Genomic DNA, 54956 nt, shown 5'->3' with positions numbered 1-54956 from the left:
CTGCCCGAAGGCAGTGAAAGACAGTGCCCCTGGCACCCGCTACCGCTTGGCATTGCAGGTGGGAGATGATGGCAGTCTTTCATCTTACCACGGCTGGCCATTTGCTCTGGTCCCGTGAGCCCACATTTTGGATCAGGAGTTCGGCGCGACTCCAACGCTATGAAAGTCGCGTCCGACCTAACTTACAAGCCTGAGCTATGATGGCGATCAATCGAGTTTTCATAAACCGCCATTATCGGTTCAGCCGGAGCGACGCCGTATGACGTTTTGTCGGATTTGCTCGGGCCGAGATGCGGCAGTGTCCCAAAGGATTATGGACGAGGGATACCGTGGCTCTCTGCCATCGTCCATTCCGCATCAGTCTTAGGCGAATAGGAAATGTATTCCCCTCTACGACAAAACGGCAAGCCGAGCCCTTGAATTAGTTCGGGATGCTTCGTTCCGGTAAGAAGGAGAATACCTTGCCGAAGCAGAGTGTCGCGGCTGCCTCGGCCATTATCCGCGCGCGTTCGACGGGTGAAGTCCTTTTGCCGTGCCGTCGCATCGATTACATCGCGGGAAATGGGACGTCCTTGTACATTTTCAAAAAGTGCAACGACGCGTTCGTTGCCTGAGCGTGCAGACGTTATTCGCTCGACTACCGAACTCTCGACTGTCCGCCAGAAATTTGGCGGGTAGGGATGATCGCAGAGCAACCACAAGATATTCCCGAAGCCTTCGGTGCTAATGCCTCGCTTCGCGTCTCGATTGCCAGCACCAGCATGCATCACTTCTGGACGAATGATGATTAGGCCCATGTAACAAAGAGACCGTTCTTCATCCGCGGCAATGACAAGACAAGGGTGCCCGTACGCTTCCGGAGGAATTGTCCAGTTATCTCCCGTCGTGAATTTAATATCTACGTCGTGGCCGAGGATAACTGTATCCAAGATACCCTTCTCAAGACGCAGAAATTTACGAACTACAATTTCAACGTGGGTGCCGATGAAGGTCTTTTCGACTTTTTCTAGATCATTAAAATCTCGTCGACCTGTGCGCGGGGTATTGATGAGAGCATCGATACACTCACGAAGCATGATCGGCATCTCATCGGCCAACGGCGAGGCGCCACCAGCCCGACTTTCAATCTCATCGGCAAGGCTCTTGAGCAGCACGTAGTCAGGATGCGTCGGGACGATTACACTTAGCGGAATCTTTTTACGCAAAACACACCCCCAACAAAACTGCCGGGGGTGGCTATCACATCAAGAGAAACTGTTGAAGATCAGGCGCGTCGTTTGATCGCTGAAGAATTGGCGATGGCCGCTACGATCTTTTCACCTACAGCTTGAGCGACCGGCGGTGGGAACGCATTTCCGACTTGCCGATAAGCCGCTGTTTTGCGTCCTACGAACTTCCAGTCATCCGGGAAGCCTTGCAAACGTGCGGCCATAGGCACCGTGAGTCTCGGCATGCCGACAAAGTCGCGCTCAGGGGGTGCATCAGCAAGCGACATACCGTTAACGCCCAAGGTGGCCCAGGCAGCTTTGGCGCGCGTTGGCCCTAAGTCGGGTCCACCGTGCTTTTTGGAACCGCCCACCAACGTAGGTGCAATTTCATCAGCGCGATCCCGCCATTTCTTTGCGCCACGCCAACCATTCGCAGCCATCTGATCATACAGACGCTGGCCGACAGTTGGCGGGTTATGGCCATCACCTTCTGGCCATGCAAAGGCTTCGACGTATTCGGAACGCAAAGCGACAATAACGACGCGGGGCCTGAGTTGTGAGACGCCAAAGTCAGAAGCATTAAGCAGCCGCCAGTCGGTCTCGTAGCCTAGCTTTTTTAGCTGCTTTTTGAGACCCTCTCTATAGTCATGAAAAACTGCACTCAGAAAACCACGCACGTTTTCAATCATTACTGCCTTAGGTCGAGTTGCATCAATAATGTCCAAGGCATCTGGAAACAAATTGCGTTCGTCTTTTTCTCCAAGTTGCTTCCCCGCCAACGAAAACGGCGGACAAGGTACTCCTCCAGCGATAAGATCAACGCCTTTGAAATCTAACGCCCGTTCTTTGAAAACCCGCAGGTCATCTTCGATTACATTCCAATGGGAACGGTTTGCACGAAGCGTCTCACAACAGCTTGAGTCGATTTCGACCAAGCCTTCATGTTCGAAACCTGCTTTTTCGAGGCCGAGCGCCTGCCCTCCGGCTCCAGCGCACAATTCCAGCGAAGTGAGCATAACGTTCCTTGATTCATGATTTGTTCCGCCAATGTATTGCTTACTTGATTCACGGATGCAATACCGAAAGACAGGTGCTCAACAGGTACGATCGCACTCTGGCGACTCTGGCGGTCAACGGGAGGGATGCCGGGGAGCATCTGATTTCACGATCGCTAGCGCGGCCTCGATATTGAGGCCATAAAGCGCATCGCTGTCCGAGATACGGGTCCGGCGACATGGCAATCGGCGCTAAAGCATCGGGGAAATCGCAAAAAATAATGAGGAAAAGCCCCAGACCTGCGCATGGCAAGTCCGGGGCGATAGAAGGTCAGGTGCGGGTGGCGTTCCAGACGGGTTTTCGGATGCCGAGGAAAGCTGTCTTCAAGCGCTGGGCCGTCCAACCTGCTTTATGGTCCGTGCCGGTCACGATTACGTCCACTTCAAGGCGCTCGCGGTTCGCATAGGTCTTCTGGCCTGCGTAGTGCGTCCTCCCGCTGTCACCGGGCCGGGTGAAATCAGAAAGACGCTTCCTGAGGCCGCCTTTGGCATACTCTCGCGCACAGCCGATATAGACGACCTCGTCCTTTCGCCGGAATCGAAACACGCCGACTGTTTCGCGTAATTCGTCATGACGCTTCGAAAGGCCATGTTCGAGGGGCTGCCATTGCTGATTCCACTCGGCAAGGGTCCGGCCCGCAACAAGCTGCTGGGTCATATCAAATCCTTCGATGTAGGGGGTGGCCCTCCCCGTGAGGAGAGGGCGCGATGGTTCAGGTAAGTTGCATCTTGGCGGCCCCGGCCTCGACCGCAGACATCAACGTGTCGTTGGCAAGGTGGGCGTATCGCATCGTGCTCTGGTGATCAGAGTGGCCAAGAATCTTGCCAACCGCGTATAGGTCCACGCCGCTGTTGACCAAGAAGCTCGCGGCGGAATGGCGGCAATCGTGTAAGCGAAGGTCGGGAAGGCCCGCCTTATCACGGGCAGTATCCCATGGACGCTTGAGGTCCGTATATGGCTCACGGGTTTCGGGATTTGGGATCAGCCATGGGCAGTTGTCCCACCGTCGTAGACCTTCGATAACAGCGACTGCTGCTGACGAAAGAGGCACATATCGGGGCACGCCCGTTTTGGTCAAAGGGATGTGCCAAGCCCGACGTTCAAGATCAACGTCTGACCACTTCGCCCGAAGCAGCTCTGTCTTCCTCGCCCCGGTCAGGAGTAGGAGGCGGATGATCGAACCAAGCTGCTTGCACAGCGACGCATCGCATGCGGACAGCAAGCGCTTTGCCTCATCGGCAGTCAGGTATTTCTCGCGTTTGTTGTTGAACTTGAGACGTTTGACCGAGCGCACCGGGTTTGGGGAAGCGCCGGGAATGTTCCATTCGGCAGCAAGCTCGAACATGCGGTTCAGGGTTACCCTAAGTTTCTCGACCGACGCCGGAGCAAGCACCTTACGCTTCTCCGCAAGCCACGCGGCGATCGCCTGAGACTTGATTTCATCGAGCCGCATCGTTCCCCACTTCGGGACTAGATGGCAGCGGATGACCCGCTCTGCATTCGCCGGGTTACGCTGATACGTCGCGTTATGCTCGACGACCTGTACGGCAAGCTTTGCGAACGTGGGCACTGCCTTTTTCGCAGCCTTGGTCGCAGCAGGGTCACCGCCGAGCACGACCTCTGAGCGCCGCCGTAGGGCAACTCTGCGGGCCTGATCGTAGGTGATGTCGCCATAAGTGCCGATTTTGCTCTGGCACTGCTTACTATATTCGTTCGTATATCGAAATGTGAAGGTCTTCGTCCCGCTGGCATGGCACTCCAAGGTGAAGCCAGTGATCGAGATATCGTAATAATCCGTGCGCTTCTTCCCCGGAAGGCATTCGGCGTCTCGGCAAAATTTGGCGTTAAGGTCTGCTTTAGGCATGTGGATATCCTTGTGGAAATTCTGTTGATGAGGGAGCCGCTTGGCACCGCAGGACCGGCGCAAGGGGGCAGTCCTGGACAGTCACAGTTTGACTGCCTGCGGGGCCACAACGGCGAATTTGGAGGTATTGAGGAAGCGAGGGACGCCGGGAGTGAGCGCCCCTCTGGCCTACGATCGACTAGAACATGTCCTCGGACGCGACATTCTCAGGCGGTGCGTCAGCCGAAGCCGGTAAAGGGGGTGAAGCCGGTTCACCACCTTCCATCTTTACCACCTTCCAGGCGTTACGTTCGCTGTTCGCTGCCTTTTCGAGCATGAGCCCGCCTACGATGCGGTTGGCATGCTTTTTGAGGTAATGGCCGAATTTGCTGCGATTGATGCTCCCGCCATAATAGCAGGGCAGGTCCTCGATAGCGTCGCGAAGGTCGCCTGCATCAAGGACATCGAGCACTTTGCGGATGGGCATTGCCATATCGCCATATCGACCATGCCAAGCCGTAAGGAGGTTCCCGAGGATTTCGGCGTCAGGATCGTTGCGCATCTGCTCAAACAGCGAATGCGCCGGGTCTGGAAGTCCTAACCAGATAAGCGGATGGCGGCACATGTCAGACCATGAACCGTTGTAGCTGGCGATTGGGCGAACGTCACTTTTAGGACAGCCTGCGGCCTTCCAGGCTTCGATGATCGTGAACACAGCAGCAACGTACTTTTCGCGATGTCCCCGCACCTTCAATACGGGGTTGCCGGTATATCGGATCGCGCCGGGCATTTCGGATCGCGTGTCCAGGTTGATGGTGACGACACGCCGCGCAAGATCTCTTACGGGGCCAACGTTGTTCCCGGAGCCTAGAACCAGCGCCGCCGTCGAGACGGTTGCGGTCTTGCTTACGCCAAGGATGCGCCCGGTAATGCTGGTCGAGGTCAGCATGCTGTTGATTGCGCCGAAAGGTCGCCAGTCATCGTCCATATCGTCAAATTCGATGACTGCCGGAGCGTTGAGCAAGACGGCCAGCATAGCCTTCATGGCTTCGTCTGCGCTCTTGGGGAAGCTCAACCGAGCAGGCGTACCCGGCCCGGCGAAAAGGCCAATCAACTCAGCTAGGAACGATTTGCCGGTGCCCGATGCCGGTGCCCTGACGTGATACGCTGGAGCCAGCCCCAAGCCCGCTCTGACCGTTGCCGTCAGGATGGCTGAGATAGTCGCCGAGAGGTCATATTCCGATGCGAACGGAAACTCCCTGATGACTTCTTTCAACTCGTCGAGAGCGCGCCGAGCTTCTTCGAGAGACGAGCCGACCTTCGGGAATTTGCTGCCATCAAACACGCCTAGCCGCTGTGATGCCTCGTCGTAGCCAGCCTTCATGACAAGCGTGCCATCTGTTTCGCGGTAGTAAGGTTGACGAGCAAGGCCCTGCACGGCGCGAAGGCGAGAGAATTGCTCGCTGCGGTGCAGTGTGAAAATGGGGCGTGACGGTGGATCAATCCGTTCCATCTCTCCCGACTTGCAATTTCGTCGTTGCCAGTCAGCCTCCCTCGACAGGATCAACGTCAACTCCGCCTCGCTCAGGGGCTTTAGCGCTGTATCCTTGATACTCGGATCGTAGGCTGCCCGCACGATATGGCCGCCTGCTACGTAAATGTCGTCCTGCGTCGCCAGCACGGCCTCCGCTGCCGAAACGACGCCATGCAGTTCGCCGGGGACCAGATTGATCGTGGGCTTGTTGCGGGCGTTCTCGATCGTAAGCCCTAAATGCTCCAGCAAATGAGGCAGACGGTATCGGTCCCCGTGTGAATGTTGGCATTTGAACCCGCCGATGCTGTGCGCGTCGTTCGGCTCGAAATAGGCAGCACCGGTGTCGAGTGCATCGGTATGCTCACCCGCCCACGGGCAGCTAACGTCGTGCTTTCCATGCGATAACGGCTTCTTATAGAGCCCTAGCTCTTTCAAAGCGGAAACCACGGGGTTCTCCGGCTGAGCTGGTTGATAGACGTTCCAGTTGATGTCGGACACGCCATGATATTTCGGGGCCACCCCCGAGAGCGATGAGCGCGTTTTCACGGGAGCAGCCGGAAGAGCAAGGGCTTCGACCAGACCTTCGCCAGTGTAAGCAACCGTCGGGTTCCATACCACCAGACGACATTGGAATGGTCTGCCGTTCTGCCGATACTTATCCTTCCCGTTGATGCCGTTCGGCAAACGCATCCAGCGGACCATGCCTTTTGCACCGTTGTCCGTGAGTCCCGCTGCGGCAACCCTCGACAGAAGTGCATCTACGTCAGTTGACGATTGCAGAGGCGTTGATAGCTTGAAGCCGACCTGAAAATTGCCGGGGCTGGTTTCGATAACCCATGTCGGGTCTACATCACGCAGGAGGGCGCGATCTACCTTGGTGCCTACGTCGTCGAGAACGAGGACGTGGAAAGCGGCAGCGACTTCCTTTTGGGCCAGAACGGCGCTGTCGCCGGTAGGATAGACGCTCGCACAGTTGAAATAGGTGTTGTAATGTGGCGGGCAGACGAGGTCTACCTCGCTAGCGGGACGGGCAAACCAAGCTCCCGCTTGTGGGTCCCCTGACTTACCAGTCACGATGACGGTTGCACCCTCGGGAAGCTCCGAGAAGAGTTCTTTTAAGAACTCGCCGCTTGTCACCGCCATCGTTGAAGGTGCATCGATCCGAGCCGCTGGGGGCGTGACGATCGAGCTTGCCGAAATTTGGGGCTGCGACGTCGAGTATTCTATATCCTGTACCAAATCACGTGTACCTAATTCCACCGCCCGAAAGGGCTAAGTGGTTGAAAAAACACACGCTCGCCGGAGGGAAACACGTCTGGCACAACGCTAGACGCACCTCGCCTGTCAAAGCGAACGCAACGGTTTTTTCGGGTATGATTTGATGTGATGTAGTGGTCCGAGGACCGAGATGTGATGTGCTAACGTCATCCATGGTCAGACCATGAAAGACGCCCCGAAAGCGGGTGGGTGTTAAGCATAGATTGGAAACCGTGCCAAGCCGGTTTTTACATGGCAGTTTGATTTCTGGTTCCCGCCGGGGCCGTGTCAGAGGGGGTAAAGCGGGTAAGTAGGTAAGTCGCGGTCATCGCCTACCCCCTTACCCTCTCTACCGCCTTACGTTAGGCCGACGCCGACCATCTTTAGCGCAGTGGGGTTCTGCTTTCCGCTTTGGCCATGGCGGCTACGATGCATACGGCCAGTAGCAACAACGCCCCCGGCAGCGGATAACGCGACACAAGGCCAAGCACGACAATTGCCGTCAGCATGCCGATCGTCTCCCATGGTCGGGTAATGAGGCCGATAACGATTGAACCGATGATGAAGTAGGTCAGGACGGTAAGCGCCGCCTGGAAAGCCGCGAGTATGAGGAAGCCTGCGAACAGGAAGCCGGCAATCTTCATGGAATTTTCTCCATTCCAGAAATGACAAAAGCCCATGCCGCGAAGGCACAGGCGCAAAGAAATGACGGCTCTAAGGCCGCTATGCGTTAGGTGAGGTGCCCTGAGGCCGTTGACCGTCAGCGGTCTTGCGTTGCTTCTGCGAAGGCCGCTTCAGTTGCAGCCATCAGTTTTGCATCGGTGCCACGGTCGATCGGCACGAAGAGGACAAGCCCGAAACCGTCATCGGAAAGGATGAAGGCCACTTCGAACCAGTCGCTGTGCTTTTGAACTATTTCGGGGGGCTGGATGAAGGTTCCGGCGCTGTCGATGAGGGACCGGCCAAGCTCTGCCTCGATGCTGTCCAGGGTATCTCCCGGCATGATGATGGCGAACATGGCAAGATCGGTCAGGTCGAAGTCTGCGTATTCTGCCAACCGTTCAACGTGGGCTTCCAGCAGGGCGTGGACCTGATTACCTTCAAGCACTGCCGAGGCGTCGGACAGGGCCGCATAGGTGCGAATTACGATCATGTGCGTGATCCATAAAAAAAGGCCCCCGGAGTGATCCGAGAGCCTTGGTGAGCATGGTGATGGTGGGTGGTTAGAGCATCAGCGTGAATAGGCTGAGTGCCCTTGCAAGGATGGCTATGCCGGTGCCGCCGACATAGAGAAGCAACCCGCCAGCGATGAGTTGACCGATCATGCCGTCAACGGTTGTACGGATCAGGGCCATACTGGTTCTCCCCGTGCGTTCCGTCGATCAGCATGAACAGCAACACGATGAACGGACCGAAGTAGGGCACAAGGTTCAGCAGGGCGAACCAGCCGGACTTATCCTGATCGTGAAACCTTCGGACCTGCAAGGCGAGTTGCGGAACGAGGAAGACGAGCGAGGCAAGGGCGGCAACAAGTGCCGTCCCAACATTGGTTGTGCCGTCTTCGCCAAAGAGCGAGGTCCAGAGGATACAGGTGAGCACGACGGTTACGATCTGGAACATCCAGAATTCCCGGCGACCGGATCGACCGCTGAATACGGCATAGCGCCGCAAGGGCAGCACGAACCATGCGGCATGGTCATTGACCGCTGGCATTTCAGGGTGCTCGTAGTTTTCGGGCGTGAAGACCGTGGGCGCTGCGACCCTTGGTTTTTGCTTCGGCTTGCCCTGAAGGATGTCTTGCTTGGCCTTCTCAAAGTCGGCTTCGGAGATGATGCCGCCCTGTTTCATCTGATGCAGTTTCTCGATGCTCCGCAGAGCTTCTTCGTCAATCATGTGGCTGTCCCCTAATGTCGTGAAATGACGATCGCGCCGATGCAATTATCGGAACGTCGCCGTGATGCCAGTAAAAATGAGATTCATAGTCCGTGGTCGGATCGTCTTCATTCCGGCTGATGCTGGTGGATGGACGTCCGGCAAAGATTAGCGACCAACATGAAACGGTTGCGCAAGGAGCGCGGCTGGTCGCAAGAGGTGCTTGCCGATGAGGCTGGGCTTGATCGAACCTACATCAGCGGCATTGAGCGGCGGGTGAAGAACCCAACCATCACCGTGGTTGAGCGCGTCGCCAAAGCGCTGAAGTGTGCCTTGGGGGATCTACTAGACTGAAGCAGATTATCCGCAAATATTTTGGATATGATATATCATAACCATATAAGATACTCAAATTTGCGCGAAATAGAATGTTAAGTGGCTTTACCTTCCCACAGTCACTACTAAGATGCCGGAATGACACAAAGAATTCCGACGATCACGCGGCGAGTTCACTTTTTCCGATTGGCACACGCGGAAGAATATTTGCCGCTTTTGCCGGATTGTCTTCGTGTAATCGATGGGTTGCCCTGGGTTGGGCAGGGGCGTTACCAGCCCGATATGTCTGATGACTCCTTGCTGAGCGTGTTGCCCCACTCCTTTGACTACCCGCTAAAAATAGAGTTTGGTCGCACGAGACGTGACAACTTGCCAGCTATTGAACGTGGTGGCGTAAAGAAAACGCTATCTATAGCTGAAGATGCGGGCCTCATCGACGTCTGCCACATAGTTATCTTTTCAGACGGTTTCGTTGCAGCAGAATTTAATCGTGATGCTCCCCGTTTGCGAAAGCTCGGAGAGTACCTGCTGTTCAAAGGTAAGAATTTACCTCACACTCCACGCTTCCAAAGGCTATTTGAGCGAGATGTCGCTGAATTGATCGAGCAGATGGCGGACGTTCGATTTCTGGAAATTGAAATCCCTGTCGATAATGTCAGTCTCGTCAAGCGCGCTGATTCAAACCTCTATGCCGCCCTTCAAGCGCAAACAAAGGTGAATTCGTCAAAAACAGTTGGAGTCTATTTCAACTCTCGCAATCCAGAAGATGGTATTCTGAAGCGAATAGCCATCAATTTGATGGACCTCATAAAAAGGTCTGATCAAGATCGCGATTTCGAGAAACTAAAAATCAAGGGCAAAGATTCCACAACAGGAAAATCAAAATTCTTAGACTTGCTTGAAGATTATTTGATAGCTGACGTTGAATTTAAAAAACCGTCGTATAAAGCAAGAAGCATTGATAGCGCAGCAGCGTTCGAAGCTATAGAATTGGCATACCTTCAGCGAAAGGAGGCAATAGCAAATGCTGCGCGGGGGACAGGGCTTTGGAAAGATTAGGAACTATATATTGGTCAAAAAGACCGTACTGTAATTCCATCTTCGCCATAACTGCGGCCTATCTCTTGCCGAACGCGCACAAGTATGGGTTTCCGGCATTATTCAAATTCAGATATGAAGATTTCACGAAGGCGTCAGAGTTGATGGTGACGGTTGGGACATCGTTGCTGGGATTTATCATCGCAACTGTGACTCTTCTTTTCGCAATAACCGCTTCGGAGAAATTTCTGCTCTTGCGCGAATCGAAGTCTTATGCGGACCTATCTAAAGCCTCGAATGGCTCCATTTTCTGGCTAGTCGCGATGTCGGCGGTCGGGGCGACACTACTGTTCATCGACAACGCAACCTTCGGTCAGCACGCTGCAATGCTCTCCGGCATAATGATATTTATCGCCATCCAGGCATCGGCTGGCACTGCGGCGTTGACTTGGTTGATTGCAAAAGTTCTTTCTATCGCGTGATCCGATTCCAAACGTGTTTCAATTTATCGAGAGATGTGAGCGCTCCGGGAAATGCCGTCATATGCGAGGCTCTCGACATTGACGCCGAGCAGACTCAGCCCAGAAGCACGGCACGGCTTCGAAGTCGCGGGGTCGCGACACGCGCACAACCGTTAGCTTCGGAAAAGGGGTCCCATTTCAGCGCCTGCCGATGCGGAAACCGGTCCTCACTGATTCCTTATTCCGAAAGGTATATGCACGCACGGCGTGTTTTCGGCAGCAGGTTCAAGATGGCCGAGTTGATCATCGAAGAAGATTTGGGGCTTGAGGACGTCCAAGATGTTTTTCTTTTCGATACCTCCTGTCAGAAATAGCTCGTCGACCTCAATGCCTTCATGCAGCAGTGTGTTCATCATCCGCTCATGCGCAGGGGCATTGCGGGCGGTCACGATCGAGACACGAACGGCCTTGAGCGGGTCGTTTACCGACCGGGCCTTCTCAATCTTTTGAATGTTTGAAATCTTTTGCAACAAAGGCATCAAGGGGCCGCCCTTCAACGGGCGATCCTTATTCATGGTTTCGTAGTGGTGAAACAGAGGCAAGCCGCCGTCAGCGTACTGGCTTTCTGCTTCGTCATCGACAAGGACGCCATCGAAGTCGAACGCAATTCGTAGTTGGGTATCGAGGTCGTCGTTGGAAGTGGCGCACGGTAGGACAAATCCTGCCGGGTGCCCCTCCGCGACAGCAGATCGGACTTCTTCCTTGTTGGTGCTAAGGTAAAGGCAGGCGTTGACCGCCTTCATGTAGGGGTAGGGATCAGCGCCGGAGAGGAAAAACGCTCTGGTGATGTCGAGATCGTACTGGGGAACAGCATCCATCATACGAAGCCCGGCTTGGGGATCGTTGCGGGATAGGATGACAACTTCTACCGGAGATTCTTCCGGGAAAAGGCGGTTGAGATGGAGCAAGCGCTTGATGAACGGGAAAGCTGCTCCAGGCTCAGGCAGCTTTGCCCGATTGGCTTCTTGATAACGCTTGAAGGCTTCGATACCTTCTTGCTCGTAAATCTGATGCTCAAGAGAGAAATCGAACAGCGCGGTGGACGTGATTCCCACCACAAGTTTGTTTTCGATCGGGTACGCCATTCACACCTGCCGCGTCGGAACTGAAGCTAAGGTAGTGGCGGGGCATTATTGTTCAATAGCAATGGCTAAGAGTGATAGCAGATTAATGAAGGCCACGCTGCTTGAGCGCACAGACGAAGCGGGAGATTACGCCGAATTAGGCCTCCACCTCATCCCTCCCGGCAGCTAAAAGCTGGAATCGGCATAGCTGTAGAACCGTTAGCCTTCTGCGATGGCATCGGCGAAAGCAGCTTGCATCTTTTCCAACCCATTAAGGCACTGATCAGCATGAACGGCGTTGGGAGGTTCTTTGCCCAACAATCATTCCCTGTACGTTCTGAAAACGGGTGTGGCACGGGCAACGCGCAAAAAGCTTCTGAAAGCGTCCCAGTCTTGACCCAAGCGCTCCCCAAGGGGAAAGCCACTTTGCCTGGGAAACCGCCGATGTATGGGTGGAAGTGCCTTTAGGAAGGTGGTGCCGCTTACGTGACTCGAACACGTGACCCCATCATTACGAATGATGTGCTCTACCAACTGAGCTAAAGCGGCATGCCTTGCGGGCAGGCGCGGCGTTTACATGGGGAGGGCGAACTGTGCAATCGCCTTTGCCAGATTTTTTTCAGAGCAGCCAAAAGGCCTGATTTTTCTGGAAAATGAATGGATATGGTGGGCGGTGAGGGGCTCGAACCCCCGACCCTCTCGGTGTAAACGAGATGCTCTACCAACTGAGCTAACCGCCCGCGCCTTGCGCTGGGGGGCTATTGCCGCCTCTCGGCCGCCTCGTCAATGGTTCAACCGGGCACCGCAGACGTCCCTGTGCATTTCCTGCCTTGCGTCCCCTGTCGTCCCGAGGCCCGATGACCTTTCAGCAATGCCTGTCGATTGCTCTGCTCTGCGCCATGATGGCCCTTTTTATCTGGGGTCGCTTTCGTTACGATGTAACCGCGGTCATTGCGTTGCTCGCGGGGATGGCTCTGGGGCTGGTCAGTCCGGAAAAGGCTTTCCTCGGCTTTTCAGACGACATCGTCATTATCGTGGGCTCGGCCCTGGTGCTTTCGGCCGCCGTTCAGCGGTCCGGCTTGATCGAGAAGGCCGTCGCATGGGCAGGACGATGGCTCTCACGGACGGGGGCGCAATTGCTGGTGCTCACGGCATCGGTCGGGCTTGCCTCGGGGCTGATCAAGAACATTGGCGCACTCGCAATGCTGATGCCGGCTGCCGGACAACTCGGCCGCAAGAGCGGCACCAATCCTTCCCGCTTCCTCATGCCGATGTCGTTCGCGGCGCTGCTTGGCGGGCTTACCACGCTGGTCGGGACGTCGCCCAATATCATCGTCAGCCGCGTGCGCGAGCAGATGATCGGCGAGCCCTTCGAGATGTTCGACTATTTGCCGACCGGTCTGGGCCTGCTGGTCATCGGCCTCGTCTTTCTGCGGCTGTGCTATCGCCTGTTACCTGCCGACAGGCGCGCGGCGGCGACCATGGGAGAGGCGCTCGACATCGCGGACTATACGATCGAGGCGCGGGTTCGCGAGGAGGCTCCCGTCGTCGGCGGCACCGTCGCCGCATTTCTCAAGGAGCATGACGGAGAGGTCGAGGTTACGGCCGTGTTGCGCCGTGGCCTTGCCGGAGACGTGCGCCCCGACCTCGTACTGGTTGAAGACGATGTTCTGATCCTCGCGGGTGATCCGGATGCGCTAGAGCGTGCGGTAGCCGCGGGAGGGCTTGATCCCAGTGGCCATGATCTCGACGGCGACGAGGACGAGCACACCGCACGCGCGCGTGATCACGTGGGGGTGATCGAAGGGGTCGTCACCGCCCGCTCGGCATTGGCGGGGAGTTCGGCAAGTCGACTCATGCTGCGCGAGCGGATGGGCCTGAGACTCGTTGCCATTTCGCGCGAGGGTGAGAGCCTGCGCGCGAAACCCGCCAGCATCCTCATGCAGCCGGGCGATGTGATCGTGCTGCAAGGGGTGTTGTCGGCGATGCCGGGGAGGTTGCGGCAACTGGGCGTGCTCCCGCTGGCGCAGCGGCAGATCGCGCTGGGAGCGACGCGCAAAGGCTGGCTGGCGGTGGCGATCCTGGCCGCCGCGATGCTGGCGACGGCGACCGGATTGCTGCCGGTGGCACCGGCGTTTTTTGCCGGAGCAGGGCTCGTCGTGATTACCGGAGCGCTCCCGGTCGACGATGCCTACGAGGCGGTCGAATGGCCGATCCTGATCATGCTGGGGGCGCTGATCCCGGTCAGTGGGACGCTTCAATCGACCGGGGCATCCGACGTCATGGCGACGGAACTGGCGGCACTGGCACGAGATATGCCGCCATGGGGCGCGGTGGCGCTCGTCCTGGCGTCTTCGATGGCGGTGACACCATTCCTCAACAATGCCGCTACCGTGCTTGTCATGGCGCCGATCTCGGCGGTTTTCGCCGACGATCTCGGCTATCGACCGGACGCCTTCCTCATGGCCACAGCGATTGGTGCGGGGTGCGACTTCCTGACGCCGATCGGGCACCAGTGCAACACGCTGGTCATGGGGCCGGGAGGCTATCGTTTCGGCGACTACGCGCGATTGGGAGCGCCGCTGTCGCTGCTGGTGCTGGTGCTGGGCACGCCACTCATCATTCACTTCTGGCCGCTGCAGTGAGTGAGCAGCAGCGGCCAGCATGCCGAGCTTACCAGTCGAACCAGCGGCGGTTGCGCCAGCCCGCGCGGCGAACCTCTGGCACACCGTCATGGTTGACATCGGTGACAACGGTGCGCGGTTCGTGAGCCGAAGCGACCTGTCCCTGCGCGAGGGCATCGGCGCGGGCTTCGGCGCGCGCGGCGCGCAGTTCGGCGTCGCGCACCCGGGCATCGGCGTCGCGTGCGGCGATCTCGCCCCGGCGCTCGCGGGCGATGGCGTAGTAGTGGCTCCACATCTGGCTATGGGCAAAGGCCAGCGCGAGGCCGCCGATCATCGCAAGGTTCTTGAGCGCCATGACCCGCTGCATCGGGTCGCCGAACTGCGCGTGGAAGAACAGGATCGTCAGCGCGGTGAACCCGGCCAGCAGCACCGCCACCAGCCGCACCATGAACCCGGCGGCAAGGCACAGCCCCGCCAGCAGTTCGAACAGCCCGGTGGGAATGGCAAGGCCCGAGGGCAGACCGGCGGCGACGATCATCGTCTCGGTCGCGGATATGTCGGCGAGCTTGCCCGCCCCGGAAAATATGAAGATGAGGGCGATCAAAATCCGCCCGATTATCGCGGCAATCTTCGACACGGCTTTTCTCCCGGCCTGTTTTATGCCGGGAGAAGCGGGCGTGCGCGGGGTTTGTTCCCTCTCAGAGCCGGGGCAGCGTCACTCCGCGCTGGCCCATGTACTTGCCCGCGCGGTCGGCATAGCTCGTCTCACACGGTTCGTTGCCCTTGAGGAACAGGAACTGGCAGGCGCCCTCGTTGGCGTAGATCTTCGCGGGCAGGGGGGTGGTGTTCGAGAATTCGAGCGTCACGTGGCCTTCCCAGCCCGGTTCCAGCGGCGTGACGTTCACGATGATGCCGCAGCGCGCATAGGTGCTCTTGCCCAGGCAGATGACCAGAACGTCGCGTGGGACGCGGAAGTATTCGACCGTGCGGGCCAGCGCGAAGGAGTTGGGCGGGATCACGCAGACGTCGGTGGTACGGTCCACGAAGGAGTTCGCCGCAAAGTCCTTGGGGTCGACCACCGCCGAATCGACGTTGGTGAAGATCTTGAACTCCGGCGCGACGCGGGCGTCGTAGCCATAGGAAGACAGGCCGTAGGAAATGCACCCGTCGCGGCGCTGCGCCTCCACGAACGGCTCGATCATGCCGTGTTCCTGGGCCTGCTGGCGGATCCACTTGTCGCTGAGGATAGACATGGCGCGGGTGTTACCCAAGCCGCCGGGACGGGCAAGAGGCGCGTTCGGGGTTGTCCACGTGGAAAGGCGGAGATAGGCTCTGCCGCGTGACGATGCTCCCCCGCCGCTTCGCCCTGACGCTGGTTCCGCTGGCTGCTCCATTGCTCGCTTTGACCGCGTGCAATCCCGAATCGGATGCGAGCGCCGAGCCGCCGGCCGCCGCGAAGATCGACCCGAGCCCGCAGGCCAAAACCAAGGCAGCCGAACTGGCCAAGCGGGAGGACGCGCAACTCGCCTGGCTGAAGACAACACTCGACAAGCCCGAGCATGCGCAGGTCTATTCGGCCGCGATCGGCCAGGCACGCGGCCGCGCCGAACATTGCCAAGACCAGCACTGCATCAACCGCGCCCTGAAGCGCCGCGAAAGCCGTCTGAACTTTGCCGAGGGCAAGCACGCGCGTATCCCTTTCCTGCCGTTCCCGTCGGGGCAATTCGCGCGGGGAGAAGCGGGCTATTCCGGCCCCGTGCGGATCGTCCCGCTGATCGACGGCAAGGCGATGCTGGTCATCTCGCTTGCCTTCAAGGGCCGCCGGTCCTGCACGCTGGACGGCGTCATGAGCCGCGACGACGACAAGCAGACCTGGACCGTCGCCTCGCTGGAAGAAGGACTGCCGATGCTGGTCTTCACCCCCAGCGGCAAGGACGCCTTTCAGCTGTCCTATGCCGAAGCCGGGCACCAGCCGCACACGGATGATTATTGCACTGCGGGCACGAGTATCGACGGACGCTATACTCTGGCGAAATGAAACGGCTTTAGTCTCCATTTAACACACGGCTGCTAAGCCCCGCCGCATGACTGCACGCATCCTCGTCGTTTTCGGCACGCGCCCGGAAGCCATCAAGCTGTTCCCCGTCGTCCATGCGCTCAAGGCCGATCCTCGGTTCGAGTGCGTGGTCTGCGTCTCCGCGCAGCATCGCCAGATGCTCGATCAGGTGCTGGAGATCGCCGGGATCGTGCCCGATCACGACCTCGACGTGATGCAGCCCGACCAGACGCTCGATGCGCTGACGGCGAACCTGCTCACCGGGCTGGGCAAGGTGATGGACGCAGTGAAGCCAACCCGCGTGATCGTGCAGGGGGACACCGCCACCGCCATGTCGGGCGCTCTCGCGGCCTATTACCGCAAGCTGCCGGTCGATCACGTCGAGGCAGGGCTGCGCAGCTACAACATCTACCATCCGTGGCCCGAGGAGGTGAATCGCAAGATCATCGGCGCCATGGCGAGCCTGCACTTCGCGCCCACCACCACCAGCGAGGCGGCGCTGCTGCGCGAGAACGTGGCGGCCGACCGCGTCCACGTCACCGGCAATACCGTGATCGACGCGCTCCATTGGGTCACCGCCGAGATCGAGCGTAATCCCGCTCTCGCGTCGGGCCTCGCCGACCTCGAAACCCGCTTCGCGGGCAAGCGCATCATCGGTGTCACCAGCCACCGCCGCGAGAACTTCGGCGAGGGGATGGAGCAGATCGCGCAGGCCATCCGCGAAATCGCATCGCGTCCCGACACGGCGGTGATCTTCCCGGTCCACCTGAACCCCAACGTGCGCAAGGTGATGAACGAGCGTCTTTCCGGCCTCGACAACGTCGCGCTGATCGAGCCGCTCGACTACCCGCACTTCGCCCGGCTGCTGGCGATCAGCGAGATCATGCTCACCGATTCGGGCGGCGTGCAGGAGGAAGCCCCGGCCCTCGGCAAGCCGGTACTGGTAATGCGCGAGACCACCGAGCGGCCCGAAGGCGTCGAGGCGGGCACCGCGAAACTCGTCGGCACCGATGCGCGCCGGATCGTTACCGAATTATCAACCCTGCTCGACGATAAGACCGCCTACGAGGCCATGGCGCGCGCCCACAATCCGTTCGGAGACGGGCAGACCTCGCGCCGCATCCTGGAGCTGCTTGCGAATGAAATCTGACAAGAGAGCTTGTCCTGCTCATTACGATGCTCCGGGACGGAGTCGATTTTGGCCCAGCGCAAGGCGCGAGGAGGGCGCAATGCCGGTACATTGTGCCCGACGAGCAACGCAGCGATGGGCCAAAAGCGGCCCGCCCCTTCGGGGTTTTGCTGGGAAGCCTGCTGGCGTCGTCATGACGCTTGCACGGGGCAACCAGCCCGTGCTGCGCGCCATTCCTAGCCAGCAGGCTTCCCAGCAAAATCACGGAGCATCGTAATGAGCAGGACAAGCTCTTCACCTTCGGTCTGCGTCGTCGGCCTCGGCTACATCGGACTTCCCACCGCCGCCGTGATCGCCCGTTCGGGCAGCAAGGTGCTGGGCCTCGACGTGTCGCAGAAGGTGGTCGACACCATCAATCGCGGAGAGATCCACATCGAGGAAGTCGATCTCGACGGTCTCGTGCAAGGCGTGGTTTCGCGTGGGCTGCTCTCGGCCTCGCTGGAGGTGGCGCCCGCCGACGTCTTCGTGATCGCGGTGCCCACGCCCTTCGAAAAGGACGAGAAGGGCGATCACGCCCCTGACATCTCGTATGTCCTCGCGGCAGGCCGCAAGATCGCGCCGGTGCTCAAGGCGGGCGACGTGGTGATCCTGGAATCGACCTCGCCGGTCGGCACCACCGAGAAGATGCGCGACATGATCGCGCAGATGCGCCCGGACCTGAAGATTCCCGGCCTGACGCGCGAGACCCCGGACATCTCGATCGCCTATTGCCCCGAGCGCGTCCTGCCCGGCCGCATCCTCGAGGAACTGACCAACAACGACCGGTCGATCGGCGGCATCACCCCGCGCTGCGCGCGCAAGGCGCTGGCGTTCTACAAGCGCTTCGTACGCGGCGAATGCGTCACCACCGACGCCCGCGCGGCCGAGATGACCAAGCTGGTCGAGAACGCCTACCGCGACGTCAACATCGCCTTCGCCAACGAACTGTCGATCGTCTCGGATCGCATGGGGCTGGACGTGTGGGAGGTGATCCGCCTCGCCAACCGCCACCCGCGCGTCAACATCCTCTCGCCGGGCCCGGGCGTCGGTGGCCACTGCATCGCGGTGGACCCCTGGTTCATCGTCCACGGCGCGCCCGAGGAAACCCCGCTGATCCGGACCGCGCGCGGGGTCAACGACGGCAAGATGCACCACGTCATCGCCAAGGCCGAAGCCCTGATCGAAGCCCATCCGGACGCGCGCATCGCCTGCCTCGGCCTCGCCTTCAAGGCCAACATCGACGACTTCCGCGAGAGTCCGGCCCGCTTCGTCGCCAGCCGCATCGCGCGCAAGTTCGGGGAGCGCGTCTCGATCGTCGAGCCCTATGCCGCCGAATTGCCGATCGAGTTCACCGACACCGGCGTCACCCAGATCGACATCGACGAGGCGCTGGAGACTTGTGAGATCCTGATCGTGCTGGTGGACCACGACGTCTTCCGCGTCGTGCCGCTGGCCGAACGCGCGACCAAGCTGGTCTACGACACGCGCGGCATCTGGGCCGACCAGCCCCGCGTCGTGCGCGAGGAAGCGGCGAAGCTGGCTCTGGCGAGCTGAGCCTCACCGCATTCGTCATTGCGAGCGCAGCGAAGCAATCCAGGGCAGTCCACCGCCGCCCTGGATTGCTTCGCTGCGCTCGCAATGACGGAGTGGGGGCCATTGCCCCGTCACCTTGCTTGATCAAAAAAAACTGATGGTCATCCCCACGAAGGCGGGGGCCCAGCTGATGATGGTGCGGTCGGCCGCTTCACGAGATGGGTTCCCGCCTTCGCGGGAATGACGGTGCAGGGGAAGGGCGATTCGGTCCCAACCCGGCAAAATTTCCCTAGTTGTTCCAGAGTCTTGCGACCAAACACTTCATCGCATTTCGTCGCTTGTGGACAGTGCGACGAACCGTGCGAGAGGGACGGTGACCGCCCAACCCCTTCGCTATCGCAGCAAGAGTTGCGCGTTATAACTCCTGTCCATGAAATTCGTTCCCGCATTCGCTCTGGCCGCTGTTGCTCTGTTTACCCAGCCGGCCATGGCCCGTCCGCTCCAGTGCGCACCTTATGCGCGGGAACACTCGGCCATCGACCTGCATGGCAATGCGGCGACCTGGTGGGGTCAGGCCGAAGGCACTTATGCTCGCGGCAAGACCCCGCTCGCCGGCTCGGTGCTGGTGTTCAAGGCGACCGGCGCGATGCCGGTGGGTCACGTCGCCGTCGTCAGCAAGATCGTCGATGAACGCCATGTGGTGCTCAACCACGCCAACTGGTCGCGCCCCGGCATGATCGAGAAGTCGGCCATGGCCGAAGACGTCTCGGCCAACGGCGACTGGAGCAGCGTTCGCGTGTGGTACGCCCCGACTCAGTCGCTGGGCCTGCGCACCAGCCCGACCTTCGGCTTCATCTACGCGCCTGGCGCCGCTGCCGCCGATCAGAAGCCCGGCCTGCCCAGCGACACCTTCCAGGCCGCTTTCGCGCAGCTTCCCTCGCAGGGCTGATCTCTATTTATCGCCGCTGTTGCCGTCCCGGACTTGACCCGGGACCGTAGACGCGTGTGCGCCCGATCCTGGGTCAAGCCCGGGACGGTACAGGATGCGAAAGCGGACGCCTCCCCTGCCGAACGCAGGGGGTACTCGGTGGCGGCCCGCTTTCGCAGCCTGATTACTTGCAGACCCTGACCTTCTTGCCGCGCTTCACCTGATAGCGGCAGGTCACCTTCTTCGCGGGCTGCTTCTTGGTAACGCCAGTCTTGCGCACGGTGGTGGTCTTCTTCACCACCGGCCTGGCGGCGGTGTGCGTTTCATGCTGCGCCGTCTGCGCACCGGCCACGGACGGTGCGAAAGCGCCCAACGCAAGGGCGGCGAGGATGGTCATGCTGGTCTTGTTCACGGGTAGTCCCTGTTCTCGGAGCGGCCGAATGGGCCAAGGGCGTCGCACCCGCCTTGGGACGGTGAAGACACCTGCGCGCCTGAAGTTCAGGTGAACGGGAGCGGAATTTACAAGAACTTACGTAGCATTACAGGCCGTGCAGGTCGGTCATTTGGCCGGGTCTATAAGCGCCAGCCTGCGGACCGACCGCGCGGTCTGCACCACGAACACGCCGATCAGGATCACGCCCACGCCGCCGACGAACCAGTCGAAAACGGTCATCGCCTCCATGTCGCGCTGCTTGTCGCCGAGGATCAGCATCGCGAACGTCAGGGAGATGAGGATCAGGCGCAGTTCGGTCGGCCCGGCGTTGAGGTACGACAGCCGCAACTCGCCCAGCACCCGCACCGCCAGGAAGGCGTGAATGCACAGCAGCAGGTAGCCGACCATGGCGATCAGCGAGACTTCCAGCCGCACATAGGGGCTCACGCCGATGCCGAGCAGGATCAGGAAAGTCGCGATACCGTCGCAACTGTGGTCGAGGAAATAGCCGTAGCGGGGCCGCTCGATATGGCGAAAGCGGGCGAGGCTGCCGTCCATCGAATCGCCGAACCAGTGCAGCAGGTAACCCGGCATGCACAGCCACAGCCAGTCCTCGTCGAGCAGGCTGGTGGCGTATCCGGCGAAGATCAGGACCGCGCCGACCATGCCCAGCGCCGTCAGCAGGTCGGGCTTCACCCAGGCCGGCATGCGTGCGCAGAGCCAGTTGAGCAGCCGCCGCTCCCCGATGGCAAGGAAGTTGCCCTGAATACGGACGGGGGGCGCAATACGATTTTCCTGCATGGGCCCTTATTGTGACAAGCGGATGGCTTGGCAAGGTAAACCGCCGCCGTGATGGGCCATTCCGTCGCGTCTGACGGGGTTATTCCCCCATCAAATGCACCGCGATCTCCCGGCAATGCGGTCGGCGCCGGTGTTCGGCCAGATAGATGCCCTGCCAGGTGCCCAGCGCCATGCGTCCGTCGATCACCGGGATCTGCAGGTTCACGCCCGTCAGCGTCGCCTTGAGATGCGCAGGCATGTCGTCCGGTCCCTCGTCGTCATGGGCATAGTGCGCACCCTCGGGCGCCAGCCGGTCGAGCCAGGCGGCGATGTCCACCCGCACCTCGCGCGCGGCGTTCTCCTGGAGCAGCAGCGAGGCCGAGGTGTGGCGGCACAGCAGCGTCAACAGACCCTCCTCGATGCCGGTCTGCGCCAGCCACTCGGCCATCGCCCGTGTGATTTCGGTGAACCCGCGGCCCGGCGTATCGATGGAAAGGATGGTCGAGGCTTGTCGCATTGCGCCACGGTGCCTGCTTGCGACGCCGCTTTCAACTACGGCGCGAAAGGAAGAGGACATCCATGGACACGCAGTTCTGCAAGGTGGCGACGGAGGGCCGCGTCATGACCATTACCATCGACCGCCCCGAGATGCGCAACGCCCTCCACGCCGAGGCGCATTTTGAACTGGCCGAAGTGTTCGACCGATTCGAAGCCGACCCGGCGCTCTGGGTCGCGATCCTGACGGCTTCGGGCGACAAGGCGTTCTCGGCGGGCGCGGACTTGCGCACGCCCTCGAACAAGGACGATCCGCGTGCCTTCAGGGGCATGCCGGTGCCCGAGACCGGCTTTGCGGGCCTGACCTGGCGCTTCGCCCGGCGCAAGCCGGTTATCGCGGCGGTCAACGGCTTCGCGCTGGGCGGCGGGTTCGAGGCTGCGCTGGCCTGCGACGTCATCGTCGCTGCTAAAAGCGCCAGCTTCGGCCTGACAGAACCCAAGGTGGGCCTTGCCGCGCTGGGTGGGGGAATCCAGCGGATCGTGCAGGAACTCGGCCCCAAGCGCGCCCATGCCATGCTGCTCACCGCAAGGCGGATCAACGCGGCCCAGGCGCACGACTGGGGACTCGTGGCCGAAGTCGTACCCGACGCGCAACTCCTGGACTGTGCCCGCCGCTGGGCCGACGAGATCGCGGCCTGCTCGCCCGCTTCGATGATCGCCACCAGGGCCATCATCAAGTCTTATTACGACCTCGGCATGGATGCGTCGAACCGGGAGATGTTCGCCCTTTCCGAAGTCCGGGCGATGCTTGGCGGCCCCGACGCGCGCGAAGGCGGCAAGGCTCTTTTCGAAAAGCGGCCTCCGGTCTGGGCGGATTCCCAATAATACCGAAGTCAGGCTGCCCGGGAATTAACTTCGATTAAAGGTGCTTGTGGCAAGGATCATCGCGAGAGTGCCCCGCCCGAGGGAAAAAAATGCGGCACGGATCGAGGATCATCACTGCAGCGCTTCCCGTCCTGTTCCTGACGGGTCATGCCGGCTCGCTTGTGCTCACCGACAGCGCGGGCACGCCGGTATCGTTCGGCTGGCTGATCGCGGCCCCCATCCTGGCGGGCATGGCGTGTCTCTATCGCGGCTGGAAGGATGGTTTCGAAGGGTGGCTCCCCGCGGGCGCGGCGATGCTGTGCTGGGCAGGCGGCATGGCTTCGACTATGGTAGCGACGCTGTTTCTCGACATTGTCCATGAAGACCGGCTGAGCATGCTGCTATACGTGCTCTACGGAGTGCCGCTGATCTTTGCGCTGGCCAGTCCTGCCGACGAAAAATGGCAGGTACGCCTGGTCGACGCCGCGCTGGCTACGGCGCTGGGCTACCTTTATTACATCCACGTCGGCAGGCTGATCTCGCAGTCCCGGACGCCCGCGGAAACGGTCGATGCGCTGCAACTCATGTTCGACGTCGAGAACCTGTTCATCGCCTCGTTCGCCGTCATCCGGTTTCTCGTCCGCACCCGGCAGAGGGCGCCGTTCTTCCGGGCGATGACGGTCTACGCGGTGCTTTACCTGTTTTGCGCGGGCTACATCAATCATTACCAGTCGGCGACGCCTTATGGAGGCTGGTCTGACCTGCTTATCGACCTGCCGTTCATGGTGCTCGCCTGGCATGCCGTGGGCGAGCCTTACCAACGGGGCCTTGGCGCTGCGGGAGGTTCGCACGCGCCCAGAATGGTGCGCGCCGGCGGGCCGTTGCTGATCCCGGTGACGCTGCTCACGGTGTCGGTGCTGCTTGTCACTTACGATCCGATCATCGCAATCAGCGGCTGCGTGGGCGCATCGCTCGGCTATGGCCTGCGTACGATGCTGGTCCAGCTACGCAACTTCGAGGAACAGGACGAACTCGCCCGCCTCTCCCACGTCGATGCTTTGACCGGTATCGCCAATCGCCGCCGTTTCGACGAAGTTCTTGCCCGCGAATGGGCAAGACGGCGGGAAGGCCCGGAGCCGCTGGCGCTGCTGATGATCGACATTGACCACTTTAAGCAGCTCAACGACCAGTTCGGTCACGCGGTCGGCGACCAGCACTTGCGCACCGTGGCAGCCGTCCTCTCGGGTTGCGCCCGGCGTGACAGCGATCTGGTCGCACGATACGGCGGCGAAGAGTTTGCTGCGATCCTCACCGGCATCGATCCGCAGGATGCAGGCCTGATTGCAGAACGCATGCGCGCCTCGGTGGAGGCACTGGGCCTTCCGTCGGGGACCGGCGTGGGGGTCGTCACCATCAGCATCGGTCTCGCCTGCGCACAGGCTCTCGATACGGGGATGGACGTTTTCGTCTCTGCCGCCGACACCGCGCTCTACGACGCCAAGCGCAGCGGCCGTAACCGGGTTGCCCGCCGCAGCGTCATGCGCCTGCGCGCGGTGGAAACACCCTCGACTTCCACCGGCGGGCGTGCAGCATAAGCGTCAAGTCAGTCCAGGTTCGCCACCGTTTCCGCATCGCTTCGTCACTGCCCTGAAGAGAGGCGTTGACGTCGCTGCCGTCATCGTGCCACTAGGCCCCTGCTTGGCAGTTAATGCGCCGGAATGTGGTGTGCGGGTGTAGCTCAATGGTAGAGCAGCAGCTTCCCAAGCTGAATACGGGGGTTCGATTCCCCTCACCCGCTCCACCGGAAGTCTGAGTACCGCCTGCAAGGCGGCTTCCTGTCTCCGATAGATGAACCCCTCACCTGACCGCACGCGTCGCCTCTGCAGGCAGATCACGCGGCAGTGCGCCAGCCCATCCACACGCGTATGCGCGGGACCACCCGGCCGAGCGAGACCTCCAGCACCGTCGCCAGCCCCAGCGAGAGGCCGAATAGCGGCATAAACACCGCCAGCGTAATCACCAGGAGCACCAGCGCCCACGAATGGCGCAACGGCGCCAGGCTTCGCGGGGCGCCTAGCTCACCGTCGGGGCGCCGCCGCCACCATAGGACCATGCTCGATACGCACAGCAGGACGAGGCCGAACAGGATGGCAAGGTTGACCAACTGATTGGCGAGACCAGCCCAGGCGCCTTCGTGGATGGCAACGCCGTAGCCGACGGTGCGGTCGATCCAGTGGCGGTCGGCGAAGCGCTCCACGCCGATCAGGCCGCCATCCGAGGCGATCTCGGCGCTGTCGCGGCGAGGGCGGTTCTCGGCCTGGCTGCGGACCTGCCATGGCGCTTCGGGAGCGGTCGGGGGGCTGATCTCCACAGGAGCGGCGAAGTCCAGTCGCCGTGCCCGGCGCACCACGGCATCGAGCGCGGCGGGTGAGGGGGCCATGTGCGCCATTGCCATGCCGTGATGCTCGGCGTGGGCCGACATCATGGCGCGCATGCCCGCGTCGTCCCGGCGGCGCGAGACGGCATCGGCGTTCGCCCCGGAGGACCAGTCCTGCCGTCCCGCAGCAGTTCCGGTGACGGTGCGGACCTGTCGGAAGTAGTCGCCCCAGGCATTGGCCCAGGGCAGGCCGGAGGCGATGAGGAATGCCGCGCCCAGCGTGATCCAGAGCCCGGTGACGGCGTGGATGTCGCGCCAGAACAGAGCGCGGCCCCGGCGCAGGCGGGGGTAGAGCACGCCGGCCAGTCTCGCCCCGCCGCGCGGCCACCACAGGAACAGGCCGGTCAGCAGCATCACCAGCGTCCAGCACGCGGCCGTCTCGACCAGCGCGGAGCCCCAATCTCCCGCCAGCAGTTCGCCGTGGAGGCGGAAGACCACGCGCATGAGGCGGTCCTCTTCCGGCACCTTGTGGAGCACCGCGCCGGTCTGGGGGTGGACCCAGACGCGCACGTCCTCGGCCCCCTGGCCGACGAGCACCTCGACGGCATCGCGCCGATTTTCGGGCAGGACGTACTTGTGCAGGACCGAGCCCGGGACCGCCGCGACGGCCTTTGCGGCGATCGCTTCCGGAGCGAGATCGGAAGAGGGGCCGGTCGCGACGCCGCGATAAGGCGCGTAGAGGGCGGCCTCGATCTGCGGTTTGAACAGGTAGAGGCCGCCCGTCACCGACAGCCACAGCACGAAGGGCACGCAGAACAGCCCGGCGTAGAAGTGCCAGCGCCAGACGGCACGATACCACCGCTCGGTACGGGTCACGCTCACAGCTTCCACCCCGCTTCGACCAGGAAGCTGCGTTGGGGGTAGGGGTGGTAGACCCAGGCACGGTCGTTGGTGATGTTGTCGACGCCCGCGCTCAGGCGCAGCTGCGGCGTCACGTCCCAGCTGACCCGCATGTCGAGCGCGAAGAGTTCGGAAGTGTAGCCGTACGTATCGCCGCGCTGCAGGCCGAACAGGTCGGTGTTGGGGCGGCTGGCATAGCGCACGCCGATGGAGACGAGCACCGGCTCTGCCACCCGGTAGCGCACATTGCCGTTGAGCCGCCAACGCGGGATGCGGGGGAACTGCACGCCCTCGGCCGCCGGGGCGGCGTCGTTGCGGACGGTGACGGAATCGATCCACGCGGCGTTGGCGTCCAGGTCTAGGCCGGGGATGAGGACGTCGCGGGCTTCGGCGATCAGTTCGAAGCCGTACTGGCGGGTGACGTCGATGTTCTTGAAGTTCGAGGTGCTCACGCCGTTCTGGTTGAAGCCGTAGAACGAGAATATCGTGTCCTTCACCCGCTGCCAGAACGCCGAGCCGGTCAGCTTCACGCCACCGAAGTCGTGGGCGACCAAGAGGTTGGCGTCGGTGGAGCGCTCGGGCTTGAGGTTCGGATCGAAGCTGTCCTCGTTGAAGGCGCCGTCGCCGTCGAGGCTGCCCTGGAACAGCTCGCCCACAGTGGGGAAGCGCACCGCTTTCGCCAGGCTCAGCTGGACGCGGGTGTCGGGATCGACGGCCCATTCCAGCGATGCCTTGGGCTGGAAGCCGGTGGCATGGCGGCTGTCGTAGCGGTTGGTGACCACCGCGCCAGCCGTGCTTACGCGGGCGAGGCCGCCGTCGAAGGCGCGCCAGTCCTCGTAGCGGGCGCCCAGCGTCAGGGTTACCGGATCGAACGGCACGCGCACTTCGCCCCACGCGGCAAGGGTGCGGGTCTTGCCGAAGGTGCGGGTGGAGAACGCCTTGCCCGCATCGCTGCGCCAGTTCGCCAAAGTGTAGTTGGTGAGGTCGGTCTTGTAGAGATTCGCGCTGCCGCCGCCCGAGAGTTCGACGCCGCCGAGGCGGGCGGTCGCGGAAAGCTCGCCGGTCCACCAGTAAGTCGGTCCCTGCCGGGCGAGGCGGCCCGCGCCGCCGTTGGCGCCGTCGCTCCAGGTGCTTGAGGTGAAGCCGTCCGAGCGCAGGATCTGGTAGGTCGAGACGTTCGCCTGAATCTCCACCGCATCGGACAGCGGCGCGGCGAGCCTCAGGCCTGCCAGCACTTCGTCGCGCACGGTGCGCGACCAGTTGGCGCCGGTGGCGGTATAAGTCTTGCCGCCTGTCGAGACGAGGCCGTCGCATACCGCGTTGCCGCTGGCGTCGCGAAGGTAGCAGTCGGGCGCGGTCTGGCTGTCGAGGTTGTGCCAATAAGCCAGCAGGAACTCGCCGGTCACGCCCGATGCGCCGTCGTAGCCGAGGCGCAGCTTGGCCTGGTCCTGCGTGGTTTCGGCGGGGCTCTGCGCGGCGAAGATCGGGTTGGTGCTGGTGCCGGGGGAACCGGCGACCGCCTGCTTCGGATCGAGCATCGCGCCGGTCACTGCGGTCGCGGCGGCGGTGCTGGTGGAGGGCGTCAGGCCATAGAACATCTGCGGATGGCCGGTGTTGCGGAAGTGGCGGCCCGAGAGGCGCACCGACCATGGGCCGTCCTTCTGGCGAAAGCCGAACCCGGCCTCGGCGGAATAGCCGTAATAGGTATCGTGCGTGCCGTACTGGTCGTAGGGCTGGGCCATGGCCTGCACGGTGGCGAAGGCCTCGGTCTTTTCGGGCGAGCGGGTGGTGATGTTGACCACGCCGCCCATCGAATTGCCCGCATAGCGTGCCGAGTAAGGGCCGTAGACGACGTCGAACTGCTCCACCTCGCCGGGGCCGACGACGCCCCACTTGGGCGCATAGGCGAAGGAGTTGCCGAGGAAGTTGGACACCGTGAAGCCGTCCACCATCACCACCGTCCGGGCGCTCTGGGTGGAATGGGTGCCACGAAAGCCCGGCACGCCGTTTGAGTCTCCGGCATAGCGGGTGCGCACGAAGAAGTCGGGCGCGTACTTCATGAGGTCTTCGACGTTGCGGGCGTTGACGCCCTCGAACTGTTCGTCGCCGAGGCTGACGGACAACCCGCGCGCATCGAGGCTGATGTCGCGGTCACGCTGGCCGACGACGAGGATGGTGGAGGTGTCGTCCGCCTCTTCGGCGAAAGCATGGACGGGAAACAGGGCAAGCGGAGCCGCGCCGAGCGCGAGCAATCTACGGAGCATGGAAAATTCACCTGAACGGCCCGCACTGGAGGCGGGCGAGTAGCTGTAGGCCGCGAAACGGCCGGGCTTTTACGGGTTCAGATGAAGAGAGGCGGCGCCTGGCTGGGCGGCCTGATCCGGGCGCCGGTCGCGGGCAGTGCGAGGTCGCGGCGCAGGATCGCGGCGACGAAGACGAACGCCAGCGCCGCCAGCACCAGCGGCGCGAAGTCGGCCCCGGTCAGCGCTGCGCTCAGCGGGGCGAAGGCGCAAGGGTGGTCGGCGGTGGTGGCGCCGTTGTCCGGATGGGTGCCCTTGGCGGGAATCTCCACGGTCATCGTCGTGCCCGAACAGAGCATGACGACTGTGCCGGTCTCGGAAGCGGTGGGCATGTAGCCGGTGGGGACCAGCGCCTTGAGGCACAGCGCCGCCGCCAGCAGCAATGCCGCAAGCGCCGGACGATGCCGGAAGAAGTGCCTGATGGTGCCCACGGGCGGGTTCTTAGCGGGTCGGAAGGAGGAAGGGAAGAAGTCCTGGGGCCATCGCCCCAGACCCCTTTACCGTCGAGGTCACGCGTGCAGCTTCGTATCACGTCCACTTCGAGCATAGCCTGCGGCGCACCAACCCTTCGTCATTGCGAGCGCAGCGAAGCAACCCAGGGCAGTCTTGAGCCGCCCTGGGTTGCTTCGCTTCGCTCGCAATGACGAGGGAAGGGTCAGCCCGCAGACCAGCCAATCACCGACTTCACTTCCAGATATTCGTGGAAGCCGAACTCGCCCCACTCGCGCCCGTTGCCCGAGCGCTTGTAGCCGCCGAACGGAGCGTGGAAGTCGAAGCCGCCGTTGACCCAGATCGCCCCTGTGCGCATCCGGCGCGAGACGGTGCGGCAGGTGTCCAGATCCTCGCCCGAGACGTAGCCGCCGAGGCCGAAGCTGGAATCGTTGGCGATCCGCACCGCGTCGTCGATGTCGTCGTAGGGGATGATCACCAGCACCGGGCCGAAGATTTCCTCGCGGGCGATGACCATGTCGTTGGTGCCGACGAACACGGTCGGTTTTACGTACCAGCCCTTGTCCAGCCCCTCGGGTCGGCCGAGGCCACCGGCGATCAGCTCGGCGCCCTCTTCGAGGCCCTTCTCGATGTACTGCTGGATGATGTTGTACTGCGATTTGGACACGACCGGTCCCATCGCCACGTCGCTCTGCGGGTCGCCCACGGTGACGCCGCTTGCGGCTTCGGCGGCGGCCTGCTTCACGTCGGCGAGGCGGGAGGCGGGGACCAGCAGGCGCGAACCGGCCGAGCAGGTCTGGCCGGAATTGCCCATCATGCCCGCCGTCGCGCCCGCGACGTTCGCCGCGAGAGAGGCATCGTCGAGCACGATCCACGCGCTCTTGCCGCCGAGTTCGAGGCCGACGCGCTTGACGGTGTCGGCGGCGTCCTTCTGGATCTGCACGCCCACGGGTTCGGAGCCGGTGAAGGAGATCATATCGACGTCCTCGTGGCGGGAGAGCGCCGCGCCGATCACCGAGCCCTGGCCCTGGATCATGTTAAACACCCCTGCCGGGACGCCCGCCTTGTCGAGAATCTCGGCGAGGATCTGCGCGGAATAGGGCGCGAGTTGCGGGGGCTTGAGGATCATCGTGCAGCCTGCCGCGAGCGCCGGGAAGATTTTCACGCAGGTCTGGTTCATCGGCCAGTTCCACGGCGTGATCAGGCCGCAGACGCCGATCGGTTCCTTGCGGATCAGGGTGACGCCGCGCTGTTCCTCGAACTTGAACTCCTTCAGCACCTCGATCGCGGTGCCGAGGTGGCCCTTGCCGAGCAGGGTGTGGAAGCCGTTGGCGAGGCCCTTGGGCGCGCCCATCTCGACCATGATCGCCTCGCCGAGTTCGGCTTCGCGGCGCTCGTATTCGGCCTGGATGGCTTCGAGGAGGTCGAGGCGGTCCTTGACGCTGCTATCGCCATAGGTGGCGAAGGCGCGGCGGGCGGCGGCGACGGCGAGGTCCACGTCGGCGGGGGAGCCCAGCGAAATTTCGCCCGAGACTTCCTCGGTGGCGGGGTTGATGACTTCGGCGGTCTTCGGGGTGACGGGGCTGGTCCAGCGGCCGTCGATGTAGAACTGCGTGTAGCTGCGCATGATGCTCTCTCCCTGATTCCTCTCCGAGCTTTGTCCGGGGAGGGGGACCGCCCGCGCAGCGGGTGGTGGAGGGGGAAAAGCGGTTTACGCGAGGTTCCGCCTTGCCGCTTTCCCCCTCCACCATGCCGCGCATGGCCCCCCTCCCCGAGACAAGCTCGGGGAGGAATGGTTTTTTGTTACTGCGTGCCTTCGGCGTACCAGGTGCGGAATTCCGAATAGTTCGGCATTTCCTCCGAGTTCGCCGCCGGGTCGATCGGGACGTGGATCACGGTGCAGCCGCCGCGTGCATAGGCCCGCTCGATGGCGGGGCCGATGTCGGCGGCCTTCTCGACATACTCGCCCGCTGCGCCGAAGCCCTCGGCGATCTTGTCGAAGCGGACCTTGTCGGACCAGTGGACGCCGGTTTCCTTGGTGCCGTGGCCGAAGGTGCGCTTGTAGACGCCCACTTCGAGACCCCACTGGAAATCGACGCCGACGACGATCACCAGCGGCAGGTTCTTGCGCACCGCCACTTCCAGCTCACCGACGTGGAACAGGAACGAGCTGTCCGACGTCAGCAGCATGCCGGGGCGCACTTTGCCGGTGGCGGCCTGATCCGCCAGCATGGCGCCCGTCGCGTAAGGCAGGCCGGTGCCGATGTGGCCGTAGTTCTGGTTCCAGATCACGTCATGCGGCTTGGCCTGCGAGTAGGTCCACTGGAAGATCACCGTGGCGCCGCCGTCGCGGATCAGGATGCCGTCCTTGGGGAAGGCCTTGGTCGCTTCGGTGACGAACTGGCTGGTGTGCATCTTGGCGGTGGAGCCGTCGGACTTGGAGCCTGCGTCCTCGGCCAGTTCCTCCAGCTGCTGCGCGTCGCGCTGGATATATTCGGAGAGCGAGGGCGAAGCGCTGCGGCCGCCGAGCGCCTTCAGGGCGCGCGACAGCTGCGGCACCACGGCGCGCACGTCGCCGACCAGCGGCACGTCGATCGGGCGGTTGACGCCGATCGCGGTGGGGTCTTGCTGGACGTAGATCCACTTGCGGTTGGCCTCGTTATCGACCCAGTGGCGCCAGCGGCCGTAGTGGCTCGGCTCGCCCAGTTCGGTGGCGAGCGCTACGCAGCAGTCGCTTTCGACCACCGCGTCGATCGAGGCTTCGGAGAAACCATAAGGGAAAGTGCGGTCCTCAAGCCCTTCGATGAACGAGGTGCCGCCCGAGGTCTGGATCACCGGGCACTGCATCAGTTCGGCCAGTTCGCGCACCGCCGCGCCCGACTTCGAGGTGTGGACGCCGTGGCCGACGAGCAGCACCGGGTTCTTGGCGTTCCTGATGATCTCGGCCGCTTCGGCGATCCGGTCGCCGTCGGCGCCCTGGTCGGTCAGGCGATAGCGGTGCGGCGGCAGCACCGGCGGCAGGTCGAGTTCTTCCAGGATGATGTGCGCAGGGAACTCGATGTAGGCCGGCCCGGGGGTGCCCGATAGGGCGACGCGGATCGCCTCGCGGACGATCTCGTCGGTCTGGTCGGCATATTCGATGGAGCTGGAGAACTTCACCGAATCCTCGATCATCGGCTCCTGCCGCACGAACTGGATGCGGCCCCGGCGCACGCGGCGCTCGGTGATGCGGGCGCGCTGGCCGCCCATGATGATGATCGGGTCGTTCTCGACCTTGGCGCACTGGATCGCCGGCATCAGGTTGGCCATGCCCGGCCCGAGCGTGCCGATGCACAGCGCCGGCTTGCCGGTGATGCGCGCGGCGGCAGCGGCCATGTGGCCTGCGGACGCCTCGTGGTGCGGCGACACGACGGTCCAGCCGCGCGTTTCCGCTTCGAGGAAGAGGTGAACGAAGTTGGGATCGGGAATGCCGAACAGGGTGCGGATACCCTCGGCCTCGAACAGGTCGAGGATGCGCTTGAAGACGGGCGTGCCCTTCTTCTTCGCACCGGCCGGAGCCTCGGGGGCGAGCGTGTCAGCCGCAGGCTGGTCGTCGTACATCGTGAGTGCCTTTCTTCTCGATCCGCAGGTCGCGCTCTGAGGCGCTTTGAACAGGTGGTTAGCGTAAGGTTCCTAATGCTGTCAGTTGAAATCAACAGGGGTGTTCACTGCGACTCGCCTGCTATCGCCGGGGCGACGCTCGAAGCGACTTTTGTGAGCAGTTCGGCGTTGTCCTGACCGAGCATCGGGGCGGGACCGCGTACTTTGCCGGGGGTCTTCGAGAACCACGTCGGCACGCCGGGGAAGCGGACGGGGCCTTGCTCGGTCTCGACTTCCTCGAAGAAGCCGATGGCATTGAGGTGTTCGTTGTCGAACAGTTCGTCGGTCGATTGCAGCCGGGCGCAGGGGATGTGCAGCGCCTGCAGGGTATCGAGCCATTCCTGTGTGGTGCGCGTGAGGAACGTCTCGCCGAGCAGGCCGTAGACGCGGCCGATCTGCTTCGCGCGCTGGGCGAGGGTGGCGAATTCCTCGCTGGCCCAGGGCGGATTCACGGCTGCGACGAAGGCGTTCCAGTGCTTGTCGTTGTAGACCAGCGCGGCGACGTGACCGTCCTTGGTCTTGTAAGGCCGCCGGTTGGGCTCGACTGCGCGGTGGTAGTGGGCTGGCGTCGTCGGCGGGGCAAACATCGCGCCGTTGGCATGCTCGACCAGCATGAACGAGGACATCGCCTCGAACATCGTGACCTCGACTTCCTGACCTTCGCCGGTCCGCTCGCGGTGGAACAGCGCCATCATCGTCGCGTAGAGCGCGTGGAGGCCCGCGACCTTGTCGGCCATGATCGTGGCGACATAGCCGGGCTCGCCGTTCATCAGCCCCTGCACATGGGGGATGCCGCACTCGGCCTGGATGGTGTCGTCGTAGGCGGGCTTGTCGGCCTCCGGCCCCCGGCGCGAATAACCGTAGCAGTTGGTGTAGACGATGTCGGGCCGGATGGCGCGGAGCGACTCGTAATCGAACCCCAGCTTCGCGATCGCCTTGCCGCGCATCGAGTGGATGAAGACGTCGGCGGTGGCGATCAGGGCGCGCAGCGATTCGCGGTCTTCCTCCTGCCGCAGGTCGAGCATGACCCCGCGCTTGCCCCGGTTCACGTTGACATAGATGCCGCCCATGCCGGGTACGGGGCCGGTGGTGATCCAGCGGGTATTGTCGCCCTCGGGCGGCTCCACCTTGATCACTTCGGCGCCCATGTCGGCCATGATCTGCGTGGCGTAGGGTCCGAACACCACGCTGGTCAGGTCGATCACCCTGAGCCCCGCCAGAGGGCCGCTAGGTGCCGTTATGGTATCGTTGAGTGCCATTGTGTCGATCTCCCGCGAGACTTGTATATCCATACGCATTATCGTTCAACGTGCGCATATCGGAACAATCAGTTGTCTCGGCGGCGCGGCGCTGCTAGCCTTCTCGCAACGGTAAAATGGGCAAGAGGGCCGGAAAAGCGTGGATTTCTCCCTGAATCAGGACCAGCAGGACATTCGCGAAGCGGTCCTGAAGCACTGCTCGCAGTTCCCGGACGAGTACTGGCTCGAAAAGGATCGCTCTGGCGAATTCCCCTTCGAGTTCCACAAGTCGATGGCCGAGGCCGGCTGGCTCGGCGTCGCCATGCCCGAGGCGGTCGGCGGCGCGGGCCTCGGCATCACCGAGGCGGCGGTGATGATGCAGGCGGTGGCGGAAAGCGGTGGCGGGATGACGGCGGCCTCGGCGATTCACGGGCCGGTGTTCGGGCTTGAGCCGGTCACCCTGTTCGGCACCGAAGAACAGCAAAAGCGCATGATTCCGCCAATCCTGTCGGGCGAAGAGAAGATGTGCTTCGCGGTGACCGAGCCCAACACCGGCCTCGACACCACCAGCCTCATGACCCGCGCCGAGAAGGTGCCGGGCGGCTACCGGGTCAACGGCGAGAAGATCTGGATCACCAACGCCCACGTCGCCGACCGCATGCTCCTCATCGCCCGCACCACGCCGCTGGAAGAGGTCAAAAAGAAGACCGAGGGGCTGACGCTATTCTATTGCAAGATCGACAGAAAATCCGTCGAGCACCGCCTGATCCCGAAGATGGGGCGCCATGCGGTGGGCTCGAACATGCTGTTCATCACCGACCTCTTCATCCCCGAGGAAGACCGCATCGGCGAAGAAGGGCAAGGGTTCAAGATCCTCCTGCAGGGACTGAACCCCGAGCGCGTATTGCTGGGTGCGGAGGCCACCGGGCTGGGGCGCGTGGCGATCAGGAAGGCGTCGAAGTATGCGCAGGAACGCGTGGTTTTCGGCCGCCCGATCGGCCAGAACCAAGGCATCCAGCACCCGCTCGCCAAGGCCTGGATGCAGGTGGAAGCGGCCAGTCTCATGGTGTTCAAGGCCGCGACCCTGTTCGACAAGGGCCTCGAATGCGGGACCGAGGCGAACGCTGCCAAATACCTCGCCGCCGAGGCCGGGTTCGAGGCTTGCCAGACCGCGGTGATGTCGATGGGCGGCATGGGCTACGCGCAGGAATACCACGTCGAGCGCTACCTGCGCGAAGTGATGATCCCGCGCATCGCTCCGGTGAGCCCACACCAGATCATGAACTACATCGCCGAGAGGGTTTTGGAACTGCCGAGAAGCTATTGAGCGTTGCCCTCGTCGTCCCGGACTTGATCCGGGACCGGCGGCTGTCTTTAGATAAGGCCCCATCGGCAAGGCGCCCCGGCGCAAGCAAGGCTGGCCCCGGCCAGCAGTCCCGGCCTTCGCCGGGATGACGAATTTGGAGAGACGATGACCCCGGTTCACACCCCCGCCACCGCCCGTTCCTGGCTCTTCGCGCCGGGCGACAGCGAGCGCAAGATGACCAAGGCAATGGAAGGCGAGGCCGACATCGTCCTCATCGACCTGGAAGATGCCGTGGCCCCCGACGCCAAGGCGGCCGCGCGCCCGCTGGTGCATGACTTCATCAAGGCCCACCCCGAGCAGCGCGCGCGCCTGTGGGTGCGGATCAACCCCTTCGACGGGCCGCACACGCTGGCGGACCTCGCGGCGGTGATGCCCGCGCATCCCGGCGGCATCATGCTGCCCAAGGTCTACGGGCGGGCGGACGTGGAGAAGCTCGACCACTGCCTTTCCGCGCTGGAAGTGGCGAACGGGATCGAGGAAGGCTCCACCCCCGTCATCGTCCTCATCACCGAGACGGCCGAGGCGATGTTCCACACCGGCAGCTACAAGGGCGCCCCGCGCGTGGTGGCGCTGACCTGGGGCGCGGAGGACCTCGCGGACTCGATCGGCGCCTCGTCCAACCGCAACGATGATGGTTCCTATTCCTTCACCTACGAACTGGCGCGCAGCCTGACGGTGCTGGGCGCGGCGACGGCCGGGGTCACCGCGATCGAGACGATCAGCGCCGACTTCCGCGATCTCGAAGCCCTGAAGGCCCGCGCCGAGAAAGTTCGCCGCGACGGTTTCCGGGGGATGATGGCGATTCACCCGGCGCAAGTGCCCGTCATCAACGCGGCCTTCACCCCCACCGAGGCCGAGATCGCCGAGGCGCAGGAGATCGTCGATGTCTTCGCCGCCAACCCCGGCGTCGGCGCGATCGGTTGGAAGGGTGGCATGCTCGACCGGCCCTATCTCGCCCGCGCTGAGCGGCTGCTGCGACAGGCGGGGAAGGCGTGAGCATGTATCGTCGTCCTCCCGGACTTGCTCCGGGACCGCTGGCCACGAACAGCCCAGAGCCCAGCAGGGCGTCTTGCCGAGAAGGTCCGGCCAAAAATCGCCACCGGTCCCGGATCAAGTCCGGGACGACGGCATGATCGACCTCACCCCATACTTGCGCCCCGGCGACCACATCGTCTTCGGGCAGGCTTGCGGCGAGCCGACCACGTTGGTCGAGGCACTGGCCGAACAGGGCGCGCGCATCGGCGATCTCCACGCCTTCATTGCCACCAGCTTCTCCGGGCTGTTCACGCCCGAGACCGCTGCCGCCTTCCGCCTTTCGTCGATGGGCGCGATCGGGGCGTTGCGCGTGATGGCAAAAGCGAACGCGCTCGACGTCATCCCGGTCCACGTCAGCCAGGTCGCGCCGCTCATCACCGCAGGCGTGATGCGCTGCGACGTGGCGATGATCCAGGTCAGCCCTGCCAACGCGGCAGGCGAGCACTCCTGCGGCCTCATCTCCGACTACGCGCGCGCCGCCGTGGACAAGGCCCGCGTGGTCATCGCCGAGGTCAACGACCAGGTGCCCTTCGTCCCCGGTGAGACGATCCCGGCCAGCGCGATCGACGTGGCGGTGCCGGTCTCGCGCATGCCGGTCGAGGTCATGCCCGCAAAGATCAGTCCGACTGACGAGGCGATCGCGCGGCTCTGTGCGGAATTCATCGGCGACGGTTCGGTGATCCAGACCGGCGTGGGTGCGGTGCCCGACGCGATCCTGCGGCTGCTGCACGACCGGCGCGACCTCGGCGTCCATTCGGGGATGCTGGGTGACGGCCTCGTCGATCTGGCCGAGGCGGGGGTGCTGACCAATGCGCGCAAAGAGATCGACCGGGGCGTCTCGATCAACGGCGCGCTGATCGGCACGCGGCGGCTCTACGACTGGGCGCGTGAGAATCCGGCGATCCGCATGACGCCGACCAGCTATACGCATGACGCGGGCGTGCTGGGGCAGCTCTCTCGGCTCGTCACCATCAATTCGGCGCTGGAAGTCGATCTCACCGGGCAGGTCAATGCCGAGCAGTCCGGCGCGGCCTACATGGGAGGCACCGGCGGGCAGGTCGATTTCGTGCGCGCGGGTGCCCGCTCGCCGGGCGGGGCCTCGCTGATGGTGCTGGCGGCCACGGCAAAAGGCGGAACGATCAGCAAGATCGTGCCCGCGCTTTCCGGTCCCGTCACCAGTGCGCGCAGCGAGGTAGACGTAGTGGTCACCGAGTTCGGGGCCGCGCAGCTCAAGGGCCAGACCCTGGCCGAACGCGCTCGGCGGCTGGTTACGGTGGCGCATCCGGATTTTCGCGAAGGGCTGGAACGTGAGGCGTTCGAGATCGCCAGAAGGGGGTTCTGACATGCAGGAGGCCGTGCTTCTCGATGCGCGCAAGGATGGCATTGCCGTCATCACCATCAATCGCCCCGAGCAGCGCAACGCCCTCACCCGGGAGGTTCGCGAGGGCCTGCGGGCGGCATGGGCGCAGTTCGAGGCCGATGACGCCCTGCGCATCGCCATCCTCACCGGCAGCGGTGACAAGGCATTCTGTGCCGGGGGCGACCTCAAGGAGATGGTCGAGACCGGTATGGCCGTGCCTCCGCGTGACATGTACGCATTGCCTTACGACACCATCGAACTGTCGAAGCCGACCATCGCCGCGGTGAATGGCGTCGCGTTCGCGGGCGGTTGGATGATCGCGCAGGCCTGCGACTTGTGCGTGGCCTCCACCGCTGCGAAGTTCGCGATTACCGAGGTCAAGGTCGGGCGCGGCAGCCCATGGGCGGCCCCGCTGATCCACATGATTCCGCAGCGCATCTTCATGGAGATCGTGCTCACCGGAAAGCCGATCAGCGCCGAGCGCGCATACGAGATCGGCCTCGTCAATCGCCTCGCCGAACCCGGAGCGGTGCTGGATGCGGCTCTGGACCTGGCGCGAGAGGTGCTGGAAGGCGCGCCGCTCTCGGTGAAGGCTGCGCGTGAGACGGTGATGCTCTCGACCGAGATGGGTCGCAGCGCGGCACTGGCGGCTGCGCGGGCGGCGCATGAGCATGCCTACAACTCGCACGACGCGCAGGAAGGGCCGCGGGCCTTTGCGGAAAAGCGCAAGCCCGTGTGGCAGGGGCGCTAGGTCAGGCCGTCTATCGCGGCCCAGCGGGCGATCCGCGCGGTTCGGGCGCGGTGCCGCGTCATTCCGCCCAGTGCGATGACGGGAACCCGCGCCCGTGCGGAGAGCAGTTTCAGCCCCACCGCGCCGAGTGTTTGTGCACCGGGATGCGAAGCGGTTGGAAAGACCGGGGAAACCAGCAGCGCGTCTGCTCCGGTCCGATGCGCGATGGCCAGCTCACGCAGCGAATGGACGGTGGCCAAGCGTAACATGCCTTGCTTGCGGCCCAGCCTTTCGGGCGAGGCATAAACCCCATCCGCCCGCCAGCGACGGGCCAGCGCAATATCTCCCGCCAGCACCGTGCGATGCCCGTACCGGCGCGCCAGCCTGAGCAGTGCGTCGAACCGCGTCTGCCGCGCCTCGGGCGAAAGATGATAGTGCCGGAACACCAGCCCGGACCCGCGCGGGAGCCGCGCCAGTGCATGCTCCAGCCGCGCATCGTTGCGGGCATCGCTGATAAGCCAGAGCTTGGGAAGGGACGGCTGGCGGTTCTTCACGAGGACGCTATAGCAGCGCGCCATGGATCAGCTACAAGACATCCGCGCCCGCATCGCCAGGTCCGCCGAGATCGCCGGACGCAAGCCCGAGGCGGTCGAACTCATCGCCATCTCCAAGACCCACGACGCCGAGGCGATCGAGCCGTTGCTCGCCGCAGGCCAGCGCGTCTTCGGGGAAAACCGCGTGCAGGAAGCCGAGGCGAAGTGGCCCGCCCTGCGCACGGCCTATCCCGAGGTTAAGCTGCACCTTGTCGGCCAGCTTCAGTCGAACAAGGCGGAGGATGCCGTCGCGCTGTTCGACTGCATCCATTCCGTCGATCGCCCCTCGCTGGTCGCGGCGCTGGGCAAGGCGATGGAAAAGGCGGCCCGCAAGGTCCCGTGCTTCATCCAGGTCAACATCGGTGCGGAGGACCAGAAGGGCGGTTGCGCCATCGCCGATGTCCCCGCGCTCCTCGCTTCGGCGCGGGAAGCGGGCATTCCCGTCGTCGGCCTGATGTGCGTGCCCCCCGCCGGGATCGAGGCGGCGCCGTTCTTCACGCTGCTGGCAAAGATCGCGGCCGACAATAACGCCGATGGGGGGCTCGACCAGCTCTCGATGGGCATGAGCGATGATTTCGAGACCGCCGTGCTGCTCGGCGCCACACAAGTGCGCGTCGGCAGCGCACTGTTCGGCAAGCGCGCGTGACAATGGAGCGCACCGAAAAGCAGAAGATGCTGGCGGGCGAGCCCTACCGCGCATCCTGCCCGGAAATCGTTGCCGACCAGCGCGCGGCAGCCGAATGGATGGCCGCGTACAACCGCACCATCGACCTTGCCGACCGCGATGCACTGCTGCGCGAACGCTTCGCCGCGGTGGGCGAAGGGGCGACCATCCGGCCGCCGTTCCATTGCGACTATGGCTACAATATCAGCCTGGGGCGCGGGGTGTTCCTGAACTTCAATTGCGTCATCCTCGACGTGGTGGAGGTGACCATCGGCGACGGAACGCAGATCGGCTCGGGCGTGCAAATCCTGACGGCGGACCACCCACGCGATCCGGTCGAACGGGCGAGCGGCCTCGAATGGGGCGTGCCCATCCGCATCGGACGCAATGTCTGGATCGGCGCCGGGGCGCTCATCATGCCGGGCGTTACGATCGGAGATGACGCGATTGTTGGTGCAGGGAGCGTGGTGACGCGTGACGTAGCCGCCGGGGTTACCGTCGTGGGAAGTCCGGCCAAGGCCAGAAGGTGAGGGAGACGCAGGGGTTTACCACCCCTTCACCCCGTATACCGTCGAGGTCACGCGCGTAGCTTCGTCAAGCACTTAGGATGCGTCGGAAGACCAAATAGCCTGCGGCGCAATACGTGCTTGACGCCGCTGCACGCATGGCGACGACAGTAACGGGGTCTGGGGCGATGGCCCCAGATTCCCCCTCTTTCTTCTTACTTCGGCGTATCCAGCTCGTTGCCTGTCAGCGTCACGATATGCAGCAGGTTGGTCGAGCCCGGCACGCCGAACGGCACGCCAGCCAGCGCCACGAGTCGCGATCCGGCCGCGCCGAAGCCGTGGCGCAGGGCCATGCGCTTGCCCTTGGCGATCATCTCCTCGAAGCTGCCGATGTCGCGGGTGACGACGGCGTGTGCGCCCCACAGCAGTGCGATGCGGCGTGCGGTGGGCTGCGAGGGCGTGAGCACCAGCATCGGCGCGGCGGGGCGTTCGCGGGCCACGCGGCGGGCGGAGCCGCCCGAGCCGGTGAACACCACGATGCCTTCGATCGTCAGGGTATCGGCTATCTGCGCGCAGGCTTCCGACAGTGCGTCGGCGCTGGTCGCGTCGGGCGGGGTACGGGTGAGGTGGATGCGTTCGCGATAGGTCGTGTCGCTTTCGACCTTGGCGGCGATGCGGTCCATGATGGTCACCGCCTCGACAGGCCACTGGCCCGCTGCCGTTTCGGCCGAGAGCATGACCGCGTCGGCGCCGTCGTAGACCGCGTTCGCGACGTCGGAGACTTCGGCGCGGGTGGGCGAGGGGCTGGTGATCATCGATTCCAGCATCTGCGTGGCGACGACGACCGGCTTGCCCAGCGCGCGGGTCTTTTCGATGATGTGCTTCTGAATCGGCGGCACTTCCTCGGGCAGCAGTTCCACGCCGAGGTCGCCGCGTGCGACCATGATGCCGTCCGACAGCTCGATGATCTCGTCGAGGCTTTCGACGGCTGCGGGCTTTTCGATCTTGGCCATGATCGCGCCCTGGCCGCCCGACAGGCGGCGCGCTTCAGCGACGTCCTCGGGGCGCTGGACGAAGGAGAGACCGATCCAGTCCGCCTTCTGCTCGACCGCGAAAGCGAGGTCGCGGCGGTCCTTCTCGGTCAGGGCCGGGATCGGGATCAGGGCATCGGGAATATTGACGCCCTTGCGATCGGAGATCGGGCCGCCGACTTCGGCGCTGCACAGGATCGCGTCCGGTTCGGCGCGGATGACGACGAGGCGCAGCTTGCCGTCGTCGATCAGCAGGCGCTGGCCCTTCTGGAGGATGCCGAAGAGTTCGGGATGCGGCAGGCAAACGCGTTCGTTGTTGCCCGGGGTCGGGTCACGGTCGAGCGTGAAGTGGGCGCCGTGGCGCAGGAAGGCCTTGCCGCCCTCGAACTGGCCGACGCGCAGCTTGGGGCCTTGCAGGTCGCACAGGATCGCGACGGGGCGCTCTAGGTCCTTCTCGACCGCGCGGATATTGGCGATCGTCTCGCGGTGGGTGTCGTGGTCGCCGTGGCTCATGTTGACGCGGAAGGCGTCGGCGCCGGCCTTGAGCAGCTTGGCGATCGTCTCCTTGTCGCGGCTTGCCGGGCCCAGCGTTGCGAGGATCTTTACCTTGCGCTGGCGCTTGATGCCGCGATGGTGGGGAGAACGACGATAGGGCCCATTTGCGTTCAGGGCGCCCGAAGGAATGGTGCTGACCAAGTTTACTGCCTCTTCCGGAAACTGGGCCCCATATGGCAAAGGCGTGATGACAAACCAAGGACGATCGGTGCGATTATGAACGGCAAGGATAACATTGATACGATAGATGACGCCGTGGCCGCTGCCGCGTTCCGTCGCCTTGTGCGCCACCTCCAGCAGCGCCGCGATGCCGAGAACATCGACCTGATGGGGCTGGCGGGGTTTTGCCGCAATTGCCTGGCCGACTGGATTCGCGATGCGGGGTACGAAGGCGACAAGGCTGCCGCCCGCGCGGTGATCCACGGAATGCCGTTCGACGAATGGAAGGCAAAGCACCAGAGCGAAGCCACGCCGGAACAGATCGCGCGGATGGAAGAGAGCGTGAAGAAGAACGGCGGGACGCATTGACCTTTACGTCGTCCCGGACCTGATCCGGGACCGCTGGCCGTGAACGGCCCACTTGGCTGCGCGCGCTGCGATCTCTTACCTAAAGACAGCCACCGGTCCCGGATCAGGTCCGGGACGACGAGCCTGCCTGTCAGGGCGTCGCCACCTTCATCAGCACGATCCCGCTGAGGATCAGTCCGGCGGCAAGCAGGCGCATCGCGCTTGCCGATTCGCCCATGAACACGATCCCCGCCGCGAAAGCGCCCACCGCGCCGATGCCGGTCCACACGGCATAAGCCGTGCCCAGTGGCAGGGACCGCATCGCGGCGGCGAGCAGGCCGAAGCTCGCCAGCATCGCGGCCAGAGTCACGACGCTGGGCCACAGGCGCGTGAAGCCCTCCGACTGTTTCATGGAAAACGCCCAGACCACTTCGAGCAGGCCGGCGATGGCGAGAAGAACCCAGGGCATTCGGCAATCTCCTATGAGGCGATTCCCGGGCCGTCCCGGACTTGAAGCTCCGTCGAAGGAGACGCACGAACGTGGTCGGCGCCCCGGTCAGATAGGAAAGTGCGGCTTTGGGGGCAACCCTTTGCGCGTCCTCCACATGATTTCCACAGGGGGGCGCTTTGCCCGAATCCTGTTGTCTCGCTATCAGCGCCGCCAACCGATTCACCAGCATTTACCGGAGCACGTACCCCCATGGCCGAAACCACCGACGATCGCCTGCGCCTGCTGATCGAGCGCGTCGAGCGCCTGGAAGAGGAAAAGAAGGGCATCTCGGACGACATCCGCGACGTCTACAACGAAGCCAAGGCCGTCGGCTACGACGTCAAAATCATGCGTGCCATCGTGCGCCTGCGCAAGATGAAGCCCGACGACCGCCGCGAAATGGACATGCTGCTCGACACCTACAAGTCGGCCCTTGGCATCGACTGATCCTCATTCCTCCCCGAGCCTGCTCGGGGAGGGGGACCGCCCGCGCAGCGGGTGGTGGAGGGGGCGTCAGCTCCCCAGTTGCACCAGCACCATGGCCGCCGCATTGGCGCAGCCGTGCTGGAGCATCGAGGCCGGAAGGCCGATGCGCTGGCGCGTGAAGCCCAGCAGCACGCCTGCCCACAATTGCGGCAACACCATCGGCAGCGCGAGCGCGGAGATGGCGGGGTAGTTCATCAGATGGACCGCCGCAAACAGCAGCGCCGCCAGCCAGAACACCGCCGGATAAGCCGCCGCATAAATGGCAGGCGTCGGACGCTTGCGCAGCCACAGCCAACCTCCAACAGCGGCGACCACGAGCGCCAGCAGTGATCCTGCCAGGACCAGCGGCTGCAGTGATTTCGCCATGGCGGCCAACCCAGCGAACAGGCCGAAGCACGCCAGCAGCCATAGCGCGCGGGGGCGTCCGGTCTGCCAGCCGCGGAAGATCATCTCCTCCAGCACCGGTGCGATCACGATGGTGATCGGCAGCAGCCAGCCTGCGGGCAGCTTGTCGAAGGCGTCGGGCAGCGGCTGGCCCATTGTCTTCTGGTAGAGCCCGAGCAGCGGCAGGATCACCAGCAGAAGCCCGCCGATGTGCAGCACCGTCAGCAGCGCCAGCCGGGGCCATGCCTCACGCGAACGCAGGCCGATGGGCGCAAGTATGCGCGGCCGGGCGACGAAGCTCGCCAGTTCGCGCAGCAGGGCAGAGGGTACTGAGGAGCTTGTTTCGATCCGGGTCGCCATGCTTCGTTCTATCCCCGATTTCCTTGCCAATTCGTTGTCTTGCCAGCACCGTGAGACGGTGCAACCTTGGCGGTCCAGCGAAGGAGAGCGCGCCGATGATCGTCACCACCACTCCCACCGTCGAAGGCCAGCCAGTCCGTGACTATCTGGGTATCGTCACTGGCGAAGTCATCGTCGGCGCCAACCTCGTGCGCGATCTCTTCGCCGCCGTCACCGACATCGTCGGAGGTCGCTCCGGCAAGTACGAGGAAGTCCTCCAGCGCGCCCGCCGCGAGGCGTTGAAGGAAATGGAAGCGGAGGCGGAGAAGCTGGGCGGCAACGCCGTGGTCGGCGTGGACATAGACTACGAGGTGATCGGATCGCACGGTTCGATGCTGATGGTAAGCTGTTCCGGAACTGCCGTCGTCCTGTAGCAGACCGACTCCGGTTGCCCTTTGGGGTGCCCCTGTTGTAAGGCCCGCGCCACTTCATTCATCGCAAAGACCCGTGGACTCATGGGCAGGCAACGAGCGGACCGATGGCAGGCCATTCCAAATTCAAGAACATCATGCATCGCAAGGGTGCGCAGGACAAGAAGCGCTCGGCGCAGTTCTCCAAGCTCAGCCGCGAAATCACCGTCGCGGCGAAGATGGGCATGCCCGACCCGGACATGAACCCGCGCCTGCGCGCCGCCGTCAACGCGGCCAAGGCGCAGTCGATGCCCAAGGACAACATTCAGCGCGCCATCGACAAGGCGAGCAAGGGCGACGCCGAGAACTACGAGGAAGTGCGCTATGAGGGCTACGGCCCCAGCGGCATCGCCATCATCGTCGAGGCACTGACCGACAACCGCAACCGCACTGCTACCAACGTGCGCACCGCCTTCGCCAAGAACGGCGGCAACCTCGGCGCCTCGGGCGCGGTTTCGCACGGCTTCGAACGCCTCGGCCTGATCGAGTACCCCGGCAGCGTGGGTGACGAGGACAAGGTCCTCGAAGCCGCGATCGAGGCGGGCGCCGAAGACGTGCAGAGCGACATGGGCGACGGCGACGAGAACCCCGGCAGCCACCAGATCTGGGTTTCGGTCGATGCGCTCCACGAAGTCGCGCGCGAGCTGGAAAAGACCCTGGGCGAAGCCGAAGGCGTCAAGCTGGCATGGAAGCCCAACCTCACCGTCGAGGTCGACGCGGACACCGTCAGCACGCTGATGAAGCTGGTCGACACTCTCGAAGACGACGACGACGTCCAGACCGTCTGGGGCAACTACGAGATCTCGGACGAGGTCATGGAAACGCTCGGCTGATATGCTGGCACTGATCGCCCGCGCCCTGCTTTCGGGCGTTCTCATCGTGGCGATCGCGGAAATCGGCAAGCGCCTGCCCGCTCTGGGCGCGCTTGTCGCCTCGCTGCCGCTGGTCTCGGTACTGGGCATGATCCTGCTGTGGCAGGCCCGCCCGGATGCCGAGAACATGGCGGTCCATGCCGGGGCGACGTTCTGGTACGTGCTGCCCTCGCTGCCGATGTTCCTGCTGATGCCGGTCCTGCTGCGCAATGGCCTTGGTTTCTGGGCCTCGCTGCTGGCCGGATGCGTGCTGACCATCGTGCTCTATTCGCTGATGATGCATTTCGGGCCGCGGCTCGGGCTGAAGGTCTGACACCATGATTATCCTCGGCATCGACCCCGGCCTGACCTGCACGGGCTGGGGCGTCGTCGCCAAGAGCGGCAGCCGCCTCAGCCACGTCGCCAACGGCCAGATCCGCACCAACGCCAAGGCCGGGATGGCCGAGCGGCTGGTCGAACTCGACGCCGCGCTGACCGATGTGATCCTCCAGCACCGGCCCGATACCGGCGCGGTGGAGGAAGTCTTCGTCAACGTGAACCCGCAGTCCACCCTCAAGCTAGGGCAAGCGCGCGGTGTCGCGATGCTGTCCGTGGCGCGCGCCGGGATTCCGGTGGCGGAATATTCGACCAAGCTGGTGAAGAAGGCGATCGTTGGCACTGGCGGGGCGGCGAAGGCGCAGGTCCAGGCGATGCTGATGGTGCTGCTGCCGGGCGTGAAGCTGGCAGGTGAAGATGCCGCCGATGCTCTGGCGGTGGCGATTACTCATGCGAATATGCTGGGCAGTCACAGGTGAAAGGGAAGTCCTGGGGCCATCGCCCCAGACCCCCAAACTGTCGTTGTCGCGCGCGCAGCAGCGGCCGCCTCACATTGCGCCGCAGGCTTTCAATGTCTCCCGGCTCACCGTCTGACATGACGAAGCGGCGCGCGTGGCCTCGACGCTATACGGGGTGCAGGGGTGGTAAACCCCTGCCTGCCTCTCTTTTCCTCTGGCGCCCCGAATCCCTTCCTGCCATAGGAACAAACCATGATCGCCAAGCTGACAGGATTGCTCGACGACACCGGCGCCGACTGGGCCATCATCGACGTCAACGGAGTGGGCTACCTCGTCCATTGTTCGGCGCGGACGCTGGACCATCTCGGTATCCGGGGTGATCGCGTCGTCGTCCATACCGAGATGCAGGTTTCGGAAACCGACCAGCGCCTGATCGGTTTCACGTCCGGGGCGGAGCGCAACTGGTTCCGTCTGCTGACGGCGGTGCAGGGTGTCGGCTCCAAGGTAGCGCTGGCGATCCTCTCCGCTCTGACGACCGAGGAACTCCAACGCGCCTGTGCGGGCGGCGACAGCGCCATGGTGGCGCGCGCGAACGGCGTCGGGCCGAAGCTGGCCAGCCGGATCGTCAACGAACTCAAGGACAAGGCCGGCGGCATGCCGACCGCGCCAGGAGCGCCCGGCATCGCGGCGGTTGCGCCTGCGGGCTCGGCCAGCGCCGATGCCCTGTCGGCACTGCAGAACCTTGGCTTCAAGCCTGCGGTTGCGGCGACGGCGGTTGGCAAGGCGGTCGATCAGCTTGGCGAGGATGCCGCATTGGGCGACCTCATGCGCGTGGCGCTGAAGCTGGCGACGGGATAGAGCTTTTCAGTAAATGACCGACAACCCAATCCTCTCCCCCAATCGCCAGGTCGAGGACGCCGATGCCGCGCTTCGGCCCAAGACGCTCGCCGAGTTCGTCGGGCAGGCGGCGGCCAAGGACAACCTGCACGTCTTCATCGAAAGTGCCAAGTCGCGGCGCGAGGCGATGGACCATGTGCTGTTCTTCGGGCCTCCGGGGCTTGGCAAGACGACCTTGGCGCAGATCGTCGCGCGCGAACTGGGCGTGGGTTTCCGCGCCACTTCCGGTCCGGTCATCGCCAAGGCGGGCGACCTCGCCGCGCTGCTGACCAATCTGGAGCAGGGCGACGTCCTGTTCATCGACGAGATCCATCGCCTCAATCCTGTGGTCGAGGAAGTGCTCTATCCGGCGATGGAGGACCGCGCGCTGGACCTCATCATCGGCGAAGGTCCGTCGGCGCGCTCGGTGCGGATCGATCTGCCACCTTTCACGCTGATCGGCGCGACGACCCGACAGGGCCTACTGCAGACGCCGCTGCGGGACCGTTTCGGCATCCCGGTGCGCCTGCAGTTCTACACCGTCGAGGAACTGGAGAAGGTCGTCAGCCGCGGCGCGGGTCTGCTCGGCATCGGCATCGACAAGGGCGGGGCGACCGAGATCGCCCGCCGTGCGCGTGGTACGCCGCGCGTTGCAGGACGCCTTATGCGGCGGGTGCGCGATTTCGCGCATGTGGCGGGATCGGACACCATTACCCGTGCGATCGCCGACGATTCGCTCACCCGGCTGGAAGTGGACGCCATTGGCCTCGATGCGCAGGATCGCCGGTATCTGCGGATGATCGCAGACATCTACAAGGGCGGTCCGGTGGGCGTGGAGACGCTGGCGGCGGGACTGTCCGAACCGCGCGACACGATCGAGGAAGTGATTGAGCCGTACCTCATCCAGTTGGGCCTCGTCGCCCGCACGGCACGGGGGCGCTGCCTCAACGATCGGGGTTGGAGCCACCTTGGCATGACTCCTCCGGCCGGTCCTCAGGGCGGGTTGTTCGATTCGGAAGGGTGAGTGCGCCAGGCGGCACATTCGCCCCAAAAGCGTCGGTCTGCTTTACAACCCGCCGAAGCAACAGTCCCGTTTCGGTACACCCTCTGAGTTAGAATGATAAATTAACCGAGTTTCCCGCATCGGGACGGTGAATTGCGGGTGAATGACATTGCCGCATTAACGTGTCTCTGCGTTGTTTCTGGCAGATGGATGCACGGTAGCCCCAGAGGGCCTTCGGGCCTCCGGTGCGAAACAAAGAGAGCAACGCGTTATGTCGGTTCGGATGGCCCTTGCTAAACTGTCTGCCTGTGCGGCGGGCTGTGCCGTGATCGGCGGCGGCGCCGTTCACGTCGCCGAGACGCAGTCGGCGAAGACCGAGTACCGCAAGGTAAAGATGGCCAAGGCCGCTCCGGTAAAGAAACGCCCGGCCCAGCGCATCGTCCGCAAGGACCAGCCGCGCACCACCAAGCGCGTGCGCAAGATCATCAAGCGGACCTGCTGCGACCAGCCGCAGATGGCGATGGTGCCGATGCCCGCGCCGTACATGCCGCCCGCTCCGGGGCCGTCCTACTCGGGCGGCAGCGGCGGCGCGCCTGTGGTGATCGGCGGCGGGGGGGGCGGCTTCGGCGGCTTTGGCGGTGGTTTCTTCGGCGGCTTCTTCGGAGGCAGCGGCGGCGGTGGCGGCGGCAACGTGGTGATCACCTCGACCAGCAGCGGCGGCGTGACTTCCACGACCGGCGGCGTCACTTCGACTTCGGGCGGCGTGACCTCCACCACGGGCGGTGTGACCTCGACCAGTGGCGGCGTCACTTCCACGTCCAGTTCGAGCACCGGCGGCCTGACTTCGACCACGACCACGGGCGGTCTGACGTCCACGACGACCACCGGCGGGATCACCTCGACCACGTCGACCAGCTCGGGCAACGTGACCAGCACGAGCAGCTCCAGCTCGTCCTCGTCGTCTTCCAGTTCCTCGTCCAGCTCATCCTCCAGTTCATCGAGCGGCGGTAACGACCATTCCTCCGGCGGAGCGACCTCTACGGGTTCGTCGAGCGGATCGTCGTCCAGCTCCTCGTCTTCGTCGGGGTCTTCCTCGACCTCGGGCGGCTCGAACGGTTCGACCTCGTCGAGCAGCTCCAGTTCCTCGTCTTCTTCGTCGTCGTCCAGTTCGTCCTCGGGCGGTTCGACCACCACCACTTCGGGCGGCACCGACGTGCCGGCTCCGCCGATGCTGATCCTGTTCGGCGCCGCAGCCGCAGCGATCGTCGGACGGCGCCGACTGGCCCGCGGCAGGACGGCCTGACATCCGAACACGGGGAGGGCGACGCCAAAGGCGGTGCCCTATGTGGAAGGGCGAGGTTCGCGGACCTCGCCCTTTTCGTATGCCCACGGCAAATCAGCGTCTTTTACGGCCGGTTAACCAGAAGTGGTCGATACGGCTTCCTCGAAGCACAGCCGAGTTTCGCGGGGCCGACTCATGAAGATGGAACCTATCCTGCCGTTCGCCGAACGGACCTGCCCGCGCCTCTCGGTCGTGGTGCCGTGCTACAACGAGGAGGCGGTCCTCCTCATGCTGGAAGCACGGCTCGCGGCCGCCTGTCGGGATCAGGTGGGCGAGGATTACGAGATCGTCCTCGTCAACGATGGTTCCACTGACCGCACCTGGCCGCTGATCTGTGTTCTGGCCGAGCGCAATCCGCGCGTGCTGGGCGTCGATCTTTCGCGCAACCATGGCCACCAGCTGGCGGTGACGGCGGGGTTGCAGGTTTGCCGCGGCGACCTCGTCATGATGATCGACGCCGACCTTCAGGACCCGCCCGAACTGCTGGGCGCGATGATCGCCAGGATCGAGGCGGGTGCGGATGTAGTCTACGGCCAGCGGATCGCGCGCCATGGCGAGAGTACTTTCAAGCGCGGCACCGCATCGGTCTTCTACAAGCTCCTCAATCGCCTCGCCGAGCAGGACATTCCTGTCGATACCGGGGATTTCAGGCTGATGACCCGGCGCGTCGTCGACCAGCTCAACGCCATGCCCGAGCGCTATCGCTTCATTCGCGGCATGGTGAGCTGGATCGGGTTCGAGCAGGTCGCGCTGCCTTACGAGCGTGCGCCGCGCGCGGCTGGCGAGACGCATTATCCGCTGCGCCGCATGATACGCCTCGCGTTCGATGCGATCACCAGCTTCTCGACGGTGCCGCTGCGGATTGCCTCGCATCTGGGCATGCTGACGGGGGTTGCGGGCTTCGCGATGCTGTCCTGGGCGATCTGGCGCTGGTTCGAGGAGGGGACGATCGTCGGCTGGACCAGTATCATTGCGGTGATGCTCATCATGGGCAGCATCCAGCTGATCATCCTCGGCGTCTTCGGCGACTACCTCGGACGGCTCTATATCGAGAGCAAGGGGCGGCCCCTGTTCATCGTGCGCGAGGTTCGCAGCCAGTCGCGGGCGAGCGAGCGCGGGGTCATACAGGTGCCGTTGACGGTCGCCGCCTTCGATCCGCGCGGCTGACGCGCTGGACATGACGACAATGATGGCCGCCTTGCGCTTCGGGCTGGTGGGCGTGCTCAATACGCTGGCGGGGCTGGCGGTCATCTGGGCGCTGCTGCGATTGGGGGTAGGCGACTATCCGGCCAATGCCTGTAGCTATGCGGTTGGCGTGTGCCTGTCCTTTGTGCTCAACCGGGTCTGGTCTTTCTCGGTACGCGGGCCGGTCGCGGCCGGGGAAGTGGCGCGCTTCCTGACCGTGTTCGCGCTGTCCTATGCAGCCAATCTCGGCGTGCTGACACTCATGCGCGGGCTCGGGTTTGCGCAGAGCCTGATCGGGCAGGGCGCGGCGATGGCGGCTTATTCGCTGTGCTTCTTCCTGCTCTCCCGCCACTTCGTGTTCACCCCCGGACGGGCTGCCCGGTGACTACACAAGCCGGGGCGATCCCGCTGCGCTGGTGCGCTGCGCTGGTGCTGTTGGCCGTGGTCCCGCTACTCTGGCCGGTGGTGCCGCCGCTGACCGACCTGCCCGCGCACATGTCGCGCTACATGGTGCAGATGGACGGCGGGCACAGTGCCGATCTGGCGCAGTGGTACAGCTTTCGATGGAACCTGCTGCCCAACCTCGGCGCGGACCTGCTGGCATGGGTGTTCGAGCCGATAGTGGGCCTCAGGCTGGCGGTGAAGGGCATTGTGATCCTGATCGTTGCGCTGCAGGTGGCGGGCTACCTTTGCCTTTCCCGCGCCGCGCATGGGCGCGTGGCGATGACGGTGCTGTTCGCGGCGCCGCTGGCGCTGGGCAACCCGTTCCAGTTCGGCTTCCTCAACTTCACGCTGGGCATGGCGCTTGTCACGCTGGCGCTGGCCTGGTGGATCAGCCCGTCGATGGCGGAGCATCCGCGTCGGCGCTGGCTGGTGTTCTGTCTTGTCGTCTGCGTCATATGGGTGTGTCACCTTGCAGCCTGGGCGACGCTGTGCGTGCTCGTTGGATGCTGCGAGTTGGTGGCGCGTTTCGAGCGGTCCGGGCGATTGCTGCCCTCGCTGTGCGGCGGCTTCCTCGCCAGCACCTGCCTGCTGGTGCCGCAGCTAGCCAGCATGGCATGGCCGCACCCGACCGGGCACCTGCCGAACGAGAACTGGTTCCGGATGGGGATCAAGCTCTATCACCTGATCAACGTCTTCGCCGACCGGTGGGAAGGGTGGGACTATGCCTGCGCGGCCCTGCTGGCGGGGCTGATTGTCGTGGTCTGGCGCTCGCCGCGTTTCGCGCTTCACAAGGGGTTGGCGCTGGGGACGCTTGTGCTGCTGGGGCTGTTTATGCTGATGCCGGGCACGATCTACGGCTCGGCCTACGCGGACATGCGCTTGACGCCGACGATTTATGCCCTCGCGCTGATCTGCGCGTGTCCGATCGACCTCGGCGCGGGTAGGCAAAGGCTGCTGCTGGTCGCGGGGATCGTCTTCACCGCCCTGCGCCTCGTCGGTAATACGGTGAGCATGGCCGCCTGGGACGAGCAGATCCGCGAGGAGCAGGCGGTGATCGAGCAGATCCCGCGCGGCTCGCAACTGCTGACCTTCATCGCGCTGCCCTGCGTCAACTTCATCCAGCAGCAGGCGCGCGTGCGTGACGTCCATCTCGCCAGCTATGCGATGATGCGCCGCCATGCTTTCGCCAACGACCAGTGGGCGATGCCGGGCGGCCAGCTCATGAGCATCGACAACCCCGCCGCCGGCCCTTTCTTCGATGCGGCGACTGGAGCGCTGGTCGGCGAGAGTTGTCAGGGGTTCAACCAGCTTCTGGCAGCGGTCGACCGGGTTCCGGCGGGTATCCCCCGGCTCTGGGTAGTCTGGCATGCGCCCGAACTGCCGCTGCGCGGATGGCAGCCGGTAGTGCGTGCGGGCGATTCGGTACTCTATCGCCGTTCCTCCGAAACCAGGTGATCGGATACATCTTCTCCGTCGCGCCTGAGCGATTATAACAGGGTTCAGCATTTTCCGTTGACTGTGCGGCGGCTCGGGGGCAGCCAATGCATACGAAAACGAACGGGAGATTGCCGCCGATGACCAAACCCCTTGCAGGAAAAGTCGCGCTCGTGACCGGGGCCTCGTCGGGCATCGGCGAGGCGGCGGCGCTGTGCCTGGCGGAAGCCGGTGCGGCCGTCGTCCTGTCGGCGCGCCGGGCGGAGCGATTGTCGGGCCTCGTCGCCCGGATCGAGGCAGAGGGTGGAACGGCGCTGGCCATTCCGGGTGACATGACCGTGGAGGACGACGCCCGCCGCGCGGTGGGAGAGACGGTCGAGAAGCTGGGGCGCATCGACATCCTGATCAACTCGGCAGGAATCATGGAGGCGGGGGGCATCGAGAACTGCGACACCGCGATCTACCGGCGAGTCATCGACATCAACCTGATGGGCACCGTCTATACCTGTGCTGCCGCCGTCCCGCACATGCTGGAGCAGGGAGAGGGCGACATCATCACCATCTCCTCGCTCGCCGGTCGCAAGGGTGGGCCGATGACCAGCGCCTATTCCGCCAGCAAGCACGCGGTCAACATGATGACCGATGGCATGCGGCAGGAACTGGGCGGCCGCAATGTCCGCGTCACGACGCTGATGCCGGGCGCGACCGAGACCGAAGTGGGCGACAACATCTCCGATCCCAACTGGCGCGCCGCGATCCAGGCGCATGTGGCGAAGGAAGGTGCGGTGAAGCCCCGCGACATCGGAGAGGCCATCGTCTTCATCCTCGCCATGCCGCGCCGCGCGAACATCTCGGAAATATCGATCCGGCCGACGATCGACACATCGGCTTGAAGGGAGAAGGAAAATGGCCGGAAGGCTTCAGGACAAGGTCTGCATAATCACAGGTGCAGGTTCCGGGATGGGGCGCGCGATGGCGCAGCTGTTCCATGCGGAAGGGGCCAGGCTGCTGCTGGCCGACATTTCGGGCAATGAAGACGAGGTTGCGGCCGATCTCGGTGGCGATGCCGTCTCGATCCATTGCGACGTCTCCAGCGAGGCGCAAGTCCAGGCCATGATCGCCAGGGCCGAGGAGCGTTTCGGTCGGCTCGACGTGCTGTGCAACAATGCCGGTTTCGGCGGCGGGATGGGCCCCCTGCATGCCCAGACGACCGAGTTGTGGGACAAGGTTCACGCCACCAACATTCGCGGCGTCTTCCTGGGCATGAAGTACGGTATCGAATCCATGCTGAAGACGGGCGGCGGTGCGATCGTCAACACCAGTTCGGCTTCGGCGGTGGTGGGGTGGAAGCACCACGGCGTCTACAGTTCGGCCAAGGCGGGCGTGCACCAGCTCACCAAGGTCGCGGCACTCGACTATTCGGACCGGAACATCCGTGTGAACGCCGTGGCCCCGGGCACCATGTGGACCGGACTGGTCGAGGCATCGAAATCGCACGACTCGCCGCCGGAGGGCTTTCCCACGCTGGCCGGGATACCGATGGGCCGCTGGGGCCGCGCCGAGGATATCGCCTCCGCCGCCCTGTTCCTCGCCAGCGACGAGGCCGCCTACATCACCGGGGTGATTCTGCCGGTGGACGGTGGTTATTCGATCGGCTTCTCGGGCATGGGCGCGGAGCGTCCCGGCATCGTCAGCGCCAATAGCGACGGCACCTAGAGCCAGGGCGCGACCGTTATTCCCGCCAGCGAAGGGTCGGCCCACAGGTATTCCGTGAAGTGGCCGATCCTCTCGCGTGTATCGACGTAGCAGAAGCAAATCCCGGCTTGGGCGGACGGTTCGGCGGGGAACTGCAGGGCCAGCGCGTCCCCGCTCGCGCGCACGTCGTGGAGGAGGGCCTCCCATTCTGTATAAGGTCCCGGCACGGCGATACCGATGTGGTGAAAGGCGAGGACCTGCGCCGAAAGGTCCACCGCGTCGGTGTAGATACCCGTCACGCCAGACACCGGCTCGATGATCTCGAACTGGCGCAGGCCGCGGGGGCCTGCGACGTTGGCGATCGCGGATTTCACGCCCAGTCTGCGGCGTTCTCCGTAGGACAGCACCTCAATCTCGGATTCGCTGCGGCGCAGGCCGGTGATGTCCAGCTGCGTCTCGGCATGGGCGAGGGCCGCGTCCATGTCGCGCGTGGCATAGCTCATCTGGACGAGCTGGCCGTAGCGCTTGCCGAGATGCGTCATGCGCCCTGTTTCACGGGGATACGGTAGCGCTCGATATAGTCGGCGAATGCGGCATGAACCCCCTCGCGCGTGAGGCCGTAGCGTTCCAGCGAGTAGTCGTGCTTGCCGTGCTTGCCCTTGGGATTGGCTGCCATGTAGGCTTCCATCCCGGCCGCTGCCTCTTGCGTGAAGGGCTCGCCGAAGTGGTCGTAGATGCTGCGGCAGGTGCCGATGGGGTCCTTCATCACATCGATGTACTGGACGTCGAGAATGGCATCCGCACCATGGGCGGCGCGGAATGCGTCCTGCCGCTCGATCATCAGCGCGAAGGTCTCCATAAAGGTCCGGCCGATGCCTTCCAGGTCGATCTCGTCCGAATAGATCCGCCGCACGTTCTCGATCAGACTGCCGATGGATCCCAGTACGTCGGCGGGATCGCGGTGGGTCATGACCAACTGCGCGTCGGGGTAGACCTCGTACAGCGCATCCAGAAACAACGGGTGCCACGGGTTCTTGAGCGTCCATCGCCCTCCCGTCTCGGCCTGCAGGAGCTGCAGCAGCCGCTTGTGGAAGCGGAACGCCGGACGATAGTCGGCCTCGTGCAGCAGCCAGTGGCGATAGCTCGGAATGTCGGCCTGCGATTCGAACACCTGCGCACAGAACGAGTAGGTCATCGAGAACTGGCACTCGGTCGGGCTATGCGCGTCCTCATAATGGATAGCGGCGATCTGCGGCATATATTGCAGCGAGGCCTGCGTCTGGTCCTGCATCGCCTTCCAGC

59 protein-coding genes and 3 tRNA genes (2 of these 62 only partly in view) are annotated in these 54956 nt (G+C 63.6%); 31 read left to right on the top strand and 31 right to left on the bottom strand.

Going from position 1 to position 54956, the window contains the following annotated elements; translation table 11 throughout:
- Positions 1-118 carry the 3' portion of a DUF6119 family protein gene (locus PKE80_RS08760; protein WP_271182130.1) on the top strand. 1754 nt of this gene lie to the left of the window's left edge, so only the last 118 of its 1872 coding nucleotides appear in the window; the start codon falls outside the window, past its left edge; the stop codon is at positions 116-118.
- 193 nt (positions 119-311) lie between these two features.
- On the opposite strand, the gene PKE80_RS08755 is transcribed toward PKE80_RS08760, so the two are convergent.
- The 9 genes from PKE80_RS08755 to PKE80_RS08715 all read right to left on the bottom strand — a co-directional run bounded on the left by PKE80_RS08755 (position 312) and on the right by PKE80_RS08715 (position 8791).
- The gene (locus PKE80_RS08755) at positions 312-1205 is read right to left on the bottom strand and encodes a NaeI family type II restriction endonuclease (RefSeq protein WP_271182129.1); all 894 of its coding nucleotides are present in this window, start codon (positions 1203-1205) and stop codon (positions 312-314) included.
- A 59-nt stretch (positions 1206-1264) separates the two neighbouring features.
- Positions 1265-2224: a DNA cytosine methyltransferase gene (locus tag PKE80_RS08750; RefSeq protein ID WP_271182128.1), complete on the bottom strand. Its 960-nt coding sequence runs from the start codon at positions 2222-2224 to the stop codon at positions 1265-1267.
- Between the two features lie 310 nt (positions 2225-2534).
- Positions 2535-2921: a hypothetical protein gene (locus PKE80_RS08745; RefSeq protein WP_271182127.1), complete on the bottom strand. Its 387-nt coding sequence runs from the start codon at positions 2919-2921 to the stop codon at positions 2535-2537.
- 55 nt (positions 2922-2976) lie between these two features.
- Positions 2977-4128 (bottom strand): site-specific integrase, encoded by a 1152-nt coding sequence (locus tag PKE80_RS08740; protein WP_271182126.1) that lies wholly within the window; start codon positions 4126-4128, stop codon positions 2977-2979.
- 178 nt (positions 4129-4306) lie between these two features.
- Entirely contained in the window at positions 4307-6784 is a 2478-nt protein-coding gene (locus PKE80_RS08735; protein WP_271182125.1) for a DNA-primase RepB domain-containing protein, read from the bottom strand.
- Between the two features lie 497 nt (positions 6785-7281).
- On the bottom strand, positions 7282-7542 hold the full coding sequence (locus PKE80_RS08730; protein WP_271182124.1) for a hypothetical protein: 261 nt from the start codon (positions 7540-7542) through the stop codon (positions 7282-7284).
- Between the two features lie 116 nt (positions 7543-7658).
- Positions 7659-8051, bottom strand: coding sequence for a hypothetical protein (locus PKE80_RS08725; protein ID WP_271182123.1), 393 nt, complete (start codon positions 8049-8051; stop codon positions 7659-7661).
- A 70-nt stretch (positions 8052-8121) separates the two neighbouring features.
- Positions 8122-8253 (bottom strand): hypothetical protein, encoded by a 132-nt coding sequence (locus PKE80_RS08720; RefSeq protein ID WP_271182122.1) that lies wholly within the window; start codon positions 8251-8253, stop codon positions 8122-8124.
- On the bottom strand, positions 8228-8791 hold the full coding sequence (locus tag PKE80_RS08715; protein ID WP_271182121.1) for a DUF805 domain-containing protein: 564 nt from the start codon (positions 8789-8791) through the stop codon (positions 8228-8230). Before PKE80_RS08715 ends, PKE80_RS08720 begins: the two co-directional genes overlap by 26 nt.
- Before the next feature lie 159 nt (positions 8792-8950).
- On the opposite strand from PKE80_RS08715, the gene PKE80_RS08710 reads away from it, so the two are divergent.
- The 3 genes from PKE80_RS08710 (at position 8951) to PKE80_RS08700 (ending at position 10626) form a co-directional block, all read left to right on the top strand.
- A complete protein-coding gene (locus tag PKE80_RS08710; RefSeq protein WP_271182120.1) occupies positions 8951-9124 on the top strand; it encodes a helix-turn-helix domain-containing protein in 174 nt (57 codons plus the stop codon).
- A 168-nt stretch (positions 9125-9292) separates the two neighbouring features.
- Positions 9293-10165, top strand: coding sequence for a hypothetical protein (locus PKE80_RS08705; protein WP_271182119.1), 873 nt, complete (start codon positions 9293-9295; stop codon positions 10163-10165).
- Positions 10166-10230: 65 nt separating this feature from the next.
- A complete protein-coding gene (locus tag PKE80_RS08700) occupies positions 10231-10626 on the top strand; it encodes a hypothetical protein (protein WP_271182118.1) in 396 nt (131 codons plus the stop codon).
- 206 nt (positions 10627-10832) lie between these two features.
- Here PKE80_RS08700 and PKE80_RS08695 read toward each other — a convergent pair whose 3' ends face one another.
- From PKE80_RS08695 to PKE80_RS08685, 3 genes are all read right to left on the bottom strand, one after another.
- Positions 10833-11750: a 5'-nucleotidase gene (locus PKE80_RS08695; protein ID WP_271182117.1), complete on the bottom strand. Its 918-nt coding sequence runs from the start codon at positions 11748-11750 to the stop codon at positions 10833-10835.
- A gap of 452 nt (positions 11751-12202) precedes the next feature.
- Positions 12203-12278: transfer RNA gene (locus PKE80_RS08690), tRNA-Thr, on the bottom strand.
- 115 nt (positions 12279-12393) lie between these two features.
- Positions 12394-12469: transfer RNA gene (locus PKE80_RS08685), tRNA-Val, on the bottom strand.
- 90 nt (positions 12470-12559) lie between these two features.
- On the opposite strand from PKE80_RS08685, the gene PKE80_RS08680 reads away from it, so the two are divergent.
- Positions 12560-14374: an SLC13 family permease gene (locus PKE80_RS08680; RefSeq protein ID WP_271182116.1), complete on the top strand. Its 1815-nt coding sequence runs from the start codon at positions 12560-12562 to the stop codon at positions 14372-14374.
- 28 nt (positions 14375-14402) lie between these two features.
- Here PKE80_RS08680 and PKE80_RS08675 read toward each other — a convergent pair whose 3' ends face one another.
- Together PKE80_RS08675 and dcd are read right to left on the bottom strand one after the other, a co-directional pair.
- Positions 14403-14990, bottom strand: a complete 588-nt coding sequence (locus tag PKE80_RS08675) for a DoxX family protein (protein ID WP_271182115.1) — start codon at positions 14988-14990, stop codon at positions 14403-14405.
- Between the two features lie 61 nt (positions 14991-15051).
- The gene (gene dcd / locus PKE80_RS08670; RefSeq protein WP_008831254.1) at positions 15052-15606 is read right to left on the bottom strand and encodes a dCTP deaminase; all 555 of its coding nucleotides are present in this window, start codon (positions 15604-15606) and stop codon (positions 15052-15054) included.
- A gap of 86 nt (positions 15607-15692) precedes the next feature.
- On the opposite strand from dcd, the gene PKE80_RS08665 reads away from it, so the two are divergent.
- From PKE80_RS08665 to PKE80_RS08650, 4 genes are all read left to right on the top strand, one after another.
- Positions 15693-16391, top strand: coding sequence for a hypothetical protein (locus PKE80_RS08665; protein ID WP_271182114.1), 699 nt, complete (start codon positions 15693-15695; stop codon positions 16389-16391).
- Positions 16392-16437: 46 nt separating this feature from the next.
- Positions 16438-17559 carry a non-hydrolyzing UDP-N-acetylglucosamine 2-epimerase gene (wecB, locus tag PKE80_RS08660; RefSeq protein ID WP_271182113.1) on the top strand — a complete coding sequence of 374 codons (1122 nt, stop codon included), beginning with the start codon at positions 16438-16440 and terminating at the stop codon, positions 17557-17559.
- Between the two features lie 255 nt (positions 17560-17814).
- Positions 17815-19131, top strand: coding sequence for a UDP-N-acetyl-D-mannosamine dehydrogenase (gene wecC / locus PKE80_RS08655; protein WP_271182112.1), 1317 nt, complete (start codon positions 17815-17817; stop codon positions 19129-19131).
- 466 nt (positions 19132-19597) lie between these two features.
- Positions 19598-20059, top strand: coding sequence for a CHAP domain-containing protein (locus tag PKE80_RS08650; RefSeq protein ID WP_309298979.1), 462 nt, complete (start codon positions 19598-19600; stop codon positions 20057-20059).
- Between the two features lie 163 nt (positions 20060-20222).
- Here the strand turns inward: PKE80_RS08650 and PKE80_RS08645 are convergent, their stop codons facing one another.
- The 3 genes from PKE80_RS08645 to PKE80_RS08635 all read right to left on the bottom strand — a co-directional run bounded on the left by PKE80_RS08645 (position 20223) and on the right by PKE80_RS08635 (position 21768).
- The gene (locus tag PKE80_RS08645; protein WP_271182110.1) at positions 20223-20450 is read right to left on the bottom strand and encodes a hypothetical protein; all 228 of its coding nucleotides are present in this window, start codon (positions 20448-20450) and stop codon (positions 20223-20225) included.
- A gap of 147 nt (positions 20451-20597) precedes the next feature.
- Positions 20598-21272 carry a CDP-alcohol phosphatidyltransferase family protein gene (locus PKE80_RS08640; protein ID WP_008831248.1) on the bottom strand — a complete coding sequence of 225 codons (675 nt, stop codon included), beginning with the start codon at positions 21270-21272 and terminating at the stop codon, positions 20598-20600.
- Between the two features lie 79 nt (positions 21273-21351).
- Positions 21352-21768 carry a secondary thiamine-phosphate synthase enzyme YjbQ gene (locus PKE80_RS08635; protein WP_271182109.1) on the bottom strand — a complete coding sequence of 139 codons (417 nt, stop codon included), beginning with the start codon at positions 21766-21768 and terminating at the stop codon, positions 21352-21354.
- Between the two features lie 62 nt (positions 21769-21830).
- Here PKE80_RS08635 and PKE80_RS08630 point away from each other — a divergent pair, with 62 nt between their 5' ends.
- From PKE80_RS08630 to PKE80_RS08620, 3 genes are all read left to right on the top strand, one after another.
- Positions 21831-22631 carry an enoyl-CoA hydratase-related protein gene (locus PKE80_RS08630; RefSeq protein ID WP_271182108.1) on the top strand — a complete coding sequence of 267 codons (801 nt, stop codon included), beginning with the start codon at positions 21831-21833 and terminating at the stop codon, positions 22629-22631.
- A gap of 89 nt (positions 22632-22720) precedes the next feature.
- On the top strand, positions 22721-24205 hold the full coding sequence (locus tag PKE80_RS08625) for a GGDEF domain-containing protein (RefSeq protein WP_271182107.1): 1485 nt from the start codon (positions 22721-22723) through the stop codon (positions 24203-24205).
- Positions 24206-24337: 132 nt separating this feature from the next.
- Positions 24338-24411 (top strand) — tRNA-Gly (locus PKE80_RS08620).
- Between the two features lie 90 nt (positions 24412-24501).
- Here PKE80_RS08620 and PKE80_RS08615 read toward each other — a convergent pair.
- The 6 genes from PKE80_RS08615 to PKE80_RS08590 form a co-directional block, all read right to left on the bottom strand.
- Entirely contained in the window at positions 24502-25863 is a 1362-nt protein-coding gene (locus tag PKE80_RS08615; protein WP_271182106.1) for a PepSY-associated TM helix domain-containing protein, read from the bottom strand.
- Positions 25864-25865: 2 nt separating this feature from the next.
- Positions 25866-28151, bottom strand: a complete 2286-nt coding sequence (locus PKE80_RS08610; protein ID WP_271182105.1) for a TonB-dependent receptor — start codon at positions 28149-28151, stop codon at positions 25866-25868.
- A gap of 77 nt (positions 28152-28228) precedes the next feature.
- On the bottom strand, positions 28229-28618 hold the full coding sequence (locus PKE80_RS08605) for a hypothetical protein (protein WP_271182104.1): 390 nt from the start codon (positions 28616-28618) through the stop codon (positions 28229-28231).
- A 224-nt stretch (positions 28619-28842) separates the two neighbouring features.
- On the bottom strand, positions 28843-30264 hold the full coding sequence (locus PKE80_RS08600; protein ID WP_271182103.1) for an aldehyde dehydrogenase family protein: 1422 nt from the start codon (positions 30262-30264) through the stop codon (positions 28843-28845).
- A 176-nt stretch (positions 30265-30440) separates the two neighbouring features.
- Complete coding sequence (locus PKE80_RS08595) at positions 30441-32237, bottom strand: thiamine pyrophosphate-binding protein (RefSeq protein ID WP_271182102.1); 1797 nt, start codon at positions 32235-32237, stop codon at positions 30441-30443.
- 104 nt (positions 32238-32341) lie between these two features.
- Complete coding sequence (locus tag PKE80_RS08590) at positions 32342-33535, bottom strand: CaiB/BaiF CoA transferase family protein (protein ID WP_271182101.1); 1194 nt, start codon at positions 33533-33535, stop codon at positions 32342-32344.
- A gap of 139 nt (positions 33536-33674) precedes the next feature.
- On the opposite strand from PKE80_RS08590, the gene PKE80_RS08585 reads away from it, so the two are divergent.
- The 4 genes from PKE80_RS08585 to PKE80_RS08570 all read left to right on the top strand — a co-directional run bounded on the left by PKE80_RS08585 (position 33675) and on the right by PKE80_RS08570 (position 38026).
- Positions 33675-34841 (top strand): acyl-CoA dehydrogenase family protein, encoded by a 1167-nt coding sequence (locus PKE80_RS08585; RefSeq protein ID WP_271182100.1) that lies wholly within the window; start codon positions 33675-33677, stop codon positions 34839-34841.
- Positions 34842-34985: 144 nt separating this feature from the next.
- Positions 34986-35876, top strand: coding sequence for an HpcH/HpaI aldolase/citrate lyase family protein (locus tag PKE80_RS08580; protein ID WP_271182099.1), 891 nt, complete (start codon positions 34986-34988; stop codon positions 35874-35876).
- Positions 35877-36009: 133 nt separating this feature from the next.
- Positions 36010-37257, top strand: a complete 1248-nt coding sequence (locus PKE80_RS08575) for an acetyl-CoA hydrolase/transferase family protein (RefSeq protein WP_271182098.1) — start codon at positions 36010-36012, stop codon at positions 37255-37257.
- 1 nt (position 37258) lies between these two features.
- Positions 37259-38026 (top strand): enoyl-CoA hydratase/isomerase family protein, encoded by a 768-nt coding sequence (locus PKE80_RS08570; protein ID WP_271182097.1) that lies wholly within the window; start codon positions 37259-37261, stop codon positions 38024-38026.
- Here the strand turns inward: PKE80_RS08570 and PKE80_RS08565 are convergent.
- Positions 38023-38583, bottom strand: a complete 561-nt coding sequence (locus PKE80_RS08565; RefSeq protein ID WP_271182096.1) for a thiamine phosphate synthase — start codon at positions 38581-38583, stop codon at positions 38023-38025. The two genes, PKE80_RS08570 and PKE80_RS08565, sit on opposite strands and share 4 nt — an antisense overlap.
- On the opposite strand from PKE80_RS08565, the gene PKE80_RS08560 reads away from it, so the two are divergent.
- Positions 38582-39244 carry a YggS family pyridoxal phosphate-dependent enzyme gene (locus PKE80_RS08560; RefSeq protein WP_271182095.1) on the top strand — a complete coding sequence of 221 codons (663 nt, stop codon included), beginning with the start codon at positions 38582-38584 and terminating at the stop codon, positions 39242-39244. The genes PKE80_RS08565 and PKE80_RS08560 overlap by 2 nt on opposite strands.
- 2 nt (positions 39245-39246) lie before the next feature.
- A complete protein-coding gene (locus PKE80_RS08555; RefSeq protein WP_008828002.1) occupies positions 39247-39792 on the top strand; it encodes a sugar O-acetyltransferase in 546 nt (181 codons plus the stop codon).
- Positions 39793-39983: 191 nt separating this feature from the next.
- On the opposite strand, the gene pyk is transcribed toward PKE80_RS08555, so the two are convergent.
- The gene (pyk, locus tag PKE80_RS08550; RefSeq protein WP_271182152.1) at positions 39984-41468 is read right to left on the bottom strand and encodes a pyruvate kinase; all 1485 of its coding nucleotides are present in this window, start codon (positions 41466-41468) and stop codon (positions 39984-39986) included.
- 102 nt (positions 41469-41570) lie between these two features.
- Here pyk and PKE80_RS08545 point away from each other — a divergent pair, with 102 nt between their 5' ends.
- On the top strand, positions 41571-41882 hold the full coding sequence (locus PKE80_RS08545; protein ID WP_271182094.1) for a DUF1244 domain-containing protein: 312 nt from the start codon (positions 41571-41573) through the stop codon (positions 41880-41882).
- A 130-nt stretch (positions 41883-42012) separates the two neighbouring features.
- Here the strand turns inward: PKE80_RS08545 and sugE are convergent, their stop codons facing one another.
- On the bottom strand, positions 42013-42330 hold the full coding sequence (gene sugE, locus PKE80_RS08540; protein WP_008827999.1) for a quaternary ammonium compound efflux SMR transporter SugE: 318 nt from the start codon (positions 42328-42330) through the stop codon (positions 42013-42015).
- Positions 42331-42561: 231 nt separating this feature from the next.
- Here sugE and PKE80_RS08535 point away from each other — a divergent pair, with 231 nt between their 5' ends.
- The gene (locus PKE80_RS08535; RefSeq protein WP_008827998.1) at positions 42562-42798 is read left to right on the top strand and encodes a DUF2312 domain-containing protein; all 237 of its coding nucleotides are present in this window, start codon (positions 42562-42564) and stop codon (positions 42796-42798) included.
- A 66-nt stretch (positions 42799-42864) separates the two neighbouring features.
- Here the strand turns inward: PKE80_RS08535 and PKE80_RS08530 are convergent, their stop codons facing one another.
- Entirely contained in the window at positions 42865-43581 is a 717-nt protein-coding gene (locus PKE80_RS08530) for a CPBP family glutamic-type intramembrane protease (protein ID WP_271182093.1), read from the bottom strand.
- A 95-nt stretch (positions 43582-43676) separates the two neighbouring features.
- On the opposite strand from PKE80_RS08530, the gene PKE80_RS08525 reads away from it, so the two are divergent.
- From PKE80_RS08525 to ruvB, 6 genes are all read left to right on the top strand, one after another.
- Positions 43677-43994: a heavy metal-binding domain-containing protein gene (locus PKE80_RS08525; protein ID WP_008827996.1), complete on the top strand. Its 318-nt coding sequence runs from the start codon at positions 43677-43679 to the stop codon at positions 43992-43994.
- Between the two features lie 104 nt (positions 43995-44098).
- Positions 44099-44863: a YebC/PmpR family DNA-binding transcriptional regulator gene (locus PKE80_RS08520; RefSeq protein ID WP_271182092.1), complete on the top strand. Its 765-nt coding sequence runs from the start codon at positions 44099-44101 to the stop codon at positions 44861-44863.
- 1 nt (position 44864) lies between these two features.
- On the top strand, positions 44865-45215 hold the full coding sequence (locus tag PKE80_RS08515; protein WP_008827994.1) for a DUF3147 family protein: 351 nt from the start codon (positions 44865-44867) through the stop codon (positions 45213-45215).
- 4 nt (positions 45216-45219) lie between these two features.
- Positions 45220-45696: a crossover junction endodeoxyribonuclease RuvC gene (gene ruvC / locus PKE80_RS08510; RefSeq protein WP_271182091.1), complete on the top strand. Its 477-nt coding sequence runs from the start codon at positions 45220-45222 to the stop codon at positions 45694-45696.
- A gap of 231 nt (positions 45697-45927) precedes the next feature.
- On the top strand, positions 45928-46533 hold the full coding sequence (gene ruvA / locus PKE80_RS08505) for a Holliday junction branch migration protein RuvA (RefSeq protein WP_271182090.1): 606 nt from the start codon (positions 45928-45930) through the stop codon (positions 46531-46533).
- Between the two features lie 13 nt (positions 46534-46546).
- The gene (gene ruvB, locus PKE80_RS08500) at positions 46547-47575 is read left to right on the top strand and encodes a Holliday junction branch migration DNA helicase RuvB (protein WP_008827990.1); all 1029 of its coding nucleotides are present in this window, start codon (positions 46547-46549) and stop codon (positions 47573-47575) included.
- A 324-nt stretch (positions 47576-47899) separates the two neighbouring features.
- On the opposite strand, the gene PKE80_RS08495 is transcribed toward ruvB, so the two are convergent.
- Together PKE80_RS08495 and PKE80_RS08490 are read right to left on the bottom strand one after the other, a co-directional pair.
- Complete coding sequence (locus PKE80_RS08495) at positions 47900-48100, bottom strand: hypothetical protein (protein ID WP_271182089.1); 201 nt, start codon at positions 48098-48100, stop codon at positions 47900-47902.
- 21 nt (positions 48101-48121) lie between these two features.
- Positions 48122-48868: a hypothetical protein gene (locus PKE80_RS08490; RefSeq protein ID WP_271182088.1), complete on the bottom strand. Its 747-nt coding sequence runs from the start codon at positions 48866-48868 to the stop codon at positions 48122-48124.
- Positions 48869-49031: 163 nt separating this feature from the next.
- Here PKE80_RS08490 and PKE80_RS08485 point away from each other — a divergent pair, with 163 nt between their 5' ends.
- The 5 genes from PKE80_RS08485 (at position 49032) to PKE80_RS08465 (ending at position 53675) form a co-directional block, all read left to right on the top strand.
- On the top strand, positions 49032-50063 hold the full coding sequence (locus tag PKE80_RS08485; protein WP_271182087.1) for a glycosyltransferase family 2 protein: 1032 nt from the start codon (positions 49032-49034) through the stop codon (positions 50061-50063).
- Positions 50064-50073: 10 nt separating this feature from the next.
- Positions 50074-50466: a GtrA family protein gene (locus PKE80_RS08480; RefSeq protein ID WP_271182086.1), complete on the top strand. Its 393-nt coding sequence runs from the start codon at positions 50074-50076 to the stop codon at positions 50464-50466.
- Positions 50463-51980, top strand: coding sequence for a hypothetical protein (locus PKE80_RS08475; RefSeq protein ID WP_271182085.1), 1518 nt, complete (start codon positions 50463-50465; stop codon positions 51978-51980). Before PKE80_RS08480 ends, PKE80_RS08475 begins: the two co-directional genes overlap by 4 nt.
- Positions 51981-52099: 119 nt before the next feature.
- Positions 52100-52852 (top strand): SDR family oxidoreductase, encoded by a 753-nt coding sequence (locus PKE80_RS08470; RefSeq protein WP_271182084.1) that lies wholly within the window; start codon positions 52100-52102, stop codon positions 52850-52852.
- 13 nt (positions 52853-52865) lie between these two features.
- Positions 52866-53675: an SDR family NAD(P)-dependent oxidoreductase gene (locus PKE80_RS08465; protein WP_271182083.1), complete on the top strand. Its 810-nt coding sequence runs from the start codon at positions 52866-52868 to the stop codon at positions 53673-53675.
- Here the strand turns inward: PKE80_RS08465 and PKE80_RS08460 are convergent.
- The gene (locus PKE80_RS08460) at positions 53672-54196 is read right to left on the bottom strand and encodes a P-loop NTPase family protein (RefSeq protein WP_271182082.1); all 525 of its coding nucleotides are present in this window, start codon (positions 54194-54196) and stop codon (positions 53672-53674) included. The genes PKE80_RS08465 and PKE80_RS08460 overlap by 4 nt on opposite strands.
- A protein-coding gene (locus PKE80_RS08455; RefSeq protein ID WP_271182081.1) for a sulfotransferase family protein crosses the window boundary here: on the bottom strand, positions 54193-54956 show its 3' portion. It continues 388 nt past the right edge of the window; only the last 764 of its 1152 coding nucleotides appear in the window; its start codon lies beyond the right edge, outside the window — the gene reads right to left on this strand; its stop codon occupies positions 54193-54195. Before PKE80_RS08455 ends, PKE80_RS08460 begins: the two co-directional genes overlap by 4 nt.

The sequence above is a fragment of the Novosphingobium resinovorum genome (genome assembly GCF_027922145.1).
GTDB lineage: Bacteria > Pseudomonadota > Alphaproteobacteria > Sphingomonadales > Sphingomonadaceae > Novosphingobium > Novosphingobium resinovorum.
This window is presented reverse-complemented; position numbering and strand designations above follow the sequence as displayed.

Coding starts and splice junctions, on each gene's coding strand:
- PKE80_RS08695 (WP_271182117.1), bottom strand. CDS start 11,750: ATGGCGTACCCGATCGAAAACAAACTTGTGGTGGGAATCACGTCCACC.
- PKE80_RS08590 (WP_271182101.1), bottom strand. CDS start 33,535: ATGGCACTCAACGATACCATAACGGCACCTAGCGGCCCTCTGGCGGGG.
- PKE80_RS08560 (WP_271182095.1), top strand. CDS start 38,582: ATGGATCAGCTACAAGACATCCGCGCCCGCATCGCCAGGTCCGCCGAG.
- PKE80_RS08460 (WP_271182082.1), bottom strand. CDS start 54,196: ATGACGCATCTCGGCAAGCGCTACGGCCAGCTCGTCCAGATGAGCTAT.
- PKE80_RS08640 (WP_008831248.1), bottom strand. CDS start 21,272: ATGCAGGAAAATCGTATTGCGCCCCCCGTCCGTATTCAGGGCAACTTC.
- PKE80_RS08580 (WP_271182099.1), top strand. CDS start 34,986: ATGACCCCGGTTCACACCCCCGCCACCGCCCGTTCCTGGCTCTTCGCG.
- dcd (WP_008831254.1), bottom strand. CDS start 15,606: ATGTCTATCCTCAGCGACAAGTGGATCCGCCAGCAGGCCCAGGAACAC.
- PKE80_RS08535 (WP_008827998.1), top strand. CDS start 42,562: ATGGCCGAAACCACCGACGATCGCCTGCGCCTGCTGATCGAGCGCGTC.
- PKE80_RS08470 (WP_271182084.1), top strand. CDS start 52,100: ATGACCAAACCCCTTGCAGGAAAAGTCGCGCTCGTGACCGGGGCCTCG.
- wecC (WP_271182112.1), top strand. CDS start 17,815: ATGAGCAGGACAAGCTCTTCACCTTCGGTCTGCGTCGTCGGCCTCGGC.
- PKE80_RS08715 (WP_271182121.1), bottom strand. CDS start 8,791: ATGATTGACGAAGAAGCTCTGCGGAGCATCGAGAAACTGCATCAGATG.
- PKE80_RS08630 (WP_271182108.1), top strand. CDS start 21,831: ATGGACACGCAGTTCTGCAAGGTGGCGACGGAGGGCCGCGTCATGACC.
- wecB (WP_271182113.1), top strand. CDS start 16,438: ATGACTGCACGCATCCTCGTCGTTTTCGGCACGCGCCCGGAAGCCATC.
- PKE80_RS08635 (WP_271182109.1), bottom strand. CDS start 21,768: ATGCGACAAGCCTCGACCATCCTTTCCATCGATACGCCGGGCCGCGGG.
- PKE80_RS08740 (WP_271182126.1), bottom strand. CDS start 4,128: ATGCCTAAAGCAGACCTTAACGCCAAATTTTGCCGAGACGCCGAATGC.
- PKE80_RS08565 (WP_271182096.1), bottom strand. CDS start 38,583: ATGGCGCGCTGCTATAGCGTCCTCGTGAAGAACCGCCAGCCGTCCCTT.
- ruvC (WP_271182091.1), top strand. CDS start 45,220: ATGATTATCCTCGGCATCGACCCCGGCCTGACCTGCACGGGCTGGGGC.
- PKE80_RS08480 (WP_271182086.1), top strand. CDS start 50,074: ATGACGACAATGATGGCCGCCTTGCGCTTCGGGCTGGTGGGCGTGCTC.
- PKE80_RS08485 (WP_271182087.1), top strand. CDS start 49,032: ATGAAGATGGAACCTATCCTGCCGTTCGCCGAACGGACCTGCCCGCGC.
- PKE80_RS08595 (WP_271182102.1), bottom strand. CDS start 32,237: ATGTACGACGACCAGCCTGCGGCTGACACGCTCGCCCCCGAGGCTCCG.
- PKE80_RS08745 (WP_271182127.1), bottom strand. CDS start 2,921: ATGACCCAGCAGCTTGTTGCGGGCCGGACCCTTGCCGAGTGGAATCAG.
- PKE80_RS08735 (WP_271182125.1), bottom strand. CDS start 6,784: ATGGCGGTGACAAGCGGCGAGTTCTTAAAAGAACTCTTCTCGGAGCTT.
- PKE80_RS08610 (WP_271182105.1), bottom strand. CDS start 28,151: ATGCTCCGTAGATTGCTCGCGCTCGGCGCGGCTCCGCTTGCCCTGTTT.
- ruvB (WP_008827990.1), top strand. CDS start 46,547: ATGACCGACAACCCAATCCTCTCCCCCAATCGCCAGGTCGAGGACGCC.
- PKE80_RS08545 (WP_271182094.1), top strand. CDS start 41,571: ATGAACGGCAAGGATAACATTGATACGATAGATGACGCCGTGGCCGCT.
- sugE (WP_008827999.1), bottom strand. CDS start 42,330: ATGCCCTGGGTTCTTCTCGCCATCGCCGGCCTGCTCGAAGTGGTCTGG.
- PKE80_RS08650 (WP_309298979.1), top strand. CDS start 19,598: ATGGCCCGTCCGCTCCAGTGCGCACCTTATGCGCGGGAACACTCGGCC.
- PKE80_RS08515 (WP_008827994.1), top strand. CDS start 44,865: ATGCTGGCACTGATCGCCCGCGCCCTGCTTTCGGGCGTTCTCATCGTG.
- PKE80_RS08555 (WP_008828002.1), top strand. CDS start 39,247: ATGGAGCGCACCGAAAAGCAGAAGATGCTGGCGGGCGAGCCCTACCGC.
- PKE80_RS08600 (WP_271182103.1), bottom strand. CDS start 30,264: ATGCGCAGCTACACGCAGTTCTACATCGACGGCCGCTGGACCAGCCCC.
- PKE80_RS08525 (WP_008827996.1), top strand. CDS start 43,677: ATGATCGTCACCACCACTCCCACCGTCGAAGGCCAGCCAGTCCGTGAC.
- ruvA (WP_271182090.1), top strand. CDS start 45,928: ATGATCGCCAAGCTGACAGGATTGCTCGACGACACCGGCGCCGACTGG.
- PKE80_RS08750 (WP_271182128.1), bottom strand. CDS start 2,224: ATGCTCACTTCGCTGGAATTGTGCGCTGGAGCCGGAGGGCAGGCGCTC.
- PKE80_RS08530 (WP_271182093.1), bottom strand. CDS start 43,581: ATGGCGACCCGGATCGAAACAAGCTCCTCAGTACCCTCTGCCCTGCTG.
- PKE80_RS08720 (WP_271182122.1), bottom strand. CDS start 8,253: ATGGCCCTGATCCGTACAACCGTTGACGGCATGATCGGTCAACTCATC.
- PKE80_RS08495 (WP_271182089.1), bottom strand. CDS start 48,100: ATGTACGGCGCGGGCATCGGCACCATCGCCATCTGCGGCTGGTCGCAG.
- PKE80_RS08520 (WP_271182092.1), top strand. CDS start 44,099: ATGGCAGGCCATTCCAAATTCAAGAACATCATGCATCGCAAGGGTGCG.
- PKE80_RS08725 (WP_271182123.1), bottom strand. CDS start 8,051: ATGATCGTAATTCGCACCTATGCGGCCCTGTCCGACGCCTCGGCAGTG.
- PKE80_RS08575 (WP_271182098.1), top strand. CDS start 36,010: ATGATCGACCTCACCCCATACTTGCGCCCCGGCGACCACATCGTCTTC.
- PKE80_RS08570 (WP_271182097.1), top strand. CDS start 37,259: ATGCAGGAGGCCGTGCTTCTCGATGCGCGCAAGGATGGCATTGCCGTC.
- PKE80_RS08730 (WP_271182124.1), bottom strand. CDS start 7,542: ATGAAGATTGCCGGCTTCCTGTTCGCAGGCTTCCTCATACTCGCGGCT.
- PKE80_RS08710 (WP_271182120.1), top strand. CDS start 8,951: ATGAAACGGTTGCGCAAGGAGCGCGGCTGGTCGCAAGAGGTGCTTGCC.
- PKE80_RS08465 (WP_271182083.1), top strand. CDS start 52,866: ATGGCCGGAAGGCTTCAGGACAAGGTCTGCATAATCACAGGTGCAGGT.
- PKE80_RS08625 (WP_271182107.1), top strand. CDS start 22,721: ATGCGGCACGGATCGAGGATCATCACTGCAGCGCTTCCCGTCCTGTTC.